Origin of the sequence: Variovorax sp. HJSM1_2, from assembly GCF_049316285.1 — a bacterium.
Taxonomy (GTDB): domain Bacteria; phylum Pseudomonadota; class Gammaproteobacteria; order Burkholderiales; family Burkholderiaceae_C; genus Rhodoferax_B.
The window spans coordinates 170171-226682 of record NZ_JBMOXA010000008.1 but is presented as its reverse complement, the minus strand read 5'-3'; the positions used below and the strand labels follow the sequence as shown (position 1 = coordinate 226682).

55 protein-coding genes (2 of these 55 cut by a window edge) are annotated in these 56512 nt (G+C 59.9%); 34 read left to right on the top strand and 21 right to left on the bottom strand.

The annotated features are described in order from the left end of the window. The 3 genes in view from thrC to ACFQ95_RS11630 are tightly spaced (at most 46 nt apart) and all read right to left on the bottom strand, a layout consistent with a single transcriptional unit that may run on beyond the window. Positions 1-1265, bottom strand: partial view of a threonine synthase gene (thrC, locus tag ACFQ95_RS11640; protein ID WP_422831091.1) — the 5' portion only. Its footprint begins 175 nt before the window's first position; only the first 1265 of its 1440 coding nucleotides appear in the window; the start codon lies at positions 1263-1265; its stop codon lies off the left edge, out of view. Next, positions 1265-2587, bottom strand: a complete 1323-nt coding sequence (locus tag ACFQ95_RS11635; RefSeq protein WP_422831089.1) for a homoserine dehydrogenase — start codon at positions 2585-2587, stop codon at positions 1265-1267. The genes thrC and ACFQ95_RS11635 overlap by 1 nt, the downstream gene beginning before the upstream one ends. A 46-nt stretch (positions 2588-2633) precedes the next feature. Next, positions 2634-3857: a pyridoxal phosphate-dependent aminotransferase gene (locus tag ACFQ95_RS11630; RefSeq protein ID WP_422831087.1), complete on the bottom strand. Its 1224-nt coding sequence runs from the start codon at positions 3855-3857 to the stop codon at positions 2634-2636. Between the two features lie 181 nt (positions 3858-4038). Here ACFQ95_RS11630 and ACFQ95_RS11625 point away from each other — a divergent pair, with 181 nt between their 5' ends. The 4 genes from ACFQ95_RS11625 to ACFQ95_RS11610 all read left to right on the top strand — a co-directional run bounded on the left by ACFQ95_RS11625 (position 4039) and on the right by ACFQ95_RS11610 (position 7395). Then, positions 4039-4416: an Mth938-like domain-containing protein gene (locus tag ACFQ95_RS11625; RefSeq protein ID WP_422831085.1), complete on the top strand. Its 378-nt coding sequence runs from the start codon at positions 4039-4041 to the stop codon at positions 4414-4416. Between the two features lie 206 nt (positions 4417-4622). Further along, positions 4623-5099 (top strand): peroxiredoxin, encoded by a 477-nt coding sequence (locus tag ACFQ95_RS11620; protein WP_422831084.1) that lies wholly within the window; start codon positions 4623-4625, stop codon positions 5097-5099. A 430-nt stretch (positions 5100-5529) separates the two neighbouring features. Then, positions 5530-7053: a PhoH family protein gene (locus ACFQ95_RS11615; RefSeq protein WP_422831083.1), complete on the top strand. Its 1524-nt coding sequence runs from the start codon at positions 5530-5532 to the stop codon at positions 7051-7053. 39 nt (positions 7054-7092) lie between these two features. Next, positions 7093-7395 (top strand): antibiotic biosynthesis monooxygenase family protein, encoded by a 303-nt coding sequence (locus tag ACFQ95_RS11610; RefSeq protein ID WP_422831082.1) that lies wholly within the window; start codon positions 7093-7095, stop codon positions 7393-7395. Between the two features lie 96 nt (positions 7396-7491). Here the strand turns inward: ACFQ95_RS11610 and ACFQ95_RS11605 are convergent, their stop codons facing one another. The 7 genes from ACFQ95_RS11605 to ACFQ95_RS11575 form a co-directional block, all read right to left on the bottom strand. Beyond that, entirely contained in the window at positions 7492-8121 is a 630-nt protein-coding gene (locus ACFQ95_RS11605) for an OmpA family protein (protein WP_422831130.1), read from the bottom strand. Positions 8122-8343: 222 nt separating this feature from the next. After that, on the bottom strand, positions 8344-8784 hold the full coding sequence (locus ACFQ95_RS11600) for a MarR family winged helix-turn-helix transcriptional regulator (protein ID WP_422831080.1): 441 nt from the start codon (positions 8782-8784) through the stop codon (positions 8344-8346). A gap of 149 nt (positions 8785-8933) precedes the next feature. Continuing rightward, the gene (gene acnB, locus ACFQ95_RS11595) at positions 8934-11537 is read right to left on the bottom strand and encodes a bifunctional aconitate hydratase 2/2-methylisocitrate dehydratase (RefSeq protein WP_422831079.1); all 2604 of its coding nucleotides are present in this window, start codon (positions 11535-11537) and stop codon (positions 8934-8936) included. Positions 11538-11597: 60 nt separating this feature from the next. Further along, positions 11598-12200 (bottom strand): hypothetical protein, encoded by a 603-nt coding sequence (locus ACFQ95_RS11590; RefSeq protein ID WP_422831077.1) that lies wholly within the window; start codon positions 12198-12200, stop codon positions 11598-11600. A gap of 29 nt (positions 12201-12229) precedes the next feature. Next, the gene (locus ACFQ95_RS11585; RefSeq protein WP_422831075.1) at positions 12230-13261 is read right to left on the bottom strand and encodes an HpcH/HpaI aldolase/citrate lyase family protein; all 1032 of its coding nucleotides are present in this window, start codon (positions 13259-13261) and stop codon (positions 12230-12232) included. Between the two features lie 7 nt (positions 13262-13268). Next, positions 13269-14042, bottom strand: coding sequence for a trans-aconitate 2-methyltransferase (gene tam, locus ACFQ95_RS11580; RefSeq protein WP_422831073.1), 774 nt, complete (start codon positions 14040-14042; stop codon positions 13269-13271). Between the two features lie 22 nt (positions 14043-14064). Beyond that, entirely contained in the window at positions 14065-15051 is a 987-nt protein-coding gene (locus ACFQ95_RS11575; protein ID WP_422831072.1) for a malate dehydrogenase, read from the bottom strand. Positions 15052-15248: 197 nt separating this feature from the next. Here ACFQ95_RS11575 and ACFQ95_RS11570 point away from each other — a divergent pair, with 197 nt between their 5' ends. From ACFQ95_RS11570 to ACFQ95_RS11535, 8 genes are all read left to right on the top strand, one after another. Next, complete coding sequence (locus tag ACFQ95_RS11570; protein WP_422831071.1) at positions 15249-16070, top strand: GntR family transcriptional regulator; 822 nt, start codon at positions 15249-15251, stop codon at positions 16068-16070. Between the two features lie 126 nt (positions 16071-16196). Continuing rightward, positions 16197-16640: a succinate dehydrogenase, cytochrome b556 subunit gene (gene sdhC, locus ACFQ95_RS11565; protein ID WP_422831070.1), complete on the top strand. Its 444-nt coding sequence runs from the start codon at positions 16197-16199 to the stop codon at positions 16638-16640. Positions 16641-16655: 15 nt separating this feature from the next. After that, positions 16656-17024 carry a succinate dehydrogenase, hydrophobic membrane anchor protein gene (sdhD, locus tag ACFQ95_RS11560; RefSeq protein WP_422831069.1) on the top strand — a complete coding sequence of 123 codons (369 nt, stop codon included), beginning with the start codon at positions 16656-16658 and terminating at the stop codon, positions 17022-17024. Between the two features lie 2 nt (positions 17025-17026). After that, positions 17027-18835 carry a succinate dehydrogenase flavoprotein subunit gene (gene sdhA, locus ACFQ95_RS11555; RefSeq protein WP_422831068.1) on the top strand — a complete coding sequence of 603 codons (1809 nt, stop codon included), beginning with the start codon at positions 17027-17029 and terminating at the stop codon, positions 18833-18835. 28 nt (positions 18836-18863) lie between these two features. Next, positions 18864-19568, top strand: a complete 705-nt coding sequence (locus tag ACFQ95_RS11550; protein WP_422831067.1) for a succinate dehydrogenase iron-sulfur subunit — start codon at positions 18864-18866, stop codon at positions 19566-19568. Between the two features lie 76 nt (positions 19569-19644). After that, positions 19645-19887 (top strand): succinate dehydrogenase assembly factor 2, encoded by a 243-nt coding sequence (locus ACFQ95_RS11545; RefSeq protein WP_422831129.1) that lies wholly within the window; start codon positions 19645-19647, stop codon positions 19885-19887. Positions 19888-19897: 10 nt separating this feature from the next. Beyond that, positions 19898-21208 carry a citrate synthase gene (locus ACFQ95_RS11540; protein ID WP_422831065.1) on the top strand — a complete coding sequence of 437 codons (1311 nt, stop codon included), beginning with the start codon at positions 19898-19900 and terminating at the stop codon, positions 21206-21208. Between the two features lie 98 nt (positions 21209-21306). Beyond that, positions 21307-21693, top strand: coding sequence for a hypothetical protein (locus tag ACFQ95_RS11535; protein WP_422831063.1), 387 nt, complete (start codon positions 21307-21309; stop codon positions 21691-21693). Positions 21694-21715: 22 nt separating this feature from the next. Here the strand turns inward: ACFQ95_RS11535 and ACFQ95_RS11530 are convergent, their stop codons facing one another. Then, a complete protein-coding gene (locus ACFQ95_RS11530; RefSeq protein ID WP_422831061.1) occupies positions 21716-22666 on the bottom strand; it encodes an MYG1 family protein in 951 nt (316 codons plus the stop codon). A 251-nt stretch (positions 22667-22917) separates the two neighbouring features. Between ACFQ95_RS11530 and ACFQ95_RS11525 the strand changes: the two genes are divergently transcribed. From ACFQ95_RS11525 to accD, 12 genes are all read left to right on the top strand, one after another. Beyond that, a complete protein-coding gene (locus tag ACFQ95_RS11525) occupies positions 22918-23892 on the top strand; it encodes a LysR family transcriptional regulator (RefSeq protein WP_422831059.1) in 975 nt (324 codons plus the stop codon). Between the two features lie 28 nt (positions 23893-23920). Continuing rightward, complete coding sequence (gene leuC, locus ACFQ95_RS11520; RefSeq protein WP_422831057.1) at positions 23921-25342, top strand: 3-isopropylmalate dehydratase large subunit; 1422 nt, start codon at positions 23921-23923, stop codon at positions 25340-25342. Positions 25343-25369: 27 nt separating this feature from the next. Further along, on the top strand, positions 25370-25492 hold the full coding sequence (locus tag ACFQ95_RS11515) for an entericidin A/B family lipoprotein (RefSeq protein ID WP_422831055.1): 123 nt from the start codon (positions 25370-25372) through the stop codon (positions 25490-25492). A gap of 19 nt (positions 25493-25511) precedes the next feature. Next, positions 25512-26162, top strand: a complete 651-nt coding sequence (leuD, locus tag ACFQ95_RS11510; protein ID WP_422831053.1) for a 3-isopropylmalate dehydratase small subunit — start codon at positions 25512-25514, stop codon at positions 26160-26162. Positions 26163-26198: 36 nt separating this feature from the next. Next, positions 26199-27287: a 3-isopropylmalate dehydrogenase gene (leuB, locus tag ACFQ95_RS11505; protein ID WP_422831052.1), complete on the top strand. Its 1089-nt coding sequence runs from the start codon at positions 26199-26201 to the stop codon at positions 27285-27287. Between the two features lie 143 nt (positions 27288-27430). Continuing rightward, the gene (asd, locus tag ACFQ95_RS11500; RefSeq protein WP_422831050.1) at positions 27431-28594 is read left to right on the top strand and encodes an aspartate-semialdehyde dehydrogenase; all 1164 of its coding nucleotides are present in this window, start codon (positions 27431-27433) and stop codon (positions 28592-28594) included. Positions 28595-28841: 247 nt separating this feature from the next. Further along, positions 28842-31862: a FimV/HubP family polar landmark protein gene (locus ACFQ95_RS11495; RefSeq protein WP_422831049.1), complete on the top strand. Its 3021-nt coding sequence runs from the start codon at positions 28842-28844 to the stop codon at positions 31860-31862. 38 nt (positions 31863-31900) lie between these two features. Then, positions 31901-32683 (top strand): tRNA pseudouridine(38-40) synthase TruA, encoded by a 783-nt coding sequence (truA, locus tag ACFQ95_RS11490; protein WP_422831047.1) that lies wholly within the window; start codon positions 31901-31903, stop codon positions 32681-32683. Then, complete coding sequence (locus ACFQ95_RS11485) at positions 32680-33408, top strand: phosphoribosylanthranilate isomerase (protein WP_422831046.1); 729 nt, start codon at positions 32680-32682, stop codon at positions 33406-33408. The genes truA and ACFQ95_RS11485 overlap by 4 nt, the downstream gene beginning before the upstream one ends. After that, positions 33386-34699 carry a tryptophan synthase subunit beta gene (gene trpB, locus ACFQ95_RS11480; protein ID WP_422831044.1) on the top strand — a complete coding sequence of 438 codons (1314 nt, stop codon included), beginning with the start codon at positions 33386-33388 and terminating at the stop codon, positions 34697-34699. Before ACFQ95_RS11485 ends, trpB begins: the two co-directional genes overlap by 23 nt. Further along, a complete protein-coding gene (gene trpA / locus ACFQ95_RS11475) occupies positions 34696-35514 on the top strand; it encodes a tryptophan synthase subunit alpha (RefSeq protein WP_422831042.1) in 819 nt (272 codons plus the stop codon). The genes trpB and trpA overlap by 4 nt, the downstream gene beginning before the upstream one ends. A 117-nt stretch (positions 35515-35631) precedes the next feature. Further along, on the top strand, positions 35632-36504 hold the full coding sequence (gene accD, locus ACFQ95_RS11470; RefSeq protein ID WP_422831041.1) for an acetyl-CoA carboxylase, carboxyltransferase subunit beta: 873 nt from the start codon (positions 35632-35634) through the stop codon (positions 36502-36504). A gap of 80 nt (positions 36505-36584) precedes the next feature. Here the strand turns inward: accD and ACFQ95_RS11465 are convergent, their stop codons facing one another. After that, positions 36585-37139, bottom strand: coding sequence for a YggT family protein (locus ACFQ95_RS11465; RefSeq protein ID WP_422831039.1), 555 nt, complete (start codon positions 37137-37139; stop codon positions 36585-36587). A 61-nt stretch (positions 37140-37200) separates the two neighbouring features. Between ACFQ95_RS11465 and ACFQ95_RS11460 the strand changes: the two genes are divergently transcribed. The 10 genes from ACFQ95_RS11460 to ACFQ95_RS11415 all read left to right on the top strand — a co-directional run bounded on the left by ACFQ95_RS11460 (position 37201) and on the right by ACFQ95_RS11415 (position 48471). After that, positions 37201-37833 carry an LON peptidase substrate-binding domain-containing protein gene (locus ACFQ95_RS11460; RefSeq protein WP_422831037.1) on the top strand — a complete coding sequence of 211 codons (633 nt, stop codon included), beginning with the start codon at positions 37201-37203 and terminating at the stop codon, positions 37831-37833. After that, positions 37834-39819 (top strand): polysaccharide biosynthesis protein, encoded by a 1986-nt coding sequence (locus ACFQ95_RS11455; RefSeq protein WP_422831036.1) that lies wholly within the window; start codon positions 37834-37836, stop codon positions 39817-39819. 43 nt (positions 39820-39862) lie between these two features. Continuing rightward, positions 39863-41347 carry an oligosaccharide flippase family protein gene (locus tag ACFQ95_RS11450; RefSeq protein ID WP_422831034.1) on the top strand — a complete coding sequence of 495 codons (1485 nt, stop codon included), beginning with the start codon at positions 39863-39865 and terminating at the stop codon, positions 41345-41347. A 451-nt stretch (positions 41348-41798) separates the two neighbouring features. Continuing rightward, positions 41799-42707, top strand: coding sequence for a glycosyltransferase family 2 protein (locus ACFQ95_RS11445; protein ID WP_422831033.1), 909 nt, complete (start codon positions 41799-41801; stop codon positions 42705-42707). A 23-nt stretch (positions 42708-42730) separates the two neighbouring features. Further along, the gene (locus ACFQ95_RS11440; protein ID WP_422831031.1) at positions 42731-43615 is read left to right on the top strand and encodes a glycosyltransferase family 2 protein; all 885 of its coding nucleotides are present in this window, start codon (positions 42731-42733) and stop codon (positions 43613-43615) included. Between the two features lie 4 nt (positions 43616-43619). Beyond that, the gene (locus tag ACFQ95_RS11435; protein WP_422831029.1) at positions 43620-44576 is read left to right on the top strand and encodes a glycosyltransferase; all 957 of its coding nucleotides are present in this window, start codon (positions 43620-43622) and stop codon (positions 44574-44576) included. Further along, on the top strand, positions 44486-45526 hold the full coding sequence (locus ACFQ95_RS11430; protein ID WP_422831028.1) for an NAD-dependent epimerase/dehydratase family protein: 1041 nt from the start codon (positions 44486-44488) through the stop codon (positions 45524-45526). Before ACFQ95_RS11435 ends, ACFQ95_RS11430 begins: the two co-directional genes overlap by 91 nt. After that, a complete protein-coding gene (locus tag ACFQ95_RS11425) occupies positions 45523-46083 on the top strand; it encodes a sugar transferase (RefSeq protein WP_422831027.1) in 561 nt (186 codons plus the stop codon). The genes ACFQ95_RS11430 and ACFQ95_RS11425 overlap by 4 nt, the downstream gene beginning before the upstream one ends. A 128-nt stretch (positions 46084-46211) precedes the next feature. Beyond that, a complete protein-coding gene (lysS, locus tag ACFQ95_RS11420) occupies positions 46212-47744 on the top strand; it encodes a lysine--tRNA ligase (protein WP_422831025.1) in 1533 nt (510 codons plus the stop codon). A gap of 58 nt (positions 47745-47802) precedes the next feature. Continuing rightward, positions 47803-48471: a mechanosensitive ion channel domain-containing protein gene (locus ACFQ95_RS11415; protein WP_422831024.1), complete on the top strand. Its 669-nt coding sequence runs from the start codon at positions 47803-47805 to the stop codon at positions 48469-48471. Here ACFQ95_RS11415 and nagZ read toward each other — a convergent pair. The 9 genes from nagZ to lepA all read right to left on the bottom strand — a co-directional run. Further along, a complete protein-coding gene (gene nagZ / locus ACFQ95_RS11410; RefSeq protein WP_422831023.1) occupies positions 48460-49551 on the bottom strand; it encodes a beta-N-acetylhexosaminidase in 1092 nt (363 codons plus the stop codon). The two genes, ACFQ95_RS11415 and nagZ, sit on opposite strands and share 12 nt — an antisense overlap. Positions 49552-49649: 98 nt before the next feature. Further along, a complete protein-coding gene (gene acpS, locus ACFQ95_RS11405; RefSeq protein WP_422831021.1) occupies positions 49650-50048 on the bottom strand; it encodes a holo-ACP synthase in 399 nt (132 codons plus the stop codon). A gap of 15 nt (positions 50049-50063) precedes the next feature. Next, a complete protein-coding gene (locus tag ACFQ95_RS11400; RefSeq protein WP_422831019.1) occupies positions 50064-50828 on the bottom strand; it encodes a pyridoxine 5'-phosphate synthase in 765 nt (254 codons plus the stop codon). A 28-nt stretch (positions 50829-50856) separates the two neighbouring features. Then, the gene (recO, locus tag ACFQ95_RS11395) at positions 50857-51633 is read right to left on the bottom strand and encodes a DNA repair protein RecO (RefSeq protein WP_422831018.1); all 777 of its coding nucleotides are present in this window, start codon (positions 51631-51633) and stop codon (positions 50857-50859) included. Positions 51634-51691: 58 nt separating this feature from the next. Continuing rightward, positions 51692-52639: a GTPase Era gene (gene era, locus ACFQ95_RS11390; RefSeq protein WP_422831127.1), complete on the bottom strand. Its 948-nt coding sequence runs from the start codon at positions 52637-52639 to the stop codon at positions 51692-51694. Between the two features lie 129 nt (positions 52640-52768). Continuing rightward, a complete protein-coding gene (gene rnc / locus ACFQ95_RS11385) occupies positions 52769-53449 on the bottom strand; it encodes a ribonuclease III (RefSeq protein WP_422831016.1) in 681 nt (226 codons plus the stop codon). A 1-nt stretch (position 53450) separates the two neighbouring features. After that, positions 53451-53804: a DUF4845 domain-containing protein gene (locus ACFQ95_RS11380; RefSeq protein ID WP_422831015.1), complete on the bottom strand. Its 354-nt coding sequence runs from the start codon at positions 53802-53804 to the stop codon at positions 53451-53453. Positions 53805-53846: 42 nt separating this feature from the next. Then, positions 53847-54815, bottom strand: a complete 969-nt coding sequence (gene lepB / locus ACFQ95_RS11375; protein ID WP_422831013.1) for a signal peptidase I — start codon at positions 54813-54815, stop codon at positions 53847-53849. Then, positions 54815-56512 carry the 3' portion of a translation elongation factor 4 gene (gene lepA / locus ACFQ95_RS11370; protein ID WP_422831011.1) on the bottom strand. 111 nt of this gene lie beyond the right edge of the window, so only the last 1698 of its 1809 coding nucleotides appear in the window; its start codon lies off the right edge, out of view; the stop codon is at positions 54815-54817. Before lepA ends, lepB begins: the two co-directional genes overlap by 1 nt.

Genomic DNA, 56512 nt, shown 5'->3' with positions numbered 1-56512 from the left:
ATCATAGGCACACCGGCCTGATCGGCATTCTTGCGCACCTGCTGCGCCACCTTCACGCCGTCGGCCGTGTGGGTGTCGATGACCACGCCGTGGCGTTTATCGGTGTCGCGTATGGTGGCCAGGCGGTCGGCATGGGTGCTCTTGCCGCTGATGAAGCCATAACGTGCTGCGGCCTCCTTGAACAGCGGGTCGGCGCTCAGGTCGAACTGGCCGGTGCTGGCCAGTTGCGGGCCAAACAGTTCGCGTGTGCGGCTGCCGTCGCGGCCCAGCAGGTCGAACACAAAACGCTCGAAGTTCGAGGCCTTGGAGATGTCCATGGACGGGCTGGAGGTCTCGTGTGTGTCGGCACTGCCGCGCACACGGTAGATGCCGGTGCGGAAGAACTCGTCGAGCACGTCGTTCTCGTTGGTGGCAACCACCAGTTGCGCGATCGGCAGCCCCATCATGCGCGCCACGTGGCCGGCACAGACGTTGCCGAAGTTGCCGCTGGGCACGGTAAAGCTGACCTTTTGCGTCTCGTCCGTGGTCGCCTGTATGTAGCCGGCGAAGTAGTAGACCACTTGTGCCAGCAGGCGCGCCCAATTGATGGAGTTGACGGTGCCGATCTTGTACTTGCGCTTGAACGCGAGGTCGTTGGACACGGCCTTGACGATGTCCTGGCAGTCGTCGAACACGCCCTCAATGGCGATGTTGTAGATGTTTTCGTCCTGCAGGCTGAACATCTGCGCCTGCTGGAACGGGCTCATGCGGCCTTGCGGGCTGGTCATGAACACACGCACACCCTTTTTGCCACGCATGGCGTATTCGGCGGCGCTGCCGGTGTCGCCACTGGTGGCGCCCAGGATGTTCAGCTCCTCACCACGGCGGCCGAGTTCGTATTCGAACAGATTGCCGAGCAACTGCATGGCCATGTCCTTGAAGGCCAGCGTCGGGCCGTTCGACAAAGCTTCCAGCCACAGACCGTCTTCCAGATGGCGCAGGGGCACGATCTCGCCGGTGCCGAACACCTCGGCGGTGTAAGTCTTCTGGCACAGCGCGCGCAAGTCCTTGGCCGGAATGTCGTCGATGTAGAGCGACAGGATCTCAAACGCCAGGTCGGCATAACCTTGCTCGTGGTAGACCTTGCGCCAGCGGCCCAACGTAGCCGCATCCACCTGCGGATAGGCCACGGGCAGGTACAAGCCGCCATCGGGCGCCAGGCCCTCGAGCAGGATTTCGCAGAACTTGCGCGGCGTGTTGTCGCCGCGGGTGGAGATGTATTGCATCAGGAAAGCTCCTCTTTGCGGATACGGGTGATGGGCTGCAAAACGGTGGGCAGCGCCTGCATGTGGGCGATGGCGTCGTTCATGTTGCCTTCACGCGTTTCGTGCGTCAGGATGATCAAGTCGGTCTGTGTCGAGCCTTCGCCGCCCACTTCATCGGCTTCGCGCTGCAACACGGCGTCTATGCTGATGTCGGCCGCGGCCAGGATGCCCGTGACCTTGGCCAACACGCCGGCTTGGTCGGCCACACGCAGGCGCAGGTAGTAGCTGGTGACCACTTCGCTCATAGGCATCACGGGCAGATCGGACAGCTTGTCGTTCTGGAACGCCAGATAAGGCACACGATGCTCGGCATCGGCTGTCGCCAGACGTGCAATGTCGACCAGATCGGCAATCACGGCGCTGGCCGTGGGCTCGCTGCCCGCGCCCTTGCCGTAGTACAGCGTGGTGCCCACGGCATCGGCCTGCACCACCACGGCGTTCATCGCGCCTTCCACATTGGCAATGAGGCGCTTGGCCGGCACCAGGCTGGGGTGCACACGCAGCTCAATGCCTTGGGGTGTGCGCTTGGTGACGCCCAGGAGCTTGATGCGGTAGCCCAGCTTTTCGGCGTAGCGAATGTCGGCGGCGTCGAGCTTGGTGATGCCTTCGACATAAGCCTTGTCGAACTGCACCGGAATACCGAACGCAATCGCGCTCATCAGCGTGGCCTTGTGCGCTGCATCCACACCTTCGATATCGAAGGTCGGGTCGGCTTCGGCGTAACCCAGGCGTTGCGCTTCTTTCAGCACCACGTCGAAATCAAGGCCCTTGTCGCGCATCTCGGACAGGATGAAGTTGGTGGTGCCGTTGATGATGCCGGCGATCCACTGGATGCTGTTGCCGCTCAAACCTTCACGCAGTGCCTTGATGATGGGAATGCCACCGGCCACAGCGGCTTCAAAAGCCACGATCACACCCTTGGCATGTGCTGCCGCAAAAATCTCGGTGCCGTGCACGGCCAGCAAGGCCTTGTTGGCCGTGACCACGTGTTTGCCAGCGGCAATGGCTTCCAGCACCAATTCGCGCGCCAGGGTGTAGCCGCCAATCAGTTCCACCACCACGTCGATCGCCGGGTTGGCGATGATGGCACGTGCATCGGCCACCACCTGGGCATGCTCGCCCACCAGTTCACGCGCCTTGGCCACGTCGCGGCGCGACACCATGGTCACTTCAATGCCGCGGCCCGCACGTCGCCGAATTTCTTCTTGGTTGCGCTGCAGAACGTTGAACACACCGCTGCCCACGGTGCCGATGCCGAGGATGCCGACTTGGATGGATTTCATAGAGACTCTTGGATAAAAAATGGCTGTGACGCGCTCTGACAGTGCGTCAGGCACTTCGTTTTCGATAGTGTTCGAGGAATTTGGCGATACGCCCAATGGCTTCGCGCAAGTCGTCTTCGTGGGGTAGGAAAACGATGCGGAAGTGGTCTGGCGAAGCCCAGTTGAAACCCGTGCCCTGCACCAGCATGACCTTGGTTTCCTGGAGCATCTCCAGTATGAACTGCTGGTCGTCTTCGATGGGGTACATCGTGCGGTCCAGCTTGGGGAACATATAGAGAGCAGCGCTCGGCTTGACACAACTGACGCCGGGAATGGCAGTGATCAGCTCGTACGCCAGATCACGCTGGCGGCGCAGGCGGCCACCCGGGCCCACCAGGTCGTTGATGCTTTGGTAGCCGCCCAGCGCGGTTTGAATCGCCCACTGCCCTGGCACGTTGGCGCACAGACGCATGTTAGAGAGCATGTTCAGGCCCTCGATGTAGTCCTTGGCGGGCTTCTTGTCGCCCGAGACCACCAGCCAACCGGCGCGGTAGCCGCACGAGCGGTAGCTCTTGCTTAAGGAGTTGAAGGTCAGCGTCAACACATCATCGCTGAGCGAGCCGAGCGCGGTATGTTTCACGCCGTCGTACAAAACCTTGTCGTACACCTCGTCGGCAAAAATCACTAGGCCGTGTTCACGTGCGAGGGCGACGATGCCTTTGAGCAATTCGTCGGAGTACAGCGCACCGGTCGGGTTGTTCGGGTTGATGACGACGATGCCCTTGGTGTTGGGCGTGATGCGGCTGCGGATGTCGGCCAGGTCGGGCATCCAGCCATTCGATTCGTCGCAGATGTAGTGCACGGGCGTGCCGCCGGACAGGCTGACCGCCGCCGTCCACAGCGGGTAGTCGGGCGCGGGCAGCAGCAGTTCGTCGCCATCGTTGAGCAGCGCATTGGTGGCCATGACGATCAACTCGCTGGCACCATTGCCCAGGTAGATGTCGTCCAGCGTCACACCCTTGATGCCTTGCTGCTGGGTGTAGTGCATCACCGCCTTGCGCGCGGCGAAGATGCCTTTGCTGTCCGAATAACCCGCCGAGGTTGGCAGGTTGCGGATCATGTCCTGCTGGATTTCTTCGGGCGAATCAAAACCAAACACCGCCAGGTTGCCGATGTTGAGCTTGATGATCTTTTGGCCCTCTTCTTCCATCTGGCGCGCCGCGTCCATGATGGGGCCGCGAATGTCATAACAAACGCTGGCGAGCTTGGCTGATTTGCGAATGGTCTTCATGTGTTCCAACTTGTCATCTGAGACGGCGCGACCCATGTTGCTGCCCCTACGTTCGCCCTGGTTAACGCGGTTGTCTCCGTCAGGCTAGGCGTGGGCGAAACCTATAATTGGACCACATTTCTATAGCCGACTTTTTGGCGTGGAACCCATATCCAACTGCGCCAGCCAGCGCACCCGCACCATGAAACTCCAACCCGACAAATTCGACGTGCAGGCCATCACGGGTTATGGCCCCGGGTGGGTCAAGGTTGATGGCGAGACCCGGCAGCACAGCCTGCTGCTCACATCGCGCGGCCACATGGTCGACTGGAATTGCCAGCGTTATGAAGATTTGGGCGCAGAGCATTTCGCCATGCTGGCCGAATTGAAGCCCGAGCTGGTGATCTTTGGCAGCGGCGACCGGATTCGCTTCCCCAAGCCCCAATGGCTGCAAACTTTGATGGCGCTGCGCATCGGTTTGGAGACCATGGATACCGGCGCCGCCTGCCGTACCTACAACATCCTCGCGCAGGAAGGCCGTCACGTCGCCGTGGCCTTGCTACTAGAGCCAGCAGCCTGAAGGTCGATTTCAGGGTAAAATCAGGGGCTGTTGTTCAAAGAAAACCACTGGTCCGTTGCAATTGAGCTACTGAAACTCAATACGACACCTATGCTTTTGAAATGGTAACGATTTGCGTGCGCATGCAGAAGGACACGTATTGAAGTCCCGTTTCGACTCTTGGAACCTTCAACGACCACATTCTGTCTAAAGAGATTCAAAGCTATATGGCGATCGTTGTCAATAAACCCATCCCAGAATTTGATGCTGTTGCGACCGGCGGTATCAAGGTCTCGAATACCTCGCATCACGGCAAGGTTGTGGTCTTGTACTTTTACCCTAAAGACAACACCCCAGGCTGCACCACGGAAGCCATGCAGTTCCGCGACAAACACAAAGAATTTGTCAAGGCTGGTGCCACCGTGTTCGGCGTGTCCCGCGACAACATGAAGTCGCACGACGAATTCAAGACCAAGCTTGAGCTGCCGTTTGAGTTGATCGCCGATACCGAAGAAAAAATGTGCCACATGTTCGGTGTCGTCAAAAACAAGATCATGTATGGCAAGAAGGTCAAGGGCATTGAGCGCAGCACCTTTCTGATTGGTGCGGATGGCGTTCTGCAACAAGAGTGGCGCGGACTCAAGGTCCCTGGTCACGTCGATGAAGTGTTGCAAGCCGTCAAAGACTTGAAAAAGTCCGCCTAAAGCCAACACAGCCGCCCCTCGGAAATCAGGTTTCCGGGGTTGGTGGATGAGATTTGGAAGGAGATGCCACACGACACACGGCTCATGCATAATGGTTTCATGCAGTCAGTGATCTCGAGAGCGCTCCCCCCGCAAAAGCCGCCCAGGCCTCCTGGCGGCTTTTTTGCTTTCTGATCCCTGATTCGCTATTTGACCGATTGCTTAGATCCACTTCACCACCGCGAGCCTCCGCTATATGCCACTGCCCCCCGCCCCCACTAAGCGCGCCGCAACCCTGGCCCGCGCAGATTTTGATGTTCCCGCTGTTGCTCGCCCTGCCGCGAAAACCAGCACGGCCGCGAAATCGAAAGCTCGCCTCCTGACCGAACCCGTGGACAAACCGCAAGCGCGAAAAGCTCCAGAGGCTGCGCCGGAAAATCGTCCGGTCGCCATGGCGAAAGAACCTATGGTGCAGGTCGAAACCAAAACCGTTGCTTCGCGTCCCGCTGAGGGCAAAGAAGACGCCCCACGTGCACCAAGCAGCACCCGTGGAGCAGCGCCCAAACGCAAAGTAGCCAAAGCTGGCGCGCTCACCAAGCTGTTTGTGCTCGACACCAACGTGTTGATGCACGACCCGATGTGCCTGTTCCGCTTTGAAGAACACGACATCTTCCTGCCCATGATCGTGCTGGAAGAGTTGGATGGCCACAAAAAAGGCATGACCGAAGTGGCGCGCAACGCGCGCCAGGCCAGCCGCACACTAGACGCGCTGGCCGGCACCAATGGCGCCGACATCGCCGTTGGTTTGCCACTGGACGCCACGGGCCATATCGAAGCCCAGGGCAAACTGCGCTTCCAGACCGAACCCCTGAACTACAGCTTGCCTACCAGCCTGCCGCAGGGCAAGGCCGACAACCAGATTCTGGGCGTGGTGGAAGCCCTGCGTTTGCAATACGCGCCACGCGAAGTGGTGCTGGTGTCGAAAGACATCAACATGCGCGTCAAGGCGCGTGCACTGGGCCTGGAAGCCGAGGACTATCAGAACGACAAGGTGCTAGAAGACGGCGAGTTTCTCTACTCTGGCGCGCTCGCCCTGCCACCGGACTTCTGGAGCAAACACGGCAAGACGGTGGAGAGCTGGCAACAAGGCCTGCACACCTTCTACCGCATCTCCGGGCCCATCGTGCCCGAATTGCTGATCAACCAGTTTGTGTTCTTTGAAGCGCCGGGTGAGCCTAGTCTTTACGCTCGCGTGACCGAAATCCGCGCCAAGACCGCGGTGCTCAAAACGCTGAAAGACTACAACCACCTAAAGCACGCCGTGTGGGGCGTGACCACGCGCAACCGCGAACAGAACTTCGCCATGAATTTGCTCATGGACCCGGAAGTCGACTTCGTCACGCTGACCGGCAACGCCGGCACTGGCAAGACCCTGATGGCCCTGGCCGCTGGCCTGACCCAGGTGCTGGACGACCGCCGCTACACCGAAATCATCATGACCCGCGCCACCGTCAGCGTGGGTGAAGACATTGGTTTCCTGCCCGGCACCGAAGAAGAAAAGATGGGCCCATGGATGGGCGCACTGGACGACAACCTCGAAGTCTTGGCCAAGACCGAAACCAGTGCCGGCGAATGGGGCCGCGCTGCCACCAATGAGTTGATCCGCTCGCGTATCAAGATCAAAAGCATGAACTTCATGCGCGGCCGCACCTTCTTGAACAAGTACGTGATCATCGACGAGGCGCAGAACCTGACGCCCAAGCAGATGAAGACGCTGATCACGCGCGCAGGCCCCGGCACAAAGATCATCTGCATGGGCAACCTGCAGCAAATTGACACCCCCTACCTGACGGAAGGCTCATCCGGTCTGACTTTTGCCGTCGACAAGTTCAAGGGCTGGCCTCACAGCGGCCACATCACACTTGCCCGAGGCGAGCGCTCCAGACTGGCGGACTACGCCAGCGAGGTGCTGTGAAGCCACCCATCACGACACATTGATTGAAACCATATCCACATGATTCTTGAACTCGCAGAAATTCGCATCAAGCCCGGGCAGCAAGCCGAGTTTGACGCGGCCATTCAACACGGTTTAACCACGGTGATCAGCAAAGCCAAGGGCTTTCTGGGCAGCAGCGTACACAAGGGCATTGAGTCGCCTGAGCGCTACGTGCTACAGATTCGCTGGGCCACGATAGAAGACCACAACGTGGGTTTTCGTGAGTCCCCTGCTTTTGCTGAGTGGCGCGCCATCGTCGGACCGTTCTTCGCGAGCCCGCCGCTCGTGGAGCATTTCGACCTGGTACAAAAATCCGACTGATCCTGGCAAGGGATTCGGATAAAAAATGGCTCGCAGTGCGAGCCATTTTTTTGCCTTTAGCCATGCTGATGGTGGTGCATACACCCCCACGGACGTTTAGCCTGCGGCGCGTTCACCCAGGAAAATCTCCACGCGGCGGTTGCGCGAACGGCCCGCATCGCTGGTGTTGTCGGCGATGGGTTCGCGCGCACCACGACCATCCGTCACGATGCGGTTGGCACTAACGCCGCGCGAAACCAAATAGTCGCGTGCGCTGGCAGCGCGTTGGCGCGAAAGCGGATCATTGATGGCATCCGAACCGGTGCTGTCCGTGTGGCCAATAATGCGCACCTCCGTATTCGGCTGATCGCGCAAACCGTTGGCAAATTGGTCCAGGATGGGACGCAAATTCGGTTTGATGTCAGCGCGGCCAGTGTCAAAGGAAATATCGCTGGGGATGTTCAGCTTGAGTCGATTGTCGGGGGTCTGCACCACATCGACGCCGGTGCCAGCAGTCGCGCGCTCCATTTCGGCTTTTTTGTCTTGCATGTGCTTAGACCACACGTAGCCACCCAACGCGCCTAGCCCAGCCCCCACGGCAGCACCGCGCCCGTCGCCAATAATTCCGCCGGCAGCCGCTCCAATACCGGCGCCGATTGCCGTTCCCTTTTGGGTTTCGGACATATTGGCACAGCCCGTCAAAATCACCGCCGAAGCGACAAAACCCAAAAGCGGCAGCTTTGCCATGTGCTGAATGTTTGCCATTGAATACTCCTTATGTTCAAGCGAGATCAGAAAGCTCCATTCAACCTCAACTTGCAGCATATTGGTGCGAAGCCTAGCTTCAGAATGCTACAAATGGTTCACTACTGGCAAAGTCGCAAGCCCCAGGCTTACAAGGACATGATCCGCACAAGTCGCTTGGCAACTCATGAGCTCTGCGGGGTTACGGGCGAGTTACCAACACACTTACTGTGGCGCTTCGAGCCGCGTAATCATTTTTGACAGAAGCTCTTTAAGAACCTCTTGTTCATTGGCGGCCAGTGGCCCCATAACGCGGTTTTGGGCGCGTTTTGCAGCACGGCGAATTTCGCGTACGGCCTGGCGGCCATCGGGTGTCACCCATAGCCGTTTCCGACGCCGATCACCCACGTCGGCCTCTCGGTGAATCCAACCCCTTGCCTCAAGTCGACTGACGACCGAACCCGACGTGGCGGCATCGAATGCCACATGGGCGGCAAGGCTGACCTGGTCTTCTCCCGGGGAATCCAGCAGCGCCGCCAGTATCGAAAACTGTACCGGCGTTACCGCATATTCGGAAGTTTCTTCCATGAAGATGGCCACGGCCAATTGATGGGCACGGCGAATCAAGTGGGCCGGTGTATCGCGGAAATCAGAGCTTTTTGACATACAAGCCTTGACAGGAATTGAGAACAATAAAAATCAATCAGTTCACAAATCATATTTGAATACAATAAACAACTCAATAGTAGAAATATTTTTTGCATGCAATAAAAAATGGCCCCGAAGGGCCATTTTTTACTCAGCGCGGCGGAGGACTACGCCACTACGCCGTCCTTCACGGTGTCTGCCACGCTCTTGAACTCTTCCAAACGGTCAAAGTTCAGGTACTGGTAGATCTTGGTACCGTCTTTGTTGATCACACCCATGTCGGCCATGTACTCCTCCTTGGAGGGGATGTAGCCCAAACGCGAGCAGATCGCCGCGAGTTCAGCCGAGCCCAGATAAACGTTGGTGTTCTTGCCCAGGCGGTTGGGGAAGTTACGCGTCGAAGTGGACATCACCGTGGCACCTTCGCGCACCTGGGCCTGGTTGCCCATGCACAGCGAGCAGCCGGGCATTTCGGTACGCGCACCCGCCGTGCCGAAGACGCCGTAATGGCCTTCTTCGGTGAGCTGATGTGCATCCATCTTGGTCGGTGGGGCAACCCACAGCTTCACCGGAATGTCGCGCTTGCCTTCGAGCAGCTTGGACGCAGCGCGGAAGTGGCCAATGTTGGTCATGCACGAACCGATGAAGACTTCATCGATCTTCGCACCCGCCACGTCGGACAAGGTCTTCACATCGTCTGGATCGTTGGGGCAGGCGACGATAGGCTCGTGGATGTCGGCCAGGTCGATGTCGATCACGGCCGCGTACTCGGCATCAGCGTCGCCTTCCAGCAACTGCGGATTTTGCAGCCAGGCTTCTTGTGCGGCGATACGGCGAGCCAGGGTACGTGCATCCGCATAACCTTCGGCAATCATCCACTTCATCAGCGTGATGTTGCTGTTGATGTATTCGATGATTGGTTCTTTATTGAGCTTGACGGTACAGCCGGCAGCGGAGCGCTCGGCAGAGGCGTCGGACAACTCAAACGCTTGTTCAACTTTCAGGTCTGGCAGGCCTTCGATTTCCAGCACGCGGCCGGAGAAGATGTTCTTCTTGCCCTTCTTCTCCACCGTCAGCAGGCCGGCCTTGATGGCGTACAGCGGAATGGCGTTGACCAGATCGCGCAGGGTCACGCCCGGCTGCATCGTGCCCTTGAAACGCACCAGCACCGACTCAGGCATGTCCAAAGGCATCACGCCCGTGGCTGCCGCAAAAGCCACCAGGCCAGAGCCAGCTGGGAAGCTGATGCCGATAGGGAAACGTGTGTGGCTGTCGCCACCGGTACCCACGGTGTCTGGCAGCAAGAAGCGGTTGAGCCAGCTGTGGATAACGCCGTCACCTGGGCGCAGGCTGATGCCACCACGGTTGGAGATGAACTCTGGCAGTTCGTGGTGCGTCTTGACGTCCACCTTCTTGGGGTAGGCCGCCGTGTGGCAGAACGACTGCATCACCAGATCAGCCGAGAAGCCCAGGCAAGCCAGGTCTTTCAACTCATCACGCGTCATCGGGCCGGTGGTGTCTTGCGAACCCACAGATGTCATCTTCGGTTCGCAATAAGTACCGGGACGCACGCCCTTGCCTTCTGGCAGACCGCAGGCGCGGCCGACCATTTTTTGCGCCAGCGAATAACCCTTGCCGGAATCGACAGGCTCTTGTGGCAAACGGAACAGCGTAGACACTGGCAGGCCCAGCGCCTCACGCGCCTTGGCGGTGAGGCCACGGCCGATGATCAGCGGGATACGGCCACCGGCGCGCACTTCGTCGAACAGCACGTCGCTCTTGACGGTGAATTCGGAGATGACCTTGCCGTCCTTCAGCGCTTTGCCATCGTAGGGGCGCAGCTCAACGGTGTCGCCCGTGTCCATCTGGTTCACGTCGAGTTCGATTGGCAGCGAACCCGCGTCTTCCATGGTGTTGTAGAAGATAGGCGCGATCTTGGCACCCAGGCAGATGCCGCCGAACTTCTTGTTCGGAATGAAAGGAATGTCTTCACCGGTGAACCACAACACCGAGTTGGTGGCCGACTTGCGCGAGGAGCCGGTACCGACCACGTCGCCCACATAAGCGACGGGCAAGCCACGCGCCACCAGGTCTTCGATGAACTTGATCGGGCCGCGCTTGCCGTCTTCTTCAGGCACAAAGGCCGCGCCTTCGCGCTTGTTCTTCAGCATCGCCAGGGCGTGCATTGGAATGTCGGGACGCGTCGTCGCATCGGGTGCGGGCGACAAGTCGTCGGTATTGGTTTCGCCTGGCACCTTGAACACGGTGAAGGTAATACTCTTGGGCACTTCAGGGCGGCTGGTGAACCACTCGGCATCGGCCCAGCTTTGCAGCACGGCCTTGGCATTGTTATTGCCTGCATCGGCGAGTTCCTTGACGTCATGGAACTGGTCGAACATCAGCAGGGTTTTCTTCAGGCCTTCAGCGGCCACACCACCGACTTCTGCGTCCTTCAGCAGCTCGATCAGCGGCGTGATGTTGTAGCCGCCGAGCATGGTGCCCAGCCACTGCGTGGCTTGGGCGCGCGAGATCAGCGCGTTTTTCTCGCTGCCCAGGGCCACAGCCGCCAGGTAGCTGGCCTTGACCTTGGCCGCGTCGTCCACACCGGCTGGCACACGATGGCTCAGCAGGTTAAGCAAGAATTCTTCTTTGCCGGCTGGCGGGTTCTTCAGCAGCTCGATCAGCTCTGCCGTCTGCTTGGCAGACAAGGGCAGCGGGGGAATACCGAGCGCGGCGCGTTCGGCAACATGGTCCATATAGGCTTGCAACATGGCGGTCTCTCCTGTTTCAGAATCGTGGGTAAATCTAATGTTGTGTGCTGCTGGCGCGGCTTACTGTGCGGCCTTCTGAGCCACAGCCGGGGCGGCTGGAGCATCCAGCACGCTTGGCAGCGGGTTCTTGCGCAGCGCTTCGGCGACCACGCTCTGCGCGGGGCTCAGGCATTCATCGGCCAGGCGTTGACCCAGCTTGTGGTTCATCAGCATCGACTTGTTGGCCAACTGCAGCCAGACGGCGCCGGCTTTCTGGTCTTCCAGGCGGATGGCGCCGGTGGTGGTGGCCACGGGGAACATGCGGTAGCTGACGTTCTTCATCTTGAGGTTGAAGTAGCCAGGCGCTTTGGGATCGGCTTCGAGCGAGACGGAGGTGCCCAACTCGCAAGGCAGGTTGCCGGTTTGCACACGCTCGGCAATCGCCAGTTCGGCCGGGGTCAAGGCAGCCTCAGCGGCTTCAACGCCAGCGGCGACGCTGATGGCGGCAGTCTTCAGCTGCTGACGTTCTGGCGTCACGGCGGCTTTCTTCTTGGCGGGCGCTTTTTTGGTTTCGGTTGCGGCGGTTTTGGTGGCGGCCTTGTCTTTGGCGGGGGCAGAGTCTGCGGCCCAAGCCAGACTGGTGGTCAAAAAACCAATGGCGGCGGTGATGAAAATGGCTCTCATGGGGTCTCCGAAAGTGAGGGCGTTACACACTAGTGTGAACTCTGAAAATAAGGTCGCATCTCTGCGGGCAATACACGGCCGGTAGCATGCGCGCGTTCGATGACATGCCAAAAATAGCGGTAGCTGGCGCGGTCATGCAATTGTGATGCAAAAGAGATTGGAGCCCAATGCACAGCAGCGGCGGCAGCTATGATTTTCGAAGCTGTTTCAATTTCTTGCTGTTCTGGCGCAAAGGCTTCAAGAATGGGCCGGATCTGGCTGGGGTGAATACTCCACATCCGCGTAAAGCCAAACTCGTGCGCCGCGCGTTTGGCCGCAGCCTGCATGGCAGCGGTGTCGCTGAACTCGGTGACCACGCAGTGCGACGGCACCTTGCCGTGTGCATGGCAGGCAGCCGCAATTTCCAGCTTGGCACGCACCACCAGCGGGTGGGTGAATTGGCCTTGTGCGCGCAGGCTGCTGGCTGGAATGGCACCACCGTGGGCCGAGACAAAATCCATTAAGCCAAAGCTGATGGACTGCACGCGCGGATGCGCGGCGATGTCGAATGCGCGGTGTACGGCGGCGGGCGACTCAATCAGCACGTGCAGCGGCAAGTCGGCGGCGCCTGCCAGCTGCAATGCAGCCTCGGCGCGCTCCACATCGGCCACCGACTCCACCTTGGGCAGCATGATGTGGCTCAAACGCGTGCCGGCTTGGCCGGCAATGACCGCAACATCGCGCTCGAAAGCTGGGTGGTCAACGGCATGTACGCGGGCCGCCACACGTGCAGTCGAAGCAGCAGCCAGCGCCAGCTCCACCACCAGGGCCGCGTGTTCCGCCTCGCCACCAACAGGCGCGCCGTCTTCGCAATCAAGCGTCACGTCGAACACACAGGCGCCGAATTCTTCGGTCATCTCGGCCTGCAGTTGCAGGCTTTTGCGCATGCGTGCTTCCACACCGCTGTAGTGGTCGCAAACCGGCAACACAATCGCACCACCCTGCGCACCGAGCAAGGCTTTGCGCGGATGGGTAGCAGCCATGGGCTGGTGCTTGGATTCAGGCTGAAGAAGACGGTCCATGCGGAAATTAAGCGCGTTGGGCCACCACAAACAGGCGCGGAAATGCCAGCAGCCGTTGGCCATCCGCACGGACGGCATACGCGGCATCGATGCGGCGCTGGTACTCGGCTAAATAGTCCGGCTGCACGGCTTCGGGCAGGCGCTTCAAGAATGGCTGCAAGCCGGTGCTGCTGACCCACTCGACAATCGCCGCGGCCGAGGCCATGGGGTGTTGGTAAATGGTGTGCCAGGCGTCACACGTCGCGGCATGTGGTGCCAGCAAATCGTAATACTGCGCCAGCGGCAGGATGCCGGTGCGCATATTGTTCGGGTCTTCGAAATAGCGGCTGAACGGTTCAGAAGCAGCCACTTCGCGCATCAGCCGGTGTGTAGGCTCGGCGCGGTTATCAGGCATTTGAAAGGCCAACACGCCGCCGGGCGCCAAGGCGCTCAACAAGCGGGGGATCAGCGTTTCGTGCTCGCCCACCCATTGCAGGGAGGCGTTGGCATACAACAGATCCACAGGCTCGCTCGGCAACCATGTGGCGATGTCGCCCAGCGCGAATGTCGCACCAGGCAAACGCTTGCGCGCGCTCGCCAACATGGCTTCAGAGTTGTCTACACCAGTGACTTGGGCATTTGGATAACGCTGCACCAGCAACTCGGTGGAGTTGCCGGGGCCACACCCCAGGTCGACTACCCGCTTGGGGTTCTCAAGCCCTACCTGGGCCAGCAGATCACGCGCGGGGCGCGTGCGCTCGCGCTCGTATCGGCTGTAGAGGGCGGGGTTCCAGTCGGCCATGGGATGCTGTGACTAGATCGCTTTAGAGCAGGTGGGCCACGCCAGCTTGCTCGCCTTGCAGCTCTTCCAGCGTCTTGTTGATGCGCTCTTGGCTGAAGGCGTCGATGGCCAGACCTTCGACAACCTTGTATTCACCGTTTTCGCAGGTGACGGGGAAGCCGAACATGGTGTCCTTTGGAATGCCATACTGGCCGTCAGAAGGAATACCCATGGTGACCCACTTGCCGTTGGTGCCCAGGGCCCAGTCGCGCATGTGGTCGATGGCAGCGTTCGCAGCCGAGGCAGCCGACGACAGGCCACGTGCTTCGATGATGGCGGCGCCGCGCTTGCCAACCGTAGGCAAGAAGGTGTTGGCATTCCACTCCTGGTCATTGATCATCTTGGCGACGCTTTCGCCGTTGATGGTGGCGAAACGGTAGTCGGCGTACATCGTGGGCGAGTGGTTGCCCCAGACGGTCAGCTTTTCGATGTCAGCCACGGCCTTGCCGGTCTTGGCCGCGATTTGGCTGGCCGCACGGTTGTGGTCCAGGCGCAGCATGGCGGTGAAGTTCTTGCGTGGCAGATCAGGCGCGCTCTTCATGGCGATGTAGGCGTTGGTGTTGGCGGGGTTGCCGACCACCAGCACCTTCACGTTGCGGCTGGCCACGGCGTTCAAAGCCTTGCCTTGGGCTGTGAAGATGGCGCCGTTCACGGCCAACAACTCGGCACGCTCCATGCCTGGGCCACGTGGGCGCGAACCGACCAGCAGCGCGTAGTCAGCGTCTTTGAAGGCGGTCATAGGGTCGCTGTGGGCGGTCATCTCGACCAGCAGCGGGAACGCGCAGTCGTCGAGTTCCATCATCACGCCCTTGAGCGCTTTTTGTGGGCCTTCAACCGGCACTTCCAGCAATTGCAGGATCACTGGCTGGTCTTTGCCCAACATCTCGCCCGAGGCGATGCGAAACAACAAGGCGTAGCCGATTTGACCTGCGGCACCAGTGACAGCAACGCGAACAGGTTTTTTGCTCATGGGAAGGACTCCAGGAAGTGAGAGTTGAGAAGAAAAATGACTTTGCACGGGCTGTCTTATGGGCTTGACGCCTCGCACAAACAGTCCATCAGTTTACTCTCGATAACGCGCTTGCGTCAATTTGTCTTATGTCTTATATAAGATATGATTCGGGTCTACCGCAAACCCACGCCCGCCCACTGAACGCCCGCCCTCCGATGGCCCAATCCACGCATCCAGCCAGCGACCCCTCCTCTGGTGCCGCCGAGTTCAGCCTGCCTGCGGCCGCCGCACCGGCCCTGACGCCCGCATTCAGTCCGCTGTACCAGCAGATCAAAGGGCTGATCCTGCAGAGCCTGGAAGCGGGCGAATGGAAACCGGGTGAAGCCATCCCCAGTGAAATGGAGTTGGCCGCCCGTTTCAAGGTCAGCCAGGGCACGGTGCGCAAAGCCATCGACGAGCTGGCCGCCGAGAACCTGCTGCTGCGCCGCCAAGGCAAAGGCACGTTTGTCGCCACGCACAGCGAGCAACATGTGCGTTACCGTTTCCTCAAGCTGGTGCCCGATCAGGGCGATATAGAGTCCGAGGGGCCCGCGCAGCGCCACATCATCGACTGCAAACGCTCGCGCGCCAGCGCCGAAGTGGCGCGCGCCCTGGGGCTGCGCACCGGCGACGGCGTTCTGCAAGTGCGCCGCGTATTGTCTTTTGCCATCAACGGCGTGTTCGTTCCGCGCATTCTGGAAGACCTGTGGTTACCGGGCATTCAGTTCAAAGGCTTGACGGCAGAACATCTGACCAGCGACCGAGGTCCGATGTACGCCATGTTTGAAACCCAGTTCGGCATTCGCATGGTGCGCGCCGAAGAAAAAATTCGCGCCGTGGCAGCAGATGCCGAACAGGCCACGCTGCTGCAAGTCTCGGCACAAACGCCGTTATTGAGCGTGGAGCGCATTGCTTACACGTACAACGACACCCCGATGGAGTTGCGCCGCGGCCTCTACAACACCGCGACACACCACTATCGCAATGAACTCAGCTGACACGCCACTGTGCGAGACACTAGGTTATTCGCAGCCAGTTCGATCAGGCCGTGCTGCGTTGCAATAGAATTTTGAGTTGTTTGCTATTACGAATTACAAAGCCGTTACATCCACGAAAGCACACATATGACCGAGCTAGCCTCAGCAAAGCGGCCCAAGCGGCCTGAATTTAGAAATATCCACGTCCTCAAGGATCTCCCCGGCTACCGGCTCCCTCCCGCTGGCATCGTCTCCATTCTGCATCGCATCAGCGGCTTCATCATGTTCTTGCTGATGCCGTTCATCATCTGGATGTTCGACACCTCGGTTTCCAGCGAGATCTCCCACTCCAAATTCCGGGCCGTTTTCAACGTCGGTGCTGGTTTTGTGCCCGGCTGGTTCTTCAAGCTGGTGGTGCTGGCCATTATGTGGGCTTACCTGCACCACTTCATCGCGGGCTTGCGCCACTTGTGGATGGACGTGAACCACGCCGTCAGCAAAGAGTTTGGCAAGTCGTCCGCACAAGTGACGCTGGTGCTGAGCATCGGCCTGACCATCGTGCTGGCAGCCAAGCTGTTCGGCCTGTACTAAGCAAGGAGCCTTTTCATGTCTGTCAATTACGGCTCCAAGCGCCTGGTCGTCGGCGCACACTACGGTCTGCGCGACTGGTTGGCCCAACGTGTCACCGGTGGCCTGATGGCCATCTTCACCGTGCTGGTGCTCGGCCAAGTGCTGTTCACCTCCGGTCCCATCACCTATGAAATCTGGGCCGGCATTTTTGCGTCCCAATGGATGAAGGTCCTGACCTTCTCCGTCATCTTGGCTTTGCTGTACCACGTGTGGGTGGGCATGCGCGACATCTGGATGGACTACGTCACATCCATCATCTGGCTTCGACTCTCGCTCCAGATTTTCACCATCGTATGGCTGGTCGGCTGCGCCGGCTGGGCTATCCAAGTTCTCTGGAGACTGTGAGCATGAGCTACACCAAATCGACTATCACCAAGCGTAAGTTCGACGTTGTCATCATTGGCGCCGGCGGCTCCGGCATGCGCGCCGCACTGGAATTGTCCCAGGCCGGCCTGAGCGTGGCCTCCTTGTCCAAAGTGTTCCCCACGCGTTCACACACGGTGGCCGCACAAGGTGGCGTGAGCGCCTCTTTGGGCAACATGTCGGAAGACAACTGGCACTACCACTTCTACGACACCATCAAGGGTTCTGACTGGCTGGGCGACCAGGACGCCATCGAATTCATGTGCCGCGAAGCCCCCAAGGTTGTGTATGAGCTCGAACACTTCGGCATGCCGTTCGACCGCAACCCAGACGGCACCATCTATCAGCGTCCGTTCGGCGGCCACACCGCCAACTACGGCGAAAAGCCGGTGCAACGCGCCTGCGCTGCAGCCGACCGTACCGGCCACGCCATGCTGCACACGCTGTACCAGCAAAACGTCAAGGCCAAGACCAACTTCTTCGTCGAATGGATGGCGCTGGACCTGATCCGCAACGCCGATGGTGATGTGGTCGGCGTGACCGCCCTTGAACTCGAAACCGGCGACCTGTACGAATTACAAGCCAAGGCCGTGTTGCTGGCCACCGGCGGTGCGGGCCGCATCTTCGCCGCATCGACCAACGCCTTCATCAACACCGGCGACGGCCTGGGCATGGCCGCACGTGCCGGCATTCCACTGCAAGACATGGAGTTCTGGCAGTTCCACCCCACCGGCGTGGCCGGCGCAGGTGTGTTGTTGACCGAAGGCTGCCGTGGCGAAGGCGCCATTTTGCTCAACAGCAATGGCGAACGTTTCATGGAACGTTATGCGCCTACGCTGAAAGACTTGGCCCCACGCGACTTCGTGTCGCGCTCCATGGACCAGGAAATCAAGGAAGGCCGTGGCTGCGGCCCGAACAAAGACTACGTGGTGCTGAAGCTGGACCACCTGGGTGCGGAAACCATCCACAAGCGTCTGCCTTCGGTGTACGAGATCGGCGTGAACTTCGCCAACGTCGACATCACCAAAGAGCCTATCCCTGTGGTGCCCACCATCCATTACCAAATGGGCGGCATCCCGACCAACATCAACGGCCAGGTCGTGATCCAGAACGGTGACGTGCACAACCAGGTGGTCAACGGCTTGTACGCCGTGGGCGAATGCTCTTGCGTTTCGGTGCACGGTGCCAACCGCCTGGGCACGAACTCGCTGCTCGACTTGCTGGTGTTCGGCAAATCGGCCGGCCGCCACATCATCTCCACCGTCAAGGGCAGCAGCGAGCACAAGCCCATGCCGGCCGACGGCGCTGACCGCACGCTGGCCCGCCTGAACCAGCTCGAAGAGTCGAAAGACGGCGTCTACGCCCAAGACATCGCCAACAACATCCGCTCGTCGATGCAGCAACACGCTGGTGTGTTCCGCACCCAAGCCAGCATGGACGAAGGCGTGGTCAAGATCAACGAGATCCGCACCCAAGTGGGCTCGGTGACGCTGAAAGACAAGTCCAAGGTCTGGAACACCGCGCGCATGGAAGCGCTGGAAGTCGACAACCTGATCGAAGTCGCACAGGCGACCATGACCTCGGCCGCTGCACGCAAGGAATGCCGTGGCGCACACACCGTGTACGACTACGAGCACCCTGCCGACCATCCTGATTTCCCACTGGGCCGCAACGACAAGGAATGGATGAAGCACACGCTGTGGCACAGCGCTGACAACAGCCTGACCTACAAGCCAGTGAACCTCAAGCCCCTGACGGTGGACAGCGTGCCGCCCAAGGTCCGCACGTTCTGATCGCCAGCCGACCCACGAGAGAAAAAACATGACGAAGCGCACATTCCAAATCTATCGCTACGATCCGGACAAAGATGCCAAGCCGTACATGCAGACGGTCGAGATCGAACTCGACGGCCACGAACGCATGTTGCTGGACGCCCTGGTGAAGCTGAAGGCCCAGGACCCGAGCATCTCGTTCCGCCGTTCGTGCCGCGAAGGTGTTTGCGGCTCGGACGCCATGAACATCAATGGCAAGAACGGCTTGGCCTGCTTGACCAACATGAACACGCTCAAAGGCGTGATCGTGTTGAAGCCGCTGCCCGGCCTGCCGGTCATCCGCGACCTGATCGTCGACATGACGCAGTTCTTCAAGCAATACAACTCGATCAAGCCCTATCTCATCAGCGACACCCCGGCGCCCGAGCGCGAGCGCCTGCAAAGCCCTGAAGAGCGCGAAGAGCTGAACGGTTTGTACGAGTGCATCCTGTGCGCCAGCTGCTCCACCAGCTGCCCCAGCTTCTGGTGGAACCCAGACAAGTTCGTCGGCCCAGCCGGCCTGCTGCAAGCCTACCGCTTCATCGCCGACAGCCGCGATGACGCCACGGGTGCACGCCTGGACAACCTGGAAGACCCGTACCGCCTGTTCCGTTGCCACACCATCATGAACTGCGTCGATGTCTGCCCCAAGGGTCTGAACCCCACCAAGGCCATTGGCAAGATCAAGGAAATGATGGTTCTACGGACCATTTGAGGAACAACTGGTGCCATCTACCACTCCATCAGAGTCACCCGCTGCAGACGACTTGCTCGACGAGCGCAGCGCCAACATGCTGCGCTGGCGCAGCCGTCGCGGCATGGTGGAAAACGACCTGTTCATCGAGCGGTTTTTTGCGCGGTACGTAAAACACCTGACCGTCAGGCAAGCGGGTGCTTTGAGTGCTTTAATGGATTTAAGTGATAACGATTTACTTGATCTGCACTTGGCCCGCAAAACACCTGCTGAGGTGAACCCTGAGTTGGACCGTGACGATGTGCATGAAGTTTTAACAATGTTGAGAGAAAACCGCTGAAAGGGCAAACATGAAACTCGCTGATAACAAAGCCACCCTGTCGTTTAGCAACGGCAGCCCCAGTGTCGAGATGCCGGTCTACCAGGGCAGCATTGGCCCTGATGTGATCGACATCCGCAAGCTGTACGCGCAAACGGGCATGTTCACGTACGACCCTGGTTTTCTGTCGACCGCGTCGTGCCAATCGGCCATCACGTACATCGACGGCGACAAGGGTGAACTGCTGTACCGCGGCTACCCGATCGAGCAGTTGGCCACCAACTGCGACTTCATGGAAACCTGTCACCTGTTGCTGTACGGAGAACTGCCCAACCCCAAGCAAAAGGCTGACTTCTCCAAACTCGTGACCAACCACACCATGGTCAACGAGCAGATGCAGTTTTTCCTGCGTGGCTTCCGCCGTGATGCGCACCCAATGGCCATCATGACCGGCCTGGTGGGCGCACTGTCGGCCTTCTACCATGACAGCACCGACATCACCAACCCAGAACACCGTGAAATCGCCGCGATCCGCCTGATCGCCAAGATGCCAACGCTGGTCGCCATGGCGTACAAGTACACCATTGGCCAACCCTACATGTACCCCAAGAACGAGTTGAGCTACGCCGGCAACTTCTTGCACATGATGTTCGCCACGCCATGTGAAGAGTACAAGGTGAGCCCCGTGTTGGAGCGCGCCCTGGACCGCATCTTCACGCTGCACGCTGACCACGAACAAAATGCCTCGACCTCCACCGTGCGCCTGTGCGGTTCGTCCGGCACCAACCCGTTTGCAGCCATTGCCGCCGGCGTAGCCTGTCTGTGGGGCCCGGCCCACGGCGGTGCCAACGAAGCCTGCCTGAACATGCTGGAAGACATCCAGAAGATGGGTGGCGTGTCCAAGGTTGGCGAGTTCATGGAAAAGGTCAAGGACAAATCCTCTGGCGTGAAGCTGATGGGTTTTGGCCACCGCGTGTACAAGAACTACGACCCACGCGCCAAGCTGATGCAAGAAACCTGCAAGGAAGTTTTGCAAGAGCTGGGCCTGGAAAACGACCCGCTGTTCAAGCTGGCCATGGCGCTGGAAAAGATTGCCCTGGAAGACGACTACTTCGTCTCGCGCAAGCTCTACCCCAACGTCGACTTCTACTCCGGCATCGTGCAGCGCGCCATCGGCATTCCTACGCCGCTGTTCACCGCCGTGTTCGCGCTGGCGCGCACGTCGGGCTGGATCGCCCAGTTGAACGAAATGATTGGCGACTCCGAGTACAAGATCGGCCGCCCACGTCAACTGTTCGTCGGCTCGGAAAGCCGCGACGTGAAGCCTATCGCCCAACGCTAAGCCCACGCGACCCCTGAGCAAAAAGCCCGCGCGATGGCAACATCGGCGGGCTTTTTTGTTTTTCACGCAATGTTTTCTTGTTGACGCTAGGAACCGCCGTGCCCTCCTTCATCCCGACCACCGCTGAACTGCGTACCTTGCTCGACAAACTGCCCGCAGCGCGCAGCGCGCCCTGCCCTTGCGGCTCGGCCCACTATGCAAGCTGGGAAAGCATGGCCGAGGACCGTTGGCCAGCCGCACTCATGGAGCAAGTCGCCACGCTCCGAGACCCCGATCTGTACGAGCCGACCTTCGAAGAACACCACCCCGACGGCACACGCTACGACGCGCCCAACGCGCCGATTGCGCTGAAGTTCTTCCCCTTCAACCGCTGCGATGTGTGGCACTGCACACAATGCCACCGCAACCTGCTGCGCTACACCGAATACGGCGGTTACTACATAGACCACCGCGTGCGTTTGTTGTCGGCCGATTTGCTGGTGTAGCCCGGCCGCCCAAGCCACGCGCTCAGGCGTCGGCGGCCAAGGCGATCTCGGCCAGACGCGTGGCGCCGGCCAAGGAAGCGGCGCCGGCAATGAACCTGCCGTTGTGGCAAAACACGGCATCGGCCACACCCGTCACCTCGGCCAACTCCGCGAGACGCAGCCCCGCCCAGGCCTTGGGCAAATCCTTGCGCGCTTGAAACGAGTGCGGCTCCACCGTCACCACATGCAACTGGTACTGCTGCGCGCTGGAATCGGGGTAGACCACAAACAGCACTTCGGGCATCTCGCGGCTGATCACCTCACGCCATGGCAGGCCACCGCGTGGCATCAACAAGACCTGGCCGCCAAACAACTTCTCAGCATTGCGCGCGAGTGCAGCACCTTGGGCCTTGGCGCGCAATTGGTCCAGGGTGGCCGTCAGCAGCGTCGTCATCACCTCAACAGCTTTGCGAAACTGGGCCAGTGCCTTCACTTCGTCCTGCTCCGCGTCGCCCCGAATATCCCAGGTGGTGTTGAACTGCGACATCAAAGCCGACAGACCAAACAAGCCGGGCGCACCATGCGCCGCGCCAGTGTCGGCGCGGTCCAGGTGCTGAACCAACTCTTCATCCAGGGCCGCGGCCACACTCTGCGCGAGCGGCGCATCGCCCAGGCCGAACATCTTTTCCACCAGGGCCGCGCCATATTCGCGCCAAACCAGGCCAGCACTGGCGTACACCACGCCGCCGTCACGCGCGCCCGCAAAACCACGCTGGTGGTGGTCGAAGCGGCCACGCGTCGCATCCCACTCGCCGCCCACGTCGACCGCAAAGTCCGACTGCGCAATCTGCGCCGTGTCGCGTGTGCGTATGAGTTGAGCCTGGGGATGCAGCAGCATCAACACGGCGACGCCGAAGATATCGTCGGCATGAAAAGAGCCGTTGTGGGTGGCGATCACAACGGAAGAAGAGGGAGCGTGGGATGGATTGATCATTTGGGCCAGAGTTTAAGCGGCCGCCCCGGGCTTCATCAGCTACGTTTTCAATAGCTGCCACCACACACCCAATCAGCGCCAAAACGCGAAAAACCCTTGAAACCTTCTACGGCTGCATCACGCGACATGCCACCCATCGCCGTTTGCGATGACAAAGGTCTTTAATAAAGGTGGAAAATCGTTAACCCATCTTGCAAGACGATGCCCATTTCAGAGCATCCCCGGCAGGACCAGGCCACTCGCTCCACACCATGCGCCCCACCGAACGCAACTTTGCCCGCCGAATGGATTTGACCTCGCTGCAGCTGTTTGTGGCGGTGTGTGAACTCGGCAGCATAGGCAAAGCCGCAGAACGCGAATTCATTGCCGCCTCGGCCGTGAGCAAACGCCTGAGCGACCTGGAAGCCACACTCGACACCCCCCTGCTCTACCGCCACACCCGTGGTGTATCGCTGACGCCTGCGGGTGAAAGCCTGTTGCACCACGCGCGCACCGTGTTGTTCAGCCTGGAGAAGATGCAGGGTGAACTCAGCGAATACGCCGACGGTGTGCGTGGCCACGTGCGGGTGCACGCCAGCATCTCGGCCATCGTGCAGTTTTTGCCCGAAGACCTGGGCGCCTTTATTCGTGCGCACCAAGAGGTCAAGGTTGACCTGGAAGAACACCTCAGCACCGAAGTGATCCGCGCCGTGCAGGAAGGCGCGGCCGACCTCGGCATTTGTAACGCCGCCAACGGCGCCGGCGATCTGCAAACCCTGCCCTACCGGCAAGACCGGCTCACCTTGGTGGTGCCGCAAGGCCATGCACTCGCTGGCGAGACTGCCATTCATTTCCACGACACGCTGGACTTCGACCACGTGGGTTTACACGCCAACAGCTCGATCTCGCTGGCCATGCACCAGGCCGCCGCGCTGCGCGGGCGCAGCATCAAATTGCGCATCCACGTCACCGGACTCGACGCCTTGTGCCGCATGATTTTGAACGGCCTGGGCGTGGGCGTGATGCCGCAACGCGCGTTTGAACTGATGTCCGCCATGGGCGGCCTCACCGCCGTGCCGCTGCTTGATCACTGGGCGGCGCGCCAGCTCACCCTGGTGGCGCGCGACTTCAGCACACTGCCGCTGACGGCGCGCTTGCTGGTTGACCATTTGAGCGCCGAGCCCCAGCAACAAAAACCACCCGCTGCCACGCCAAAAGCAGTCAAGGCTTTACAAGCGGCTCACTAAAATCTTGACCTCCACGAAGGAAAACACCATGGGACGCACCCTCTACGACAAAATCTGGGACGAACACGTCGTCCATACCGAAGACGATGGCACCACCATCCTCTATATCGACCGCCATCTGGTGCACGAAGTCACCAGCCCGCAAGCCTTTGAAGGCCTGCGCGCGGCCGGCCGCAAGGTCTGGCGCATCAGCTCCATCGTCGCCACGGCCGACCACAACACGCCCACCACCGGCTGGGAACTGGGCTACGACGGCATTGCCGACCCCATCAGCAAGGAACAGATCACCACGCTGGACGCCAACATCGCCGAATCCGGCGCGGCGGCCTACTTTCCGTTCATGTCCAAGCGCCAGGGCATCGTGCACGTCATCGGCCCTGAAAACGGCGCTACGCTGCCCGGCATGACCGTGGTCTGCGGCGATTCACACACGTCGACCCACGGAGCATTTGGCGCCTTGGCGCACGGCATAGGCACCAGCGAAGTCGAGCACGTCATGGCCACACAAACGCTGTTGGCCAAGAAGGCCAAGAACATGCTCATCAAGGTGGAAGGCCAGTTGCCCAAGGGCTGCAGCGGCAAGGACATCGTGCTGGCCATCATCGGCAAGATCGGCACGGCGGGTGGCACCGGCTACACCATTGAGTTTGCGGGTGCGGCGATTCGCGCCCTCAGCATGGAAGGCCGCATGACGGTCTGCAACATGGCAATCGAAGCCGGCGCGCGTGCCGGCCTGGTGGCCGTGGACGAAAAAACCATCCACTACGTCAAGGGCCGTTTGCTCGCGCCCTCCGGCGCTGAGTTCGACGCCGCAGCCGCCTACTGGCGCACGCTGCATAGCGATGCCGACGCGCACTTCGACACCGTGGTCGAACTCGACGCCTCGCAAATCCAGCCACAAGTCACCTGGGGCACCTCGCCCGAAATGGTGCTGGGTGTGGACGCCCGTGTGCCCGATCCAGAAAAAGAAAAAGACCCGAACAAACGCGGCGCCATTGAGCGCGCGTTGACCTATATGAACCTTGAGCCGGGCAAGCCGCTGAACGACATCTTCGTCGACAAGGTGTTCATAGGCTCATGCACCAACAGCCGCATCGAAGACATGCGCGAAGCCGCCGCCGTGGTGAAGAAGCTGGGCCAGAAAGTGGCCAAGAACATCAAGCTCGCCATGGTGGTGCCGGGCTCTGGCCTGGTCAAGGAACAAGCCGAGCGCGAAGGCCTGGACGTGATCTTCAAGGCCGCCGGTTTTGAATGGCGCGAACCCGGCTGCTCCATGTGCCTGGCGATGAACGCCGACAAGCTGGAGCCCGGCGAACGATGCGCCAGCACCAGCAACCGCAACTTCGAAGGCCGCCAGGGCGCGGGCGGACGCACCCACCTGGTGAGCCCGGCCATGGCCGCCGCCGCCGCCGTGCACGGTCACTTTGTCGACGTGCGCGCGTTCGCTTAATCAACCTGACTGAGCAAGGAGATCACCATGCGCTTCATCACCCTCATCGTGTTGGCCGCAGGCTTCATCGTCACCGGCTGCAACACCGTCAAAGGCATGGGCCAGGACATAGGCAAGGCCGGCAACGCCATCGAGCGCGCCGCAAAGTAAACGCACACCAGAGTTCGACATGCAAAAATTTACCGTTCACAAAGGCCTCGTGGCGCCCATGGACCGCGAGAACGTCGACACCGACGCCATCATTCCCAAGCAGTTTCTCAAGTCGATCAAGAAGACCGGCTTTGGCGTGAACCTGTTTGACGAGTGGCGCTACCTCGACCACGGCGAACCCGGCCAGGACCCGGCCAGCCGCAAACCCAACCCCGACTTCGTGCTCAACCAGCCACGCTACAAGGGCGCGTCGATTCTGCTGGCACGCAAGAACTTCGGCTGTGGCTCGTCGCGCGAACACGCGCCTTGGGCGCTCGACCAGTTCGGCTTTCGCGCCATCATCGCACCCAGCTATGCCGACATCTTTTTCAACAACAGCTTCAAGAACGGCCTGTTGCCCATCGTGCTGCCCGATGCCCAGGTGGCCGGCCTGTTCGACGCCTGTGCCGCCTTCCCGGGGTTCGAGTTGACCATAGACCTGGAGCGCCAGGTGGTGGTGCAGACGCATGGCCCCGAGCTGCCATTCGACGTACAGGCCTTTCGCAAGTACTGCCTGCTCAACGGCTTTGACGACATTGGTTTGACGCTGCGCCAGTCCGACAAGATCAAGGCTTTTGAAGCCGAGCGTTTAGCGAAAAAACCTTGGCTGGCGCATACCACCATTGCGTAAATCGCTTCTTATTTAATAGCAACCAGAAACTCAATCATGAAAATTGCAGTCTTGCCGGGTGACGGCATCGGCACCGAAATCGTCGCCGAAGCCGTGCGTGTGCTCAACGTGCTCGATCTCAAGTTCGAGATGGAAACCGCCCTGGTCGGTGGTGTGGCGTATGACGCCCACGGCCACCCCCTGCCCGAAGCCACCTTGAAACTTGCCAAGGAAGCCGACGCCGTATTGTTCGGCGCCGTGGGCGACTGGAAGTACGACAAACTCGAGCGCCAGTTCCGCCCCGAGCAAGCCATTCTGGGCCTGCGCAAGAACCTCGGCCTGTTTGCCAACTTCCGTCCCGCCATCTGCTACGAGCAATTGGTCGATGCATCCAGCCTGAAGCCTGAACTCATCTCTGGCCTGGACATTCTGATCATCCGTGAGCTGACCGGCGACATCTACTTCGGCCAACCACGCGGCCGCCGCACGGCGGTGGACGGACACTTCCCCGGCGCGGAAGAAGCCTTCGACACCATGCGTTACTCGCGCCCTGAGGTCGAACGCATCGCCCGCGTGGCCTTTGAAGCCGCGCGCAAGCGCAGCAAACGCGTGACCAGCGTAGACAAGGCCAACGTGCTGGAGACCTTCCAGTTCTGGAAAGACATCGTGTCTGAGGTCGGCAAAGAGTACCCCGACGTGGAACTCGACCACATGTATGTCGACAACGCGGCCATGCAACTGGTCAAGGCGCCGAAGAAGTTCGACGTGGTGGTCACCGGCAACATGTTTGGCGACATCCTCTCGGACGAAGCCGCCATGCTCACCGGCTCCATCGGCATGTTGCCTTCGGCGTCGCTCAATTCGAGCAACCAGGGCCTTTACGAACCCAGCCACGGTAGCGCGCCCGACATTGCTGGCAAAGGGGTTGCCAATCCTTTGGCTACAATACTGTCCGCTGCCATGATGCTCCGTTTCTCACTCAACCAAACCGAAGCTGCCGACCGTATCGAGTCTGCAGTCAAGGACGTGCTCGCGTCCGGTTTGCGCACGGCTGACATCTATTCGGCAGGCACCACCAAAGTCGGCACCCGCGAAATGGGTGACGCCGTGGTGGCTGCGATTACCAAGAAGACAACCAAAGGCTAATCTAGCCCGGTTCGTCACGCCCCTCCCGGCTCGACGAGCCGGGCTTCAAAGAACTGCGGCTCGACTCGTCGGGCTCACAGAAATACGGTTAGGGGACGCGGGTCCAACCGGTTGAAGCGTTCATTAATTGAAAGGGTATTGTGATGAAGGTAGGTAATCTTGTAGGTCTGGTCGGATGGCGCGGCATGGTCGGCTCGGTGCTGATCGACCGCATGCAGGCAGAAGGCGACTTCGACCTGATCGAGCCAGTGTTTTTCTCGACATCCAACGCTGGTGGCAAAGCCCCGGCCCAGGCCAAGAACGAGACCACGCTCCAGGACGCGTTCAACATCGACGCCCTGAAGCGCTGCGACATCATCATCACCGCCCAAGGCGGCGACTACACCTCCGAAGTCTTCCCCAAGCTGCGCGCCGCGGGCTGGACCGGCCACTGGATTGACGCCGCCTCCACGCTGCGCATGAAGGACGACGCCGTCATCGTGCTAGACCCGGTGAACCTGCCCGTCATCCAGAACGCCATGTCCAAGGGCGGCAAGAACTGGATCGGCGGCAACTGCACCGTGAGCTGCATGCTGATGGGCGTGGGCGCACTCTACAAGGCTGGTCTGGTGGAATGGATGTCCTCCATGACCTACCAAGCTGCATCCGGCGGCGGTGCACAACACATGCGCGAACTGCTGACGCAATTCGGCACGCTGAACGCCGAAGTGCGCAGCCTGCTGGACGACCCCAAGTCCGCCATTCTGGAAATCGACCGCAAGCTGCTGGCCAAGCAGCAATCGTTGTCGGCCGCTGAAACCGCCAACTTTGGCGTGCCACTGGGCGGCAGCCTGATCCCCTGGATCGACAAGGATCTGGGTATCGGCAAGAGCCAGGACGATGCCGAATGGGGCATGTCCAAGGAAGAATGGAAGGGCGGCGCCGAAACCAACAAGATCCTCGGCCAAGGCCCATCGTTCGGCACGGCCATCACCCCGGTCGATGGTTTCTGCGTGCGTGTGGGCGCCATGCGCTGCCACAGCCAGGCCCTGACCTTCAAGCTGAAGAAAAACGTGCCGGTGGCCGACATCGAAGCCATGATCGCGGCCGACAACGCCTGGGTGAAGGTGGTGCCGAACACGCGTGAAGCCACCGTGAAAGACCTGACCCCGGTTGCCGTCACCGGCACGCTGGGCATTCCGGTTGGCCGCATCCGCAAGCTGGCCATGGGGCCGGAATACGTCGGCGCCTTCACCATTGGTGACCAACTGCTGTGGGGCGCGGCCGAACCGCTGCGCCGCATGTTGCGCATTTTGCTGGCCGCATAATCACCGCCATGCGCTGAAGATAGCCCAAGCTTTACAACGACCGACTACCATGTCGGTCGTTGTCGTTTGGCAACAAGTGTCATGATGTAACAGGTCGAAAACGACCTCACAGAAGTTATAACCTGCCTTAGCTTGTCACCGTAAGACATTGATGTTATGGTGATTTTTTCGTTTTAGTGTCTTGGCACCTGCCCGAATAATGAATCCAAAAATGCCAGTCGACCCAGTCTCCGCCAGCCCTGGTTTGATGGCATCTTTGTCTGGATGGAAAGCCACGGCCGTGGCCTTGGCGGCCGCGGCCGCATTGAGTTTTCCAGCCAGCGACGCCCAGGCCCTGGTGCTGGGCCGGCTGAACGTGCTTTCCGCCCTGGGTGAACCCCTGCAGGCCGAAATCGACGTGCCGCAACTCAGCAACGAAGAAGCCGACTCGCTGCGTACCGAACTCGCCTCGCCCGACGCCTTTCGCGCCGCAGGTCTGGAATACAACAGTGCACTGATAGGCATGCAACTCACGTTGCAGCGCCGTCCAGGCGGCCGTGCCGTGATACGCATCACCAGCAACCGGCCGGTCAATGATCCGTTTGTCGACTTGATCTTGCAGCTCACCTGGGCATCCGGTCGGGTGGTGCGCGACTACACCGTCCTGCTCGATCCGCCAGCCATGCGCCAAGGCAATACGGCCAGCAACGCAGCCAACAACACACCCGCCCAGATTCCCGCCGCTCCGGCCCCGGCCCCCGCGCCGCGCACGGCAGCACCAGCACCCAGCACCCAGGCCGCCGCGCCGACGGCACCACGCGCCGTGGAAACACCGCGTCCCCCAGCGCCTCCCGCGGCGCGCGCTAGCGCTACGCCGGCCCCCGCGCCGGCACCAGTGCGTGCACCAGCACCGGCGCCGGCTACACCTGCGGCGGCCGCCAGCGAGCCCAAACAACAAGTCACCGTGAAGCCTGGCGACACCGCCAGCCGTATTGCCGCCCGTACCAAACCGGCCAACGTGTCGCTGGACCAGATGCTGGTGGCCTTGCTGCGCAGCAACCCGGACGCGTTCATCCAGAACAACGTCAACCGGATGAAAGCCGGTTCGGTGCTCGACGTGCCCAGCGCCAGCCAGGCCGCCGCCCCCCCCGCCGCCGAAGCCTCACAAACCATCACGGCGCAAGCGCGCGACTTCGACTCCTTCCGCCGTGCCCTGGCCGGGCACGCACCGTCGGTGAGAACCGCTGAAGCCAGCCGCAGCGCCAGCGGCCGTGTGCAAACCCAGGTCGATGAAAAGAAGCCCAGCACCACGGCACCAGACAAGCTCACGCTGTCCAAGGGTGGCGTCCAGGGCCAATTGTCGGAAGAGCAGATTGCGCGCGAAAAAGCCGCACGTGACGCCGCCGACCGTGTGGCCGAGTTGTCGAAAAACATCAGCGAGCTGAACAAGCTGGGCGCGGCCAGCACCGCCGCAGCGGCGCCACCGGCAGCTGCGCCTGCCCCCGCCGCCAGCGCTCCGGCCGGCGCCGACGTGCCAGCCGCCAGTGCCTCGGCCCCGGCTGAAGCCGCCGCTGCGCCCGCCTCAGGCGCCACGCCTGCTGTGACCGCATCCGCCCCGGAGGCGGCAGCCGCACCAGCACCTGCGCCCGTGGCTTCCGCTCCGGCTGCGCCTGCTGCACCGCTTGCAGCCGCTGCGCCAGCGCCCGCCGAAGAGTCCAGCTGGATCGACACCCTGACCGAAAACCCATTGCTGCCCGCAGCCGGTGCGGCCCTGATCGCACTGTTGGCCGCTCTGGGAATCTATCGCGCACGCGAACGCAAAAAGGCCGCGCAACTCGACAGCAGTTTCCTCGAAAGCAAGATGTCGGCCGATTCGTTCTTTGGCTCCAGCGGCGGCCAGCAAGTGGATACCAGTGCCGCCGAAGACGGCGAAGGTCCGGCTTCGTCGCTGTCGTACTCACCCAGCCAGCTGGATGCCGCGGGTGATGTAGACCCCGTGGCCGAAGCCGATGTTTATCTGGCTTATGGCCGCGACCTGCAAGCCGAAGAAATCTTGCGCGAAGCTCTGCGCAACAACCCTGAGCGTCTGGCGATCCACGCCAAGCTGCTCGACATCTACGCCAAGCGCCGCGACGTTTCGGCCTTCGCCTCGCAAGCGGTGCTGGCGCGCGATCTGACGAACAGGCTGGGTAGTGGCCAGGGCCATGAATGGACACGTATCGCCGACATTGGTCGCCAGCTCGACCCGGCCAATCCGCTGTACCGCGTGGAGAGCAACGCCTCCAGCGCCTCGCAGGACGCCACTGCGCATATTCCCTTGAGCTTTCCGGTGCCTACAGAAGCCGCGCCGCTGGCCGCCGGCTTGTTGCAAGCCGATGCCAAGCCGAATGCCGCAGCCGCACCGCAGGAAACCGATGCCAACACGCTCGATTTCGATCTCGACCTCGGGCTTGACCTCGATCTGGACAAACAGGCCGACGGCGCGCTCCCCGCAAAAGAAACAGCAGAACCGGAGATTTCTCTGGACCTGAGCGAGCCCGCTGCCGAACCCGCCATTGATTTGGCCTTGCCCATGCCAGAGGCGCCAGACGCCAAGGCCAGCGAAGACACACCGACCATGCTGGCCCTGGGTGACGACGACCTGCTGGCGATGGCCCCGACACCCGCACCTGGCCTGCCCGAGGTGGATTTCGATCTGGGCGAGCCCGAAGCGCCCGTGGCTGCGGCCGCACCGCTGGCCACGCCACCGGCAGCCGAACCCGCTGCCACCGATTACAACAACGCAGCCTTGACGGTTCCCGCAGCACTCGAACCGTCCAGCCCCGCGCCTGAAGCCTCTCCCTTGGACTTTGACCTGAACCTTGACATCGACCTCTCCCCCGCGAGCGATGTCCCGCCGCCAGCCCCGCTGGACGACGAACTGCCCGAACTCGACGCCGAGCTGCAACACACGCCACAAGACTCGGACATGATCGAGTTTGACCTGGGCTCGCTGTCGCTAGACCTCGGCGACTCCACTCCCGCCGCTGCCCCCATCGCGGCAGCCGCGTCGCCCGCAAGCGCAGAAGCCAAACCCGCACCTAACGCGGCCAGCACCGCCAGCGCAACGGCCGAGCCCGAAGAAGAAGTCGACCTCAACGACCCGCTGGCCACCAAGCTCGCGCTCGCCGAAGAGTTCCACTCCATTGGCGACGAAGACGGCGCCAGAGCCCTGGCCGAGGAAGTGATGGAGGAAGCCACGGGCAGCCTGCGCGCGAAAGCCGAGCGCTTTCTCGCCGGCATGGCTTAAAGCCACTCGGCCCTAAACCGCCGCTTAGAAAGTCAGCCATGCGTTGGGCATTGGGCGTGAGCTACAACGGACAGGCCTATGAGGGCTGGCAAAGCCAGCTCTCGGGCCGCACCATACAAGACAAACTCGAAGGCGCTTTAGGCAAATTCACCCAGCAGCGGGTGTCCACGCTGTGCGCCGGCCGCACCGACGCGGGTGTGCACGGCCTGATGCAGGTGGTGCATTTCGACACCGAGCTGCAGCGCCCCGAAAGCGCCTGGGTGCGTGGCACCAACGCCTTTTTGCCACACGACATTTCCGTGCAATGGGCGCGCGCCATGCCCGACCGTTTCCACGCCCGCGCCAGCGCCATAGGCCGGCGCTACGTCTACTCGTTGCTCGAATCGCCGGTGCGCCCGGCGGTAGAGGCTGGTCGCGTGGGCTGGGTGTTCCGCCCACTCGACGAGGCTGCGATGTGTGCCGCTGCGCAGCACCTGCTGGGCGAACATGATTTCAGCTCGTTCCGCGCCTCGGCCTGCCAGTCGCTCACACCGGTCAAGGACCTGCGCCGCATCGATATCAGTCGACGCGGCGCCTACTGGCGTTTTGAATTTGAAGCCAACGCGTTTTTGCACCACATGATCCGCAACCTCATGGGCAGTCTGATCGCCGTGGGCCAGGGCGCGCAGTCGCCCGACTGGATGGCCGAGGTGCTGGCCGCGCGCAGCCGCGACGCTGCAGCGCCCACGTTCTCGGCCGCTGGCCTCTATTTCCTGGGCCCGATCTACGAAGACCACTGGGGCCTACCGACCCACACGGCTGCGTATGATTGGTTGCCATGAATGACAAGACCCCCACGCTCCCAAGCTTTGCCCGCACCCGCATCAAAATCTGCGGCCTGACGCGCGAAGAAGACGTTGACACCGTAGTCGCCGCCGGTGCTGACGCGGTGGGCTTTGTGTTGTATCCACACAGCGCGCGTTACGTCACCGCGCAGCGCGCTGCAGAGCTGGCGCGGCGCCTGCCGCCGTTCGTCACACCAGTGCTGCTGTTTGTCAATGAATCCGCTACCAATATCGCAGCTGCCTGCGCAGTTGTACCGGGCGCCATACTGCAATTTCATGGTGATGAATCGGCCGTCAATTGCGCGCGCATCGCGGCCCAGGTGCAACGCCCCTACATACGTGCGGCCCGTATCCCGCTCGATGGTGCGGCCGACTTCGACTTGGTAGAATTTGCCTCTCACTACACAACTGCCCAGGCCATACTGCTCGACGCCCATGTTGACGGTTTTGGCGGTGGCGGAAAAACATTCAATTGGTCACGTCTTCCTCCAAGCGTCAACTCTCACCTCGTCTTAAGTGGTGGACTCACGCCTGCAAACGTGACCGATGGCATTTTGCAAGTACGGCCACGCGGTCTAACGCTGGCCGTTGATATCAGCTCTGGCGTCGAGGTCTCCAAGGGGATCAAGAGCGCCGACAAGATCCATCAATTTGTTGCCGCCGTTCGGGCGGCCGACAAGCAACTTGCGCAAAATCACCATGTCCAGTTACCCACAACCTGAATACCAGCAGCCCGACGCGTCGGGCCACTTCGGCATCTACGGCGGCAGTTTTGTTTCTGAAACGCTGACCCACGCCATAGACGAACTCCGCGAGGCCTACGCCCACTACCAGCACGACGCGGCCTTTCTGGCCGAGTTCCGCTCGGAGTTGGCGCACTTCGTGGGCCGGCCGTCGCCGGTCTACCACGCGGCGCGCACCAGCCGGGAGCTCGGCGGCGCGCAAATCTTTCTGAAGCGCGAAGACCTGAACCACACCGGCGCACACAAGGTCAACAACACCATAGGCCAGGCGCTGCTGGCCAAACGCATGGGCAAACCACGCGTGATTGCCGAGACCGGTGCGGGCCAGCACGGCGTGGCCACGGCCACCATCTGCGCCCGCTACGGCCTGGAATGTGTGGTCTACATGGGCAGCGAAGACGTCAAACGCCAAAGCCCCAACGTCTACCGCATGAAGCTGTTGGGCGCCACGGTGGTGCCGGTCGAGTCGGGCAGCAAAACGCTGAAAGACGCACTCAACGAGGCCATGCGCGACTGGGTGGCCAACGTGGACAACACCTTCTACATCATCGGCACCGTGGCCGGCCCACACCCCTACCCCACCATGGTGCGCGACTTCCAAAGCGTGATCGGCGAAGAATGCCTGGTGCAGATGCCCGAGATGCTGGCCTCGGCCGGCTGCGCATCAAGCCAGCCAGACGCCGTGGTCGCCTGCGTGGGCGGGGGCAGCAACGCCATGGGCATCTTCTACCCCTATATCGGCCATGCGGCCTCGCGCCTGATTGGCGTCGAAGCCGCGGGCGAAGGGCTGGAGAGCGGCAAACATTCGGCCTCGCTGCAGCGTGGCACGCCGGGTGTGTTACACGGCAACCGCACCTACCTGCTGCAAGACGACAACGGCCAGGTTACCGAAACCCACAGCATCAGCGCCGGCCTGGACTACCCCGGCGTGGGCCCCGAGCATGCCTATTTGAAGGACATCGGCCGTGCCGAATACGTGGGCATCACCGACACCGAAGCGCTGGAAGCCTTCCACCACCTGTGCCGCACCGAAGGCATCATCCCCGCGCTGGAATCTAGCCACGCGTTTGCCTACGCCATGAAGCTGGCACCCACCATGCGCCCAGACCAGTCGATTCTGGTCAACCTCTCGGGCCGTGGCGACAAGGACATCGGCACCGTGGCCGACCTGTCGGGTGCCGATTTTTACGATCGCCCGTCTATGCGTGGTCTGGCCGTGAAGGGCTCGGCTGCAGCTGCAACCAACGCCAACGCAAAGGACGCAGCATGAGCCTCCCCAGCCGTATCACCCAAACCTTCGCGCAGCTCAAGGATCAAGGCCGCAAGGCGCTGATCCCGTATGTCACCGCCGGTTTTCCTTATGCCGACATCACGCCCGACCTAATGCACGGCATGGTGGCCGCAGGCGCCGACGTGATCGAACTCGGCGTGCCCTTCAGCGACCCCATGGCCGACGGCCCGGTCATCCAGAAAGCCGGCGACAAAGCCTTGTCGTTCGGCATTGGCATGGTGCAGGTGCTAGACATGGTGCGCAGCTTCCGCACGCAAAACAGCCACACGCCCGTGGTGCTGATGGGTTACGCCAACCCGGTAGAGCGCTACGACCAGAAACACGGCACCGACGCCTTCATCCGCGATGCGGCAGAAGCTGGCGTGGACGGTGTGCTGGTGGTCGACTACCCGCCGGAAGAATGCGCCGAGTTCGCCGAAAAGCTCAAGGCCCACGGCATAGACCTGATCTTCCTGCTGGCCCCCACCTCGACCGCCGTACGTATGCAACAGGTGGCCGATGTTGCCAGCGGCTACGTCTATTACGTGTCGCTCAAGGGCGTCACGGGTGCGGGCACGCTGGACACCGGCGCCGTGGAAGCCATGTTGCCGCGCATCCGCGAGCACGTGAAAATCCCGGTGGGCGTGGGTTTTGGCATTCGCGACGCGCAAACCGCCGTCGCCATCAGCCGCGTGGCCGACGCCGTGGTGATTGGCAGCAAGATCATTCAGTTGATAGAAGACCAGCCTAAAGAGCAGGTCATTCCCGTGGCGGAAACCTTCCTAAAAGGCATCCGATCGGCGCTTGATGCATAACAAAGCATAATTCAGCCTCTTTTTTTGTTAAGTCCATGGGCCTTATCGCCCCTGGAGCAGCGCCCCAGAACCTGTAGGACAGGCCTGCGGGCGCCGTATTCGCGAGGAACCAGAACCATGTCTTGGCTCGAAAAACTACTGCCTTCGAAAATTCAGCACACCGACCCAGCCGAGCGCCGCACCATGCCGGAAGGCTTGTGGACCAAGTGCCCCAGCTGCGAAACCGTGCTGTACAAGACCGATCTGGAACACAACCAGAACGTTTGTCCCAGCTGCGGCCACCACCTGCGCATTGGCGCGCGGGCACGCCTGGACGCGTTCCTGGACAACGAAGGCCGCTTTGAAATCGGCCAGGAAGTGGTGCCGGTCGACCCGCTGAAGTTCAAGGACAGCCGCAAGTACCCCGAGCGCATCAAGGAAGCCATGGAGTCCACCGGCGAGACCGATGCGCTGATCTGCATGGGCGGTTCGGTGCACGGCATCAACGTCATCGTCGCCTGCTTCGAGTTCGAATTCATGGGCGGCAGCATGGGCAGTGTGGTGGGCGAGCGTTTTGTGCGCGCCGTGCACACCGCCATCGAACAAAAAGTGCCGTTCATCTGCTTTACCGCCACCGGTGGCGCGCGCATGCAGGAAGGCCTGTTATCGCTGATGCAAATGGCCAAAACCAACGCATCGTTGACGCGCCTGGCCAAGAAGGGCCTGCCCTACATCAGCGTGCTGACCGACCCCACCATGGGCGGTGTGAGCGCCGGTTTTGCGTTTGTCGGCGATGTGGTGATCGCCGAACCCAAGGCCTTGATCGGCTTTGCGGGCCCGCGCGTGATCGAATCCACCGTGCGCGTGACCCTGCCCGAAGGCTTCCAGCGTGCCGAGTTCCTGCAGACCAAGGGTGCGGTCGACCTGATCTGTAACCGCAAGGACCTGCGCAAAACCATTGCCAGCACCCTGGCCATGCTGCAGCGCCAGCCAGCCGACGCGGTCGAGTAAACAAACCTGGCTGCACAAATTTAAAAGGGCTGGCGCCTCACGATGCCAGCCCTTTTGTGTTGCGGGTTGTCAAACCGTGCTCAGAAACCCGTCAACACCGAGTTCATCACCCCGCCCAGCACAATCGACAGCACCTGCAACAGCACCAGCAGCGCCAGCGGCGACAAATCCACACCGCCAACCAGAGGAATGATTTTGCGAAACGGCCGCAGCGGCGGTTCACACAGCCGGTCTATGATGTCCGCCATGGGCGAGCGGGTTTGCAGCCACGACAGAATGGCGTAGACGATCAACAGCCCGGTCAGCCCGTAGATGACCATTCCCACCAGGCTCAACAGCGCCAGCAGCGGCACGATCACAAATGTCGCACCGGCGCCCACAAAAAGCCACAGCACCAGGTGCTGCGCCAGCTTGAGCAAAAAGGCCGCGACCAGCCCCGCCACATCCCAACGCCCGACGGACGGAATCACCCGGCGCAACGGCAACACCAGCCAGTCTGACAACGCAAAAACCAGGTTGCCGATCGGGTTGCGAAACGGGATGCGCTGGTACTGCATGTACACCCGCAACAGGCAGGCACTGGCCAGCAGCCCGGTCACGACTTCGAGCAAAAATGAGAAGATTTGATAAAGCATGGGAGCGGCAGATAAAGGTCATGGGATGATACCGACTGCAACCAAACCCCTACCAACTTCAGTGCAGCCAGATTCAACCACGCCACCATCGACCACACCGCTCTTCCCACTGGGCACGGTGCTGTTCCCCGGTGGCCGGCTGCCGCTGCAGATTTTTGAAGTGCGTTACTTGGACATGGTACGTAAATGCCACGCCGCCAACCAGCCATTTGGTGTGGTTACCTTGGCGCAAGGCTCCGAGGTGATCCGCCCCGGCCAGGCAGAAGAGTCCTTCCAGCCGATTGGCACACTGGCGCAGATCACCCGGCTGGAAACCCTTCGTCCGGGGCTGTTGTTCATCGAATGCACCGGCCTGCAACGCTTTCGCCACCAAAATGCGCGGCGCTTGCCCCACGGACTGTGGGTGGCTGAGCTGGAGTTCATCGCCGAAGACAACCCGGTGCCCGTGCCAGAAGACCTGCAAAAGGTGGCGGCAACTTTACGCAAAGTGCTGGAGCAAGTCGCCCAACAACCCGACGCCCCAGCGCCATTCGACCCGGTTCGAACCGACGACTGCGGCTGGCTCGCCAACCGTTGGTGCGAGCTGCTGCCACTGCCGGCCCACACCAAACATGGATTGATGGCACTGGACAATCCGTTGGTACGTCTGGAACTGGTGGCCGACTTGTTAACTCAGTATCGTTTGTTGGATTAGATGAACTTTCCAAGTCTCACCGTGCCAGTTTTCACCCTTCACACCATTCTGGCCTGGCCACGCTCCGTCAAGCGGATGGTGGTTGTGGCGATGGATGTAGCCTTGTCATTGATAGCGATGTGGCTGGCCTTCACGCTACGGCTAGATACGCTGCATTGGCCGAACGATGACCAGCGGTTTGTCTACGCCTTGGCGCCCTTGATGTCAGTGCCCATCTTTACGCGATTTGGCCTGTACCGGGCGATTTTTCGCTACACCGGCTTGGCAGCACTGGCCACCATTGCAAAGGCTGTAGCCGTCTACAGCTTGCTGTTGTTGTGTGTGCTGTGGTGGATGCAAAACATGCAGCTAGAAGAGATTCCACGCAGCATGGGCGTGCTGCAGCCGCTCATCTTTTTATTTTTGGTAGCGGGTAGTCGCACCCTGGCACGCAGCTGGCTGGTGAGCGTGACCGGCCAAACCAGCCGCTCCGCAGCGCGGCTGTTGATCTATGGGGCAGGTACAGCTGGTGTGCAAACGGCAGCGGCTTTAGGCAGCGCCAAACAACAATATCAGCTGCTCGGGTTTATTGACGATGACCCTGCCAAAGTGGGCCGTAGCATCAACGGCGTGCGGGTGCACCCTCCGTCGCATGTGCCAACATTGGTTGCCAGACAAAAGGTCTCCGATATTTTGCTCGCCCTGCCCAGCGCGACCCGTGAGCGTCGCAACCAGATCATCCGCGCGCTGGATACCGTGCCAGTGCATGTCCGCACCATTCCCGGCCTATCCGACCTGACGAGCGGGCGTGTTACGGTACAAGACATTCGCGAATTGGAAATCGAAGACTTACTGGGACGCGAGCCGGTGCCGCCAGATACCGATTTACTTGCGCGCAACCTGTTGAACAAAGTCGTGCTGGTGACGGGCGCCGGAGGGAGCATTGGGGGAGAGCTATGCCGCCAGATTCTTTTGGAGAAACCCTCTCAGCTGATCTTGTTAGACCATAACGAATTTGGGCTCTACAGCATTCACAGTGAATTGCAGTCCCTGTGTGCAAATGGACAGCTGCACACCGCACTGGTTCCTTTGCTCGGCAGCGTGCGCGACTACGAGCATATTGCGGGCATCTTCCAAAAATTTAGGCCTGCCTCGGTTTACCACGCAGCGGCCTACAAACATGTACCTCTGGTCGAACATAACCCAGCCGAGGGCATTGCCAACAATGTCTTTGGCACGCTCAACGTTGCACGTGCCGCACTCGAAAATGGAACCGAACGATTTGTCCTAGTCTCTACCGACAAAGCAGTAAGACCCACAAGCATCATGGGGGCCAGCAAACGCATTGCCGAGCTCATCTTGCAGGCACTGGCCGCCTGCCCTTCGCCGCAGTTTGCGGGATATCACCAGTGCTCCGCATTAGACAGTCAGGCCATCACACATTCCACCTCCTTTGCAATGGTCCGGTTCGGCAACGTTCTCGGCTCCAGTGGGAGCGTTGTCCCGATTTTTCGCAGGCAACTAGCGGCTGGAGGGCCCATCACCGTCACACATGAAGAAGTAACGCGCTACTTTATGACCATCCCCGAAGCAGCCCAACTGGTGCTGCAAGCTGGTGCCATGGCCGAAGGTGGCGACGTTTTTGTGCTGGACATGGGTGAACCCGTGAAGATCATGGATCTCGCCCGACACATCGTCACACTGGCGGGACTCACCGTTCGCGATACGCTAAATCCCGAGGGCGACATCGAGATCCGTGTCGTGGGTTTGCGCCCGGGAGAAAAGCTCTATGAAGAGCTGCTAATTGGTGATAACCCTGTTCCCACTCAGCATCCGCGGATCATGAAAGCGCGGGAAGAGTTCATGATCTGGTCAGAATTAAGCGCCGCTTTGGATACTCTGGTTGCTGCAACCCAACACAACAACCTTGTTGCCATCAAAACACTCGTCAACCAGTTGGTTTCCGGATGCCATCTGGACAGCACTCAAACCCATATAGGCGAGTAGTCTGCGAGTATCTACTCGCATTCCATTGCTAGAGAATCAGCGCGTGCTCAATAGACGTCATTTATCCCATATCGCACTGAACATTTCCGGCATGGTGCTACCCATGCTAGTCGGGCTAGCGGTGGTGCCCGGTCTGATCCACCGACTGGGCCAAGACCGTTTTGGTACCCTCACCTTGGCATGGTCACTGGTGGGCTATTTCGGTTTATTGGACCTCGGTATGGGTAAAGCCATCACTCAATACCTATCACAGCAAGACGCTGCCGGTATGCCAAGTCACGATCAGGCGGCTATGGCAAGGGTTGCGCGGCGACTAATGTGGATGCTCGGCACAGGCTGGGCCGCCGCTTTACTAGCCGCAACCCCTTGGATCACGACCGCCCTCAAAGTCCCCGTAGAGATTCGAACAGAAACACCCACCGCTTGGATGATTCTCGCCGCCGCCGTACCGTTTTTGATGTGGTCTACGTGCTGCGCTGGTGTATTGGAGGCCAGAAGCCGCTTTGTCGCAGTTAACAGCGTGCGCATCCCAGCAGGCGTTGCTAGCTTTTGTTTGCCGTGGCTTGTTGCACTCTACACAGTCGATCTTAGAGCCCTCATGGCAAGTCTGCTTCTGATGCGCATAGCAACCGCTCTGATATACGCATGGGTGGCGCGTGGAGAATTTGTAGGGCCAAAACAAGAAACACCGGCAGATGGTCTGAACACGCTACTGCGATTCGGCGGCTGGTTAACTGTCAGCAACCTCGTTAGCCCCTTGCTAGCCTACTTTGACCGCTTCGCAATTGCGGCTTTGCTCAGCGTTGCGGCAGTCACACACTACACCGTGCCATTTGACGTTTTGTACAGACTTCCGATGATACCGCTTGCCATGCTCGGGGTACTGTTCCCACTGCTAGCAAGGTCACATACATCGACGGACATTGCATCGAGCACGTCGCCTGCGTTGGTTAAATCTGCAACGTGTCTACTGGTAGCTATTTGGTTGCCAGGTATGTTTCTTCTAGCTACGGTAGGACCTTTATTGTTAAGTTGGTGGATTGGTCCAAATCTGGCCAAGTCCAGTACCCCCGTATGGCTATGGATAGCAGTCGGTATTGTTGTAAATGGTTTTGCCCATATAGCCCATACGTTGCTACAAAGTGCCAGCCGTACCGACCTCATCGCCAAAGTCCACCTCATTGAGTTGCTTCCGTACAGCATTGCACTTTGGTGGGCCGTTTTGCATTTTGGCTTGGTTGGTGCAGCCGTCGTCTGGACTCTCCGCGTCTGCGTCGACACGCTTTTGTTGTACTTGTGTGCAATATGCCTATTTCCCATCGCGAAAAATTCTCTGCTGCAAGCACTGTTATGGGCCACCATGAGCGGAATAGCGTTGACTATCATTGGTTTCCTTGAGTCCTCTAACCAGTGGTTTTCACTAGGCTTAACGACCTCGCCATCCATCTACCTTGGTCTAATGCTTGCCGGGGCATTAGCTTGGTGTGGTTACCACCTCTACACCATTTTTGTCCAAAATGAAACCTGACGACTTTCGAAACCCCAGCTGGCCGGCTCAGAAATGTGAGTACCCGGATCCTTGCCCGGTATGCCTCAGCTCAGTATTGAGCGGGTGAATTTTCATTGCCATGAATGATCGCCCATTCCACTGCGCGTCTATAAGAATCAAGCTTCACCGCCTGCAACATAGCGGCGCTAATCTTGCCCCCCCGCCTCACGCCCGTAGTATTGGCAAGGCTTACGCCCAATATTTGACACGCCAGAACCCAGCTCCTCCGAACGAGTCTCTTGACTCTAAGTCAGCAGCTTCCCGCTATGCGATCACCCAATCGCTGCGGCTGAATCAAAATCTTGTGCGCTGCGCTCGATTCATAGGCTGCAAGCTCGTTTACCTGAAACTTGGAATTTTTCAATCGCTACGCATTTATCGAGCCGAGCTCAAAGCCATCGCTGCCAAGCTAATTGAATAAGTACTGTAAATGCAAAGCACAGAACACGTTTCCTGCATTTTGGTGACGTACAACCCAAATCAGAAAAAATTTCTATGCGTACTCGACAGCTTGTGTGAACAGGCCGATCATATTTTTATCATCGACAACAGCGATTATCCATTAGATTTAGATTTTTCACAATACAAAAATCTTCAATACGTTTCACTAAATCAAAATACTGGAATCTCCACTGCTCAAAACATCGGTATTCGCGAAGCACAAAAAATAGGCTCCAAGTACATATGGCTGAGTGATCAGGATACAATTTATCCTACAGGTTACTTAAAAAACATGATGCCTTTTTTTAAAAAGGCATCATTGGCTGGCATTTCGGTTGCAGCTATCGCCCCGGCCTATTTTGATACAACCACAAACTGCCTCCAGCCTTTTACGCGACATACACCATATACCGAGTATTTTCAACCACAAAAAGGCATAAACCTCATTTCTCATTGCATAGCCTCAGGATCGATTATCCCAATCCATGTTTTCGAAAAAATTGGCTTAATGCGGGATGATCTTTTCATTGACATGGTTGATTTAGAATGGTGTTGGCGTGCAAAAAGAATTTTTGGATATCAAACCATAGGCATTGGCGATATTTTCATTCAACACACGATGGGTGATGGCCATGTTTATTTTCGAGGCCAGAAAATAAGTTTCAGGAGCCCAACGCGTCACTACTACATGATCAGAAACTCCATTGCGCTCTCGTTACATTCAAACTCCGCCACCCTTGTCATTCGCTTAGAACTTTTCATTAAAACAGTGGTTTGGCTTTTTATTCTTCCTTTGATTGCCCCACAGCAAAAAAAAACACACTTCAAGGCAACTCTTAGAGGGCTCCTTGATGGAGTTCTCAATAAGCTTGGTCCTATGAAAAATCCTATTTATTAAAAAATTAAAAGATTTTCAAAAACATGAACTCAACCTCATGCGTTGTAGTGACCTACAATCCGAAAATCAAGAGCTTCTTGGAGGTTCTGGACAGCATATCGATCCAGTGCGACAGCATTTACATCGTTGACAACAGCGATGCAGATTTCTCACACGCGTTGCCAAAAATAGAGAATCTTGAATACATCCATCTGAATAAAAATATAGGAATTTCCGCAGCACAGAATATCGGAATTCATAAGGCGATGGAAAAAAAACAAGGTTTCATTTGGCTCAGCGATCAAGACACTCTTTATCCGCCGAGCTATCTCACAGACATGCTGGCCATGTTTGAAAATAAAAGCCTCACGCGAGTCGCTTCGGTCGCCCCAGCCTATTTCGATGTCAATAAGAATGGCATCCAAGATTTCATCAACCACGGCCCCTTTACCCAGCGCTTGACACCGAAGCCGGGTGTCAATCTGATTTCGCACGCCATTGCCTCGGGCATGATCATTCCGACAGAGGTGTTGAAAGTGGTCGGGCCAATGCAGGAAGATCTGTTCATCGACTGGGTCGACTTGGAGTGGTGTTGGCGGGCGAAATATCGATTCGGGTACCAAAACATTGGCAACGGCAACGTCGTCATCAAACACACCATGGGTGACAATTCCGTTGCTTTCTTGGGAAAGAAGGTGAGCTTCAGAGGGGCGACGCGTCACTACTACATGATTCGCAACGCCTTCCACTTGGCCTTGCACTCTCGATCTGCTGGCCCAGCCATTCGCGTTGAGATCTTCTTCAAAGCACTTGCGTGGACCATCATTTTTCCACTGCTCGCCTCAGAAGATAGAAGCAAGCATTTCAACGCCACGTTGCGTGGCATGTGGGATGGCATACGCAACAAGCTTGGCCCAATGAAAAGTTAGTCCGGTGAGCCAGAACCTATCCTCGCAACCGATTGCGGCGCTGCCAAACATTTTGATCGTGCTCGCTGCGTTCAATGGCACGGCTTACCTACGCGAGCAGATCCAATCGATATTGGACCAACGAGGCGTGCAGGTGCACATTGTGTTGAGTGTGGACCGCTCGACCGACGGCACAGAAGCGCTTGTGGAGACGCTGGTGCAAGAAGATCATCGCATCACCACACTCCCCTTCGCTCAGGTGTTTGGCGGAGCAGCACCAAACTTCTTCCATTTGCTACGCGAGGTTGACCTCAACGGCTACGACTACCTGGCTTTCGCCGACCAAGACGACATCTGGTTGCCTGAAAAGCTACAGCGTGCGCATCAACGTTTGACGGAGACGGGTGCTGCCGGCTACTCCAGCAATGTGATTGCGTTCTGGCCATCCGGCAAGCAAGTGGTGGTGCAGAAGGCGCTGCCCCAAAAACAGTGGGATTTCTTGTTTGAGGGGCCGGGGCCGGGGTGCACGTTTGTGCTGAGCAGTGCACTGGCACACGCCTGTCAAACACTCGCGCGCCAGCAGACAGAGTCGCTATCGCCAGTGGTTTTTCACGACTGGTTCCTCTATGCTTTTGCACGTGCGAAAGGCTACCAGTGGGTGATTGATCCACAGCCTGGCATGCGCTACCGGCAACACGGCGACAACCAAGTCGGCGTGAATTCTGGGTTGAAACCATTGCTGCGCCGCGTGGCCAAAATTGGCAATGGTTGGGGCTTTGCGCAAGCGTGCCTGACGGCCGAGTTGGTAGGACTGGCCTCCGATTCCTTTGTTTCCTCATGGATTTGCGGGCAAAGGTTGGGGCTGCTGCGTTTAGCGCTGCACAGCGCGCAATGCAGGCGCCGCACGGGCGACCGCCTGCTGTTTGTGTTTTCCTGTCTTTGGATGGCGCTGTATTTGCCGAGTCGGAAGCACAGGTCGTGACGCGCTGCCTGATCACGGGGGCCTCAGGCTTCATCGGCTCGGCGCTCACCAACGCACTACAACAGGCGCCAGGCTACCAACTGAAGCTCGTCGGCCGTCAATTGAAGGCGCTCCCTCAAGAACCTCACCTCCAAGCAATCAAAATCGATGCGATCAACGGAGGTACCGAGTGGGCTGCGGCAGTGGAAAACATTGACGTAGTGGTCCACGCTGCAGCTCGCGTCCACGTAATGCAAGAAACCGCACAAGATGCACTCGCGGCATTCCGCAGCACCAATACCGAAGGTACTCTTCGCCTGGCACTACAAGCGGCTGACGCGGGCGTGCACCGCTTTGTCTTTTTGAGCTCAATTGGTGTACTGGGCAATGGTGGCAACACCGTCTACACGGAGCAAAGTGATCCAACCCCAACCACGCCCTACGCCGTTTCCAAATGCGAAGCCGAAGATGGCCTGCGTAAAATCGCCGAACATACCGGCATGGAAGTGGTCATCATTCGCCCGCCGCTGGTGTATGGCCCTCGTGCACCTGGTAACTTCGGCCGACTCGCGAATCTGGTTCAGCGCGGCACCCCCCTCCCCTTGGGTGGCGTGCAAAACCTACGCAGCTTGGTGAGCATCGAAAACCTGGTGGACTTCATCAAAACTTGCATGCTGCACCCCGCCGCCGGCAACCAAACATTTTTGGTGAGCGATGGAGACGATCTTTCCACCCCCGCTCTGGTGCGACGCATGGCGCGGGCAATGGGCACCAACGCCCCGCTGTTCAAGCTGCCGCTACCGGTTCTTCATCTAGCCGCGAGCTTGGTGGGCAAGAGGTCAATGCTGCAGCAGTTGACGGGTAGCCTCCAGGTTGATTGCCGCAAAGCCAACACCCGGCTAGGCTGGACCGCCCCGTATTCGGTCGACGAAAGCTTACGGCGCACTTTTCAAAAACCAACCACACCATGAAGCGCTTTCTTGATTTTCTGTTGGCCGTGCTGGCCTGCACGGTACTGCTAATTCCCATTGTTATCGTCGCCGTGGCCGTCAAACTCACCTCCCCCGGCCCCGTCCTCTACTGGTCCGACCGCGTAGGCCGGCACAACCGTATCTTCCGCATGCCCAAGTTCCGCAGCATGCGCACCGATACACCCGAGGTGGCCACACACCTGCTGGCCAGGCCGGAGAGCTTTCTCACGCCGATTGGCGGCTTCATCCGCAAGAGCAGCCTGGACGAATTGCCGCAGCTTTGGAGCATTCTGGTAGGCGACATGAGCTTTGTGGGGCCGCGCCCTGCGCTGTTCAACCAGCACGATTTGATTGCCCTGCGCAGCGAGCGCGCAGTGCACACGCTGCTGCCGGGGCTTACCGGCTGGGCGCAGATCAATGGGCGTGACGACGTGCCGATCCCGCAAAAGGTGGAAATGGATGCCTACTACCTGAAGCACCAAAGCCTGTGGCTGGACATACACATCCTGTGGCGCACCTTCTTCAAGGTGCTGCGGCGCGACGGCATCACACACTAGCCAGACGCGCGCAGGACACTAGATTTCCGCGCGCAGCCACGCAGCCGCCGCGGAAAACTTAAAATGGCGGGTTTCCGCGCCTGGCCCCTTCGGGCGCTGGCATTTGCCACTCCCAAAACTCCCAAGATATGTCCGACCAAACCCCTACCCCAGCCCCGCAAGACGAAAACAAGCTGATCGCCGAACGCCGCGAAAAACTCAAGGCGATTCGCCAACGGCAGGCCGAAGGGCAAGGGGTGGCGTTTCCGAACGACTTCAAACCGGCTGACCGCGCCGCGCAATTGCACGCTACCCACGCCGAGCAAACCGCCGAAGAGTTGGTGGCCGCGGGCGCCACGGCCTCGGTGGCCGGCCGCATGATGCTCAAGCGCGTGATGGGCAAGGCCAGCTTTGCGTCGCTGCAGGACAGCACCGGCCGCATCCAGATCTACGTGTCGCGCGACGACGTGGGGGAAGAAACCTACGCATTGTTCAAGCACTGGGACCTGGGCGACATCGTGGCCGCCGAGGGCCGCATGTTCCGCACCAAGACCGGCGAGCTGTCTATCCACGCCACCAGCGTGCGCCTGCTCACCAAGAGCCTGCGCCCGCTGCCCGACAAGTTCCACGGCATGGCCGACCAGGAGCAAAAGTACCGCCAGCGTTATGTCGACCTGATCACCGACGAGTCGGCACGCCAGCGTTTTGCGGCCCGCAGCAAGGCCGTGAGCGCGCTGCGCGAATTCATGGTGGGCAACGGCTTTCTGGAAGTGGAAACGCCTATGCTGCACCCCATTCCCGGCGGCGCCAACGCCAAGCCGTTCAAGACGCACCACAATGCGCTCGACCAGGAAATGTTCTTGCGCATCGCACCCGAGCTGTACTTGAAGCGGCTGATCGTGGGCGGCTTTGAGCGCGTGTTTGAAATCAACCGCAGCTACCGCAACGAAGGCATCTCGGTGCGCCACAACCCCGAGTTCACCATGATGGAGTTCTACGCGGCCTACTGGAACTACCAGGACCTGATGAACTTCACCGAAACCCTGATCCGTGATGCCGCGCTGAAGGCTACCGGCTCGCTGCAACTCACCTATGCCGACAAAGCTGTCGACTTGAGCCAGCCGTTCGAGCGCCTGACGATTGTCGAAGCCATCCAGAAGTACACCGACGCCGGTGACAACGTGACAAACGCCGAGTGGCTGACCAACGCGCTGAAGAAGCTGGGCTTGAACGAGGCCAAGAACAAGCTTTCGACGCGCAGCCTGGCCAGCCTGCAGGTGTTGTACTTTGAAGAAACCGTGGAAGAAAAGCTCTGGCAGCCCACCTTCATCATGGAACACCCGACCGAAATCTCGCCCCTGGCGCGCGCCAACGACAGCCGCCCCGAAGTGACCGAGCGTTTTGAGCTGTACATCACCGGCCGCGAATTCGGCAACGGCTTCTCGGAGCTGAACGACGCCGAAGACCAGGCCGCGCGCTTCAACGCGCAGGTGGAAGCCAAGGACAGCGGTGACGACGAAGCCATGTATTACGACCACGACTTTGTGCGCGCACTGGAATACGGCATGCCCCCCACCGGCGGCTGCGGCATAGGCATCGACCGCCTGATGATGTTGCTGACCGACAGCGCCAGCATCCGCGACGTGATCCTGTTCCCCGCGCTGCGCCGCGAAGTACAGTAACTGCTGACCGCTTAAAACCATGAACAAAGGGGTGCTGCGGCACCCCTGCTTATTTCCCATGCGCAAGGTTCAAAACTACATCCCCGAATGGCTGCACGAGTGGCTGGACATCGTTGTGCCCGGCCTGCAGATCCTGATGATCATGGTGCTGGCCACCGTGGTACACCACACCATACGCCACATCCTCAAGCGCGTAGCCGAGCGTTACCAGTGGCCGCAGGAGTTGATGGTGCCCATACTGGGCGTGCTGCGCTGGGTGATACGCGCAGGCGCGTTCCTGATGATCCTGGAGCGCCTGGGCGTGTCGGCGGCGGTGTTGTGGACCGCCTTCTCCAGCTTCGCGGCCGTGGGTGCGGTGGCGTTTTTTGCGGTGTGGAGTGTGCTGTCCAACTTCTACTGCGCGCTGCTGATCTTCACCATGCGGCCATTCCGCCTGGGCGACTACATCGAGCTGATAGACAGTGGCGAGAAACCAGGCATCCGCGGCCAGGTCATCGAGATCAACATGCTCTACACCGTGCTGCAGGACTTCGATTCACCCGAAAAGGATGCCTGGCTGCAAATCCCCAACACGCTGATCTTCCAGCGCGTGGTGCGCCATTGGCGCACGGCGCCACAGCACCGGCAACCGCTGCCGCACGCGCTGCCGCCCACCGCTGCAGGCACCGCGACTGACGCGGCGATCCCCGCAGCGGCGACTGCGCCTTCAACGCATTCAGGGAAGTAAGTCCAGAGCCTGCATGTAGGCGGGCTGCACCATCAGGTCGTCCCAGGGCTGGGGCGCGGTTTCAGGCAACAAGGCCTGGCGGCGCGCCTCGCTGGCCTCCAGCGCTTGCCAGCGGCCATTGGCCTGTGCCTGGGCCAGACCGTCGAGCAATTCATCCACCGCCTGGCCGTCACCCAGACTCTGGTTGCACAGCAGCACCATGTCGCAGCCTGCGGCCAGGGCCAGCACGGCGGCATCGGTGTAGCTCAGCACTTGGCCGTCGAGGCGGCGCGCGGCCTCCATGCTCAGGTCGTCGCTGAAGATGGCGCCATCAAAACGCATCTGGCGGCGCAGGATGTCTTGCAGCCAACGTGCCGAAAAGCCCGCCGGGCGCATATCCACCTTGGGGTAGATCACATGCGCTGGCATCACGCTGGTGAGCGTGCTCGACAACCACGGGTACGGCGCCGCGTCGTCGGCCAGGATGGCTTTCAAACTGCGCTTGTCCACCGGGATGTCAGTGTGCGAATCGGCCTTGACGAAGCCATGCCCCGGGAAGTGTTTGCCGCAATTGGCCATGCCGGCCTGCAGCAGGCCGTGCATCAGGCTCTTGGCCAGCAGCGCCACCACACGTGGGTCACGGTGGAAGGCGCGGTCGCCGATCACGCCGCTTTCGCCCCAGTCGAGGTCGAGCACCGGCGTGAAGCTGAAATCCACACCGCAGCTGCGCAGCTCGCTGCCCAGCACATAACCGGCCGCCGTGGCGGCGTTGCTGGCGCGCAGGGCACCGCTGCCAGGCACGGCCTTGGCGCCCTTGCCATCGTCCATCCAAAGCTCACCAAAGGCGCGCATGGGCGGCACATGGGTGAAACCGTCGGTACGGAAACGCTGCACGCGCCCACCTTCGTGGTCTACGCAGATCAACAGGTCGCTGCGTATGGCCTTGATGGCGCTGGTGAGCTCCAGCAACTGGTGCCGGTCTTGCCAGTTGCGGGCGAAGAGGATCACGCCGCCGGTGAGCGGGTTTTTTAGGCGGGGGCGGTCGGCGGCGGTCAGTTCCAAGCCGGCCACATCGAGGATGACGGGTGCGTGTTGGTGCATATTTTTATGAATAAAAAGTGCCACACACGCTTATATACCTAGCGTGAGCAGCTGCAAATTTGATACTAGGCAACCTTATCGACTTGTGATCGTCTTTGTTAAGGCGCTGGCTTCTCCACCACCACAAAACTGGCGGCGTAGTCGGTTTCGTCGGTCACGGTGACGTGGGCGGTCAACTGGCGCTCTTCAAACCATTCGCGCAACACACCGTGCAGCACGATGACCGGCTGGCCGCTGGGCAGGTTGTTGATCTCGCACAGCCGCCAGGTCATGGGCATGCGCATACCCATGCCTATGGCCTTGCTGAAGGCTTCCTTGGCACTGAAGCGCGTGGCGAGAAAACGCACACCGCGCTCGGGCCAGCGCGCGCCGCGTTTGCGCCAAGTGGCGAGTTCGGCCTCGCTCAGCACCTTTTCGGCAAAGCGGTCGCCGTGGCGCTCCAGGCTGGCGCGGATGCGGCGTACATCGCAGATGTCGGTACCAATGCCGTAGATCATGTGCCAACCCGCCGATCAGCCGGCAAAAGCCTGGTCGATGCAGCGCAGATAGTCGCGCACCGTGGCGGCATAACCCAGCTCCAGCGCATCGGCCACCAGCGCGTGGCCGATGGACACCTCTTGCACACCGGGGCAGGCGCGCAGGAAGTCGCTGAGGTTGCCACGGCTCAGGTCGTGGCCGGCGTTGACTCCTAAATTCAGAGCTACTGCCGCTTGTGTGGCCTGCGCAAACTGGCTCAAAACCTGTTGAAAACTGGGGGTTTCGTGGGCGCTGGCGTAGCTCTCGGTGTAAAGCTCCACGCGGTCTGCGCCCACGACTTTGGCCGCTGCCATGGCCGCTGGGTCCGGGTCCATGAACAGGCTGACACGCACACCCAGGGCCTGGCATTCGGCGATCAGCGGGCGCAGGCGTTCGGCATTGCCGCTTTGCGGCGACAAATCCCAGCCGTGGTCGCTGGTGAACTGGTCTTCGCTGTCGGGCACAAAGGTGCACTGCGTGGGCCGCATGGCGCGGATGAAGTCCATCAGGTTCTGGTAGGGGTTGCCTTCGATGTTGAACTCACGCCCAGGCCAGTTCTTCATCAGCGCGGCCAGGTCGTGCACATCGTGGGCGCGGATATGGCGCTCGTCGGGCCGCGGGTGTACGGTGATGCCGTGGGCGCCGGCTTGCAGGCACAGCTCGGCCGCACGCGTGACGCTGGGAATGCCCAGGTGGCGCGTGTTGCGCACCAGCGCGACTTTGTTGATGTTGACGGAAAGTGCGGTCTTGGCGGTGGTCATGGCAATCTCGGCAAACGGGTTCGGGGAATCAGATGTTCTGCAAATCCATCATCATGCGCCGCGTATGCAACGTGGCGACACCGCAATGGTAGTGCAGCAGGTTGCGCAATTGGGGCTTGAGGCCGGCCCCCACCTCGGCACAGGCGCGCAATGTGGCGGCGAACGGACTCCCCGTCACGGAATGGCGCGCCTCGTGGGTTTCCAGGCTGCGTTGTAATTGCAGCCATTGCGTGCCGGTCAGGCTGGCGCGGTCGTCGGCATGGCTTTGGCGCAGGCCGCCTTCGGCCACCAGGGTGTAGCGTGTTTCTGCATCCAAGGGCTGCTGCGTCATGGTCTGCACACCCAGCACCGGCAGCAAACCGGTTTCGCGCAGCAACAGCAGCTCAAACGCACGCAGGCCGGGCTCCAATAACTCGGGCAGGCCCAGCGCCAATAGCTGCACGGCGTCACCATAGGCATCGAACAAGGTGGTGTGCGGGTCGTCGCGCGCCAGCAGGCGCAGCAACAATTCGTTGAGGTACAGGCCGGAGAGCAGCGCCTCGCCTGTCGGCATCACGTGCCCGCCGACCCACTCCGCCCCCTTGAGGTTGCGGATGTCGCCCTCGCCACCGAACACCACACGCAGCGGCTGCAGCGGCAACAGAATCGGTCGAAAGTTGGAAGTCGGCCGTTTGGCACCCTTGGCCACCAGCGCGATGCGCCCCATGCCGCGCGTGAAGACGTCGAGGATCAGGCTGGACTCGCTCCAATCGTAGCGGTGCAGCACAAAGGCGGCTTCTTCATGGACGCGCTGTTTGGCGGCCATTAACGCAGTTCCTCGTTAAGGAACTGGCGTTTAAGCAAAGTCAAAAAGACTCGGGGAGTCACTCGTAGCCGAAAGAACGTACGCGCGCTTCGTCGTCGGCCCAACCGGAGCGCACCTTCACCCACAGTTCGATGAACACCTTGCAGTCGAGCGCGCGCTCCAGGTCTACACGGGTTTCGGTGCCGATGCGTTTGATACGTTCACCCTTGTCGCCAATGATCATGGCCTTGTGGCCGTCGCGCTCGACGATGATGGTGGCGGCAATGCGCAGCAGGCGTTTCTGCCCAGCCTTTTGCGGCGGCTCTTCTTCGAACTTGTCGATGACAATGGTCGAGGTATAGGGCAACTCGTCGCCCGTCAGGCGGAACAGCTTTTCGCGCACGGTCTCGGACGCAAGGAACTTCTCGCTGCGGTCGGTCAGCTCGTCGGCGGCATACCACCAGGCTTGCGCGGGCATGTATTTGCCGCAGATGTCGAACAGGCGCTCGATGTCTTTGGCATTTTTCGCCGACATGGGCACGAACTCGGCAAACGGGTGGCGCTCCTGCATGCTTTGCAGCCAGGGCGCGATGTCGGCACGGCGGTGCACGTTGTCGAACTTGTTGGCGATCAGCAGGACCGGTGCATCGCCCTTCAGCAGCTCCAGCACCTTGGCGTCGGCTGGTGTAAAGCTGCCCGCCTCGACCACAAACAACACCAGGTCCACATCACCCACGGCACCCTTGACGGTTTTGTTGAGCGAGCGGTTGAGCGCGTTGTTGTGCAGGGTTTGAAAGCCCGGCGTGTCGACAAACACAAACTGCGTGTTGCCACGCGTGCGCATGCCGGTGATGCGGTGGCGCGTGGTCTGCGCCTTGCGCGAGGTGATGCTGATCTTTTGCCCCACCAGCGCGTTCAGCAGTGTGGACTTGCCGACGTTGGGCTTGCCGACAATGGCGACCAGGCCGCAGTGCGGATCGGCCCGCAGCGTGGCGGCGTCTGCCGGCTTCTTCAGCGCCGCAAGCATGCCTTCCAGACTGGCGGCGTTGTCTTCGGGTTCAGGAGTTTGCCCTTCAGGCGTGGAGGTATTGGTTGCGGTCATAAGAGGCCTTCACGGCTGAATTCGAAGCAAAAGGGCGCTGAAGCCAATACGGCTTCAACGCTTGGCATGGAGTTTGGCCAGCATGGCCACGGCGGCGGCGGTTTCGCCCGCACGGCGCGAGCCGCCAATGCCGCGCTCGGTCAAACCCAGCTCGGCGATGGCGCATTCGACGTCGAAGGTCTGCCGATGGGCTGCACCCAACACACTGACCACGCGGTACACAGGCACCTTCATCTTGCGCCCTTGCAGCCACTCTTGCAACTCGGTTTTGGCGTCCTTGGAAGATGCGGCCAAGGCCGCATTGATCTCTACACGCTCAAAAATGCGGTGCACCAGGCCTTCGGCGGCAACATAACCGGCGTCAAGGTAAACGGCGCCAATCACGGCTTCCAGTGCATCGGCCAGGATGGACGGGCGCTTGTGGCCACCCGAGCGCATTTCGCCCTCACCCAGGCGTAACACGTCGGGCAGGCCGAGTTCTACGGACAAGGGGTGCAGGGTGTCCTGCTTGACCAGGCTGGCGCGCACACGCGACAAGTCGCCTTCGGGCAGCGCACTCAGGCGCGCGTAGAGCAGGCTGGCGACAGCGAGGTTCAGAACCGAGTCGCCGAGGAATTCAAGCCGCTCGTTGTGGTCCGCTGAAAAGCTGCGGTGCGTGGTGGCACGCTCCAGCAGCTTGGGATTGGAAAAAACATGTTGCAGGCGCTGCTGGAGCGCCAATAGACCATCGTTCACGCTACTTAGATCGACCTTGGTATTTGATGAGCAGGTAGGCGTTGCCGAAGAGTTCGATTTCTTTGTTATAGGCAAAAGCAACAACGACCTTGTCGCCTTCTTTGCTGATGTCTAAATCACCGGCTTTGATCGACGAGATGTTGTCGATGTTGGCGGCCTTGTCGAAGGTGGTGCGCACTTCTGCCACCGTGGTCCCTGTTTTGGCCTTCTCAACGGCTTTGAGAATGGCCTGGTATTCAATCACCGTGGGCACCACGCGTGCACCCACGACAAACAGGAAAACAACGATGGCGGCGGTCAACACCAGTCCGATAAAAGACAGGCCACGCTGCCGAGACTTCAAAGAACTCTTCATACGCAAATGTCCCCCTACCCAAATGTTGGTTTTATGGATGGCTTAGTTAAAAGCACCAATACGCTTGAGGTTGCCGAAGTTCATCCAGACGAAGAACGCTTTACCAACGATGTTCTTGTCTGGCACAAAGCCCCAGAAACGTGAATCCAGCGAATTGTCTCGGTTGTCACCCATCATGAAATAGTGGCCCGCAGGTACTTTGCAGACCACACCTTCCACGCTGTAACGACAGTTGTCTTTATATTGGAAATCGCTGGCACCGGGAACAAAGGCCGGGCGGTCCTCATCGTTCAGGATGCGGTGCGGCTTGTCACCCAGGCCGGTTTCCTCAAACTGCTTGAAGTAGCGCATGGTGTCTTCGTCGAAGAACTCGGGCACCGCAGCGGTAGCGATCACCTTGCCGTTGATCGTCAGGCGCTTGTTCAGATAGGCCACTTCGTCACCCGGAACGCCGACCACACGTTTGATGTAGTCCTGCGAAGGGTTGGGTGGGTAACGAAACACCATCACGTCACCGCGTGCAGGTGGCGTGCCTTCGGTGACCTTGGTGTTGAGCACCGGCAGGCGCACGCCGTAATGGAATTTGTTCACCAGGATCAAGTCGCCGATCAACAGCGTAGGGATCATGGAGCCCGAGGGGATCTTGAACGGCTCGAACAAAAACGAGCGCAGCAGGAACACCACCAGGATCACCGGGAACAAACCGGCCGTCCAGTCCAGCCACCAGGGCTGTGCGGTGATGCGCTCGCGCGCATCAGCCGTTGGGGTGTCGAGTTTTTCAATGCCTTGCTGGTTCAGCTCGCCGGTACGGCGCGCCACCTCGGCATCCAGCCTGGTTGCCGCCAGCTCACGCTGTGGGGCAAAGTAAAAGCGTTCGGCCAACCAGTAGATGCCGGTCACCAGGGTCGCCAGAAACAGCAGCAGTGCAAAGTTGCCTTCGAGAAAACCCATGTACCAGGCACCGGCGTAGCCCACAAAGGCCGCCAAAATGATCGAGGTCAGAAATTGCATCAGTCTTCCACTTGCAGAATGGCCAGAAACGCCTCTTGCGGCACCTCCACCGAGCCGATTTGCTTCATGCGTTTTTTACCGGCTTTTTGTTTTTCGAGGAGCTTCTTTTTGCGCGAAATATCGCCGCCATAACACTTGGCGAGCACGTTCTTGCGCAGCGCTTTGATTGTCTCACGCGCAATGATGCCCGCGCCTATGGCCGCCTGGATGGCCACGTCGTACATCTGGCGCGAAATGATCTCGCGCATCTTGCTGACCACGGCGCGGCCGCGGTACACCGACTGCGAACGGTGCACGATGATGGATAAAGCATCAACCTTCTCGCCGTTGAGCAGGATGTCGACCTTGACCACATCGGACGCGCGGTACTCCTTGAACTCGTAATCCATGGACGCGTAACCGCGGCTCACGGATTTGAGCTTGTCAAAGAAGTCGAGCACGATCTCGCCCAGCGGCATTTCGTAGGTCAGCACCACCTGGCGGCCCTTGTAGGCCATGTTCATCTGCACGCCGCGCTTCTGGTTGGCCAGCGTCATCACCACACCCACGTACTCCTGCGGCATGTAGAGGTGCACGGTGACGATGGGTTCACGGATCTCGGCCATCTTGCCGGTGTCGGGCATCTTCGATGGGTTCTCCACCATCAGCACTTCACCGTCGTTCTTCACCACCTGGTAAACCACGCTGGGTGCGGTGGTGATCAGGTCCTGGTCGAACTCGCGCTCCAGGCGCTCTTGCACAATTTCCATGTGCAGCAGACCGAGGAAGCCGCAGCGGAAGCCGAAGCCCAGCGCCTGGCTGACTTCGGGCTCGTAGTGCAGCGATGCATCGTTGAGCTTGAGCTTCTCGAGTGCGTCACGCAGCGAGTCGTATTCGCTGGCTTCGGTGGGGTACAGGCCGGCAAACACCTGCGGCTGGATTTCCTTAAAGCCAGGCAGCGCCTCTTCGGCCGGGCCGAGGTTGTTCGGCAGCTTCTTTTCCAAGGTGACGGTGTCACCCACCTTGGCGGCTTGCAGCTCTTTGATGCCAGCGATGATGTAGCCCACCTCACCCGCTTCCAGCGAGGCACGCGGCTGGTTGGCAGGCGTGAACACGCCCAGGTTGTCGGCGTTGTAGGCCGCGCCTGTGGCCATCATCTTGAAGCGTTCGCCCTTGCCCAAGCGGCCATCGACCACACGCACCAACATCACCACACCAACGTAGGGATCGAACCAACTGTCGATGATCATCGCGCGCAGCGGCGCGTCAGGATTGCCACGTGGTGCAGGCACCTGCGCCACCACGGCTTCCAGGATTTCATCTATGCCCATGCCGCTCTTCGCAGAGCATGGAATCGCGTCGGTGGCATCGATGCCAATCACGTCTTCAATCTCGGCGCGTGCGTTGTCCGGATCTGCGTTGGGCAAGTCCATCTTGTTGAGCACAGGCAGCACTTCCACACCGAGGTCCAATGCGGTGTAGCAGTTGGCCACGGTCTGTGCTTCAACACCTTGTGATGCATCGACGACGAGCAGTGCACCTTCGCATGCCGACAACGAACGACTCACCTCATACGAGAAGTCGACGTGGCCCGGTGTGTCGATCAAGTTGAGGTTGTAGACCTGACCATCTTTGGCTTTGTATTGCAGCGCTGCGGTCTGCGCCTTGATAGTTATCCCACGTTCTTTTTCGATGTCCATCGAATCGAGAACCTGGGC

Excerpts from the sequence above, each read along its gene's own strand:
- ACFQ95_RS11635 (WP_422831089.1), bottom strand. The coding sequence starts at position 2,587 with ATGAAATCCATCCAAGTCGGCATCCTCGGCATCGGCACCGTGGGCAGC.
- ACFQ95_RS11630 (WP_422831087.1), bottom strand. The coding sequence starts at position 3,857 with ATGAAGACCATTCGCAAATCAGCCAAGCTCGCCAGCGTTTGTTATGAC.
- ACFQ95_RS11625 (WP_422831085.1), top strand. The coding sequence starts at position 4,039 with ATGAAACTCCAACCCGACAAATTCGACGTGCAGGCCATCACGGGTTAT.
- ACFQ95_RS11620 (WP_422831084.1), top strand. The coding sequence starts at position 4,623 with ATGGCGATCGTTGTCAATAAACCCATCCCAGAATTTGATGCTGTTGCG.
- ACFQ95_RS11615 (WP_422831083.1), top strand. The coding sequence starts at position 5,530 with ATGGCGAAAGAACCTATGGTGCAGGTCGAAACCAAAACCGTTGCTTCG.
- ACFQ95_RS11610 (WP_422831082.1), top strand. The coding sequence starts at position 7,093 with ATGATTCTTGAACTCGCAGAAATTCGCATCAAGCCCGGGCAGCAAGCC.
- ACFQ95_RS11605 (WP_422831130.1), bottom strand. The coding sequence starts at position 8,121 with ATGGCAAAGCTGCCGCTTTTGGGTTTTGTCGCTTCGGCGGTGATTTTG.
- ACFQ95_RS11600 (WP_422831080.1), bottom strand. The coding sequence starts at position 8,784 with ATGTCAAAAAGCTCTGATTTCCGCGATACACCGGCCCACTTGATTCGC.
- acnB (WP_422831079.1), bottom strand. The coding sequence starts at position 11,537 with ATGTTGCAAGCCTATATGGACCATGTTGCCGAACGCGCCGCGCTCGGT.
- ACFQ95_RS11590 (WP_422831077.1), bottom strand. The coding sequence starts at position 12,200 with ATGAGAGCCATTTTCATCACCGCCGCCATTGGTTTTTTGACCACCAGT.
- ACFQ95_RS11585 (WP_422831075.1), bottom strand. The coding sequence starts at position 13,261 with ATGGACCGTCTTCTTCAGCCTGAATCCAAGCACCAGCCCATGGCTGCT.
- tam (WP_422831073.1), bottom strand. The coding sequence starts at position 14,042 with ATGGCCGACTGGAACCCCGCCCTCTACAGCCGATACGAGCGCGAGCGC.
- ACFQ95_RS11575 (WP_422831072.1), bottom strand. The coding sequence starts at position 15,051 with ATGAGCAAAAAACCTGTTCGCGTTGCTGTCACTGGTGCCGCAGGTCAA.
- ACFQ95_RS11570 (WP_422831071.1), top strand. The coding sequence starts at position 15,249 with ATGGCCCAATCCACGCATCCAGCCAGCGACCCCTCCTCTGGTGCCGCC.
- sdhC (WP_422831070.1), top strand. The coding sequence starts at position 16,197 with ATGACCGAGCTAGCCTCAGCAAAGCGGCCCAAGCGGCCTGAATTTAGA.
- sdhD (WP_422831069.1), top strand. The coding sequence starts at position 16,656 with ATGTCTGTCAATTACGGCTCCAAGCGCCTGGTCGTCGGCGCACACTAC.
- sdhA (WP_422831068.1), top strand. The coding sequence starts at position 17,027 with ATGAGCTACACCAAATCGACTATCACCAAGCGTAAGTTCGACGTTGTC.
- ACFQ95_RS11550 (WP_422831067.1), top strand. The coding sequence starts at position 18,864 with ATGACGAAGCGCACATTCCAAATCTATCGCTACGATCCGGACAAAGAT.
- ACFQ95_RS11545 (WP_422831129.1), top strand. The coding sequence starts at position 19,645 with ATGCTGCGCTGGCGCAGCCGTCGCGGCATGGTGGAAAACGACCTGTTC.
- ACFQ95_RS11540 (WP_422831065.1), top strand. The coding sequence starts at position 19,898 with ATGAAACTCGCTGATAACAAAGCCACCCTGTCGTTTAGCAACGGCAGC.
- ACFQ95_RS11530 (WP_422831061.1), bottom strand. The coding sequence starts at position 22,666 with ATGATCAATCCATCCCACGCTCCCTCTTCTTCCGTTGTGATCGCCACC.
- ACFQ95_RS11525 (WP_422831059.1), top strand. The coding sequence starts at position 22,918 with ATGCGCCCCACCGAACGCAACTTTGCCCGCCGAATGGATTTGACCTCG.
- leuC (WP_422831057.1), top strand. The coding sequence starts at position 23,921 with ATGGGACGCACCCTCTACGACAAAATCTGGGACGAACACGTCGTCCAT.
- ACFQ95_RS11515 (WP_422831055.1), top strand. The coding sequence starts at position 25,370 with ATGCGCTTCATCACCCTCATCGTGTTGGCCGCAGGCTTCATCGTCACC.
- leuD (WP_422831053.1), top strand. The coding sequence starts at position 25,512 with ATGCAAAAATTTACCGTTCACAAAGGCCTCGTGGCGCCCATGGACCGC.
- leuB (WP_422831052.1), top strand. The coding sequence starts at position 26,199 with ATGAAAATTGCAGTCTTGCCGGGTGACGGCATCGGCACCGAAATCGTC.
- asd (WP_422831050.1), top strand. The coding sequence starts at position 27,431 with ATGAAGGTAGGTAATCTTGTAGGTCTGGTCGGATGGCGCGGCATGGTC.
- ACFQ95_RS11495 (WP_422831049.1), top strand. The coding sequence starts at position 28,842 with ATGGCATCTTTGTCTGGATGGAAAGCCACGGCCGTGGCCTTGGCGGCC.
- truA (WP_422831047.1), top strand. The coding sequence starts at position 31,901 with ATGCGTTGGGCATTGGGCGTGAGCTACAACGGACAGGCCTATGAGGGC.
- ACFQ95_RS11485 (WP_422831046.1), top strand. The coding sequence starts at position 32,680 with ATGAATGACAAGACCCCCACGCTCCCAAGCTTTGCCCGCACCCGCATC.
- trpB (WP_422831044.1), top strand. The coding sequence starts at position 33,386 with ATGTCCAGTTACCCACAACCTGAATACCAGCAGCCCGACGCGTCGGGC.
- trpA (WP_422831042.1), top strand. The coding sequence starts at position 34,696 with ATGAGCCTCCCCAGCCGTATCACCCAAACCTTCGCGCAGCTCAAGGAT.
- accD (WP_422831041.1), top strand. The coding sequence starts at position 35,632 with ATGTCTTGGCTCGAAAAACTACTGCCTTCGAAAATTCAGCACACCGAC.
- ACFQ95_RS11465 (WP_422831039.1), bottom strand. The coding sequence starts at position 37,139 with ATGCTTTATCAAATCTTCTCATTTTTGCTCGAAGTCGTGACCGGGCTG.
- ACFQ95_RS11455 (WP_422831036.1), top strand. The coding sequence starts at position 37,834 with ATGAACTTTCCAAGTCTCACCGTGCCAGTTTTCACCCTTCACACCATT.
- ACFQ95_RS11445 (WP_422831033.1), top strand. The coding sequence starts at position 41,799 with ATGCAAAGCACAGAACACGTTTCCTGCATTTTGGTGACGTACAACCCA.
- ACFQ95_RS11440 (WP_422831031.1), top strand. The coding sequence starts at position 42,731 with ATGAACTCAACCTCATGCGTTGTAGTGACCTACAATCCGAAAATCAAG.
- ACFQ95_RS11430 (WP_422831028.1), top strand. The coding sequence starts at position 44,486 with ATGCAGGCGCCGCACGGGCGACCGCCTGCTGTTTGTGTTTTCCTGTCT.
- ACFQ95_RS11425 (WP_422831027.1), top strand. The coding sequence starts at position 45,523 with ATGAAGCGCTTTCTTGATTTTCTGTTGGCCGTGCTGGCCTGCACGGTA.
- lysS (WP_422831025.1), top strand. The coding sequence starts at position 46,212 with ATGTCCGACCAAACCCCTACCCCAGCCCCGCAAGACGAAAACAAGCTG.
- ACFQ95_RS11415 (WP_422831024.1), top strand. The coding sequence starts at position 47,803 with ATGCGCAAGGTTCAAAACTACATCCCCGAATGGCTGCACGAGTGGCTG.
- nagZ (WP_422831023.1), bottom strand. The coding sequence starts at position 49,551 with ATGCACCAACACGCACCCGTCATCCTCGATGTGGCCGGCTTGGAACTG.
- acpS (WP_422831021.1), bottom strand. The coding sequence starts at position 50,048 with ATGATCTACGGCATTGGTACCGACATCTGCGATGTACGCCGCATCCGC.
- ACFQ95_RS11400 (WP_422831019.1), bottom strand. The coding sequence starts at position 50,828 with ATGACCACCGCCAAGACCGCACTTTCCGTCAACATCAACAAAGTCGCG.
- recO (WP_422831018.1), bottom strand. The coding sequence starts at position 51,633 with ATGGCCGCCAAACAGCGCGTCCATGAAGAAGCCGCCTTTGTGCTGCAC.
- era (WP_422831127.1), bottom strand. The coding sequence starts at position 52,639 with ATGCTTGCGGCGCTGAAGAAGCCGGCAGACGCCGCCACGCTGCGGGCC.
- ACFQ95_RS11380 (WP_422831015.1), bottom strand. The coding sequence starts at position 53,804 with ATGAAGAGTTCTTTGAAGTCTCGGCAGCGTGGCCTGTCTTTTATCGGA.
- lepB (WP_422831013.1), bottom strand. The coding sequence starts at position 54,815 with ATGCAATTTCTGACCTCGATCATTTTGGCGGCCTTTGTGGGCTACGCC.